43 protein-coding genes (2 of these 43 only partly in view) are annotated in these 57,671 nt (G+C 42.3%); 18 read left to right on the forward strand and 25 right to left on the reverse strand.

The window, feature by feature from the left end; all coding sequences use genetic code 11:
- Positions 1 to 1,413, reverse strand: the 5' portion of a protein-coding gene (locus ABJH64_RS16685; protein ID WP_348274445.1) for a M28 family peptidase. The gene continues 303 nt to the left of window position 1, outside the view; 1,413 of the gene's 1,716 nt are visible here — the first part of the coding sequence; its start codon is at positions 1,411 to 1,413; its stop codon lies off the left edge, out of view.
- A 321-nt stretch (positions 1,414 to 1,734) separates the two neighbouring features.
- Between ABJH64_RS16685 and guaA the strand changes: the two genes are divergently transcribed.
- The 4 genes from guaA (at position 1,735) to ABJH64_RS16705 (ending at position 6,978) form a co-directional block, all read left to right on the forward strand.
- A complete protein-coding gene (guaA, locus tag ABJH64_RS16690) occupies positions 1,735 to 3,264 on the forward strand; it encodes a glutamine-hydrolyzing GMP synthase (RefSeq protein WP_348274446.1) in 1,530 nt (509 codons plus the stop codon).
- Between the two features lie 232 nt (positions 3,265 to 3,496).
- Complete coding sequence (locus ABJH64_RS16695; RefSeq protein WP_348299084.1) at positions 3,497 to 5,146, forward strand: amino acid ABC transporter substrate-binding protein; 1,650 nt, start codon at positions 3,497 to 3,499, stop codon at positions 5,144 to 5,146.
- A 3-nt stretch (positions 5,147 to 5,149) separates the two neighbouring features.
- A complete protein-coding gene (hemL, locus tag ABJH64_RS16700) occupies positions 5,150 to 6,445 on the forward strand; it encodes a glutamate-1-semialdehyde 2,1-aminomutase (protein WP_348299083.1) in 1,296 nt (431 codons plus the stop codon).
- Positions 6,446 to 6,624: 179 nt separating this feature from the next.
- Positions 6,625 to 6,978 carry a Spx/MgsR family RNA polymerase-binding regulatory protein gene (locus tag ABJH64_RS16705; RefSeq protein ID WP_348275962.1) on the forward strand — a complete coding sequence of 118 codons (354 nt, stop codon included), beginning with the start codon at positions 6,625 to 6,627 and terminating at the stop codon, positions 6,976 to 6,978.
- 137 nt (positions 6,979 to 7,115) lie between these two features.
- On the opposite strand, the gene ABJH64_RS16710 is transcribed toward ABJH64_RS16705, so the two are convergent.
- The 4 genes from ABJH64_RS16710 to ABJH64_RS16725 form a co-directional block, all read right to left on the reverse strand.
- Positions 7,116 to 8,495, reverse strand: a complete 1,380-nt coding sequence (locus tag ABJH64_RS16710) for a c-type cytochrome domain-containing protein (protein WP_348275961.1) — start codon at positions 8,493 to 8,495, stop codon at positions 7,116 to 7,118.
- Between the two features lie 52 nt (positions 8,496 to 8,547).
- Positions 8,548 to 10,053: a DUF1501 domain-containing protein gene (locus ABJH64_RS16715; protein WP_348299082.1), complete on the reverse strand. Its 1,506-nt coding sequence runs from the start codon at positions 10,051 to 10,053 to the stop codon at positions 8,548 to 8,550.
- A 1-nt stretch (position 10,054) separates the two neighbouring features.
- Positions 10,055 to 12,796: a DUF1553 domain-containing protein gene (locus tag ABJH64_RS16720; RefSeq protein ID WP_348276126.1), complete on the reverse strand. Its 2,742-nt coding sequence runs from the start codon at positions 12,794 to 12,796 to the stop codon at positions 10,055 to 10,057.
- Positions 12,797 to 12,916: 120 nt separating this feature from the next.
- Positions 12,917 to 13,864 carry an NAD-dependent epimerase/dehydratase family protein gene (locus ABJH64_RS16725; RefSeq protein WP_348276127.1) on the reverse strand — a complete coding sequence of 316 codons (948 nt, stop codon included), beginning with the start codon at positions 13,862 to 13,864 and terminating at the stop codon, positions 12,917 to 12,919.
- 155 nt (positions 13,865 to 14,019) lie between these two features.
- Between ABJH64_RS16725 and kbl the strand changes: the two genes are divergently transcribed.
- Entirely contained in the window at positions 14,020 to 15,213 is a 1,194-nt protein-coding gene (kbl, locus tag ABJH64_RS16730) for a glycine C-acetyltransferase (RefSeq protein ID WP_348276128.1), read from the forward strand.
- 441 nt (positions 15,214 to 15,654) lie between these two features.
- Here kbl and ABJH64_RS16735 read toward each other — a convergent pair whose 3' ends face one another.
- The 3 genes from ABJH64_RS16735 to folP all read right to left on the reverse strand — a co-directional run bounded on the left by ABJH64_RS16735 (position 15,655) and on the right by folP (position 18,475).
- Positions 15,655 to 16,377 (reverse strand): DUF5715 family protein, encoded by a 723-nt coding sequence (locus ABJH64_RS16735; protein ID WP_348276129.1) that lies wholly within the window; start codon positions 16,375 to 16,377, stop codon positions 15,655 to 15,657.
- Between the two features lie 335 nt (positions 16,378 to 16,712).
- The gene (gene cdaA / locus ABJH64_RS16740; protein ID WP_348276130.1) at positions 16,713 to 17,594 is read right to left on the reverse strand and encodes a diadenylate cyclase CdaA; all 882 of its coding nucleotides are present in this window, start codon (positions 17,592 to 17,594) and stop codon (positions 16,713 to 16,715) included.
- Complete coding sequence (gene folP, locus ABJH64_RS16745) at positions 17,591 to 18,475, reverse strand: dihydropteroate synthase (protein WP_348276131.1); 885 nt, start codon at positions 18,473 to 18,475, stop codon at positions 17,591 to 17,593. The genes cdaA and folP overlap by 4 nt, the downstream gene beginning before the upstream one ends.
- Positions 18,476 to 18,489: 14 nt before the next feature.
- On the opposite strand from folP, the gene ABJH64_RS16750 reads away from it, so the two are divergent.
- The 3 genes from ABJH64_RS16750 to ABJH64_RS16760 are packed head-to-tail and all read left to right on the forward strand — an operon-like array spanning position 18,490 to position 20,662.
- The gene (locus ABJH64_RS16750) at positions 18,490 to 19,035 is read left to right on the forward strand and encodes a DUF1599 domain-containing protein (RefSeq protein ID WP_348276132.1); all 546 of its coding nucleotides are present in this window, start codon (positions 18,490 to 18,492) and stop codon (positions 19,033 to 19,035) included.
- Complete coding sequence (locus ABJH64_RS16755; RefSeq protein ID WP_348276133.1) at positions 19,028 to 20,128, forward strand: BT_3928 family protein; 1,101 nt, start codon at positions 19,028 to 19,030, stop codon at positions 20,126 to 20,128. The genes ABJH64_RS16750 and ABJH64_RS16755 overlap by 8 nt, the downstream gene beginning before the upstream one ends.
- A 3-nt stretch (positions 20,129 to 20,131) precedes the next feature.
- On the forward strand, positions 20,132 to 20,662 hold the full coding sequence (locus ABJH64_RS16760; RefSeq protein WP_348276134.1) for a shikimate kinase: 531 nt from the start codon (positions 20,132 to 20,134) through the stop codon (positions 20,660 to 20,662).
- Here the strand turns inward: ABJH64_RS16760 and ABJH64_RS16765 are convergent.
- Together ABJH64_RS16765 and ABJH64_RS16770 are read right to left on the reverse strand one after the other, a co-directional pair.
- Positions 20,652 to 22,157 carry an outer membrane protein transport protein gene (locus ABJH64_RS16765; protein ID WP_348276135.1) on the reverse strand — a complete coding sequence of 502 codons (1,506 nt, stop codon included), beginning with the start codon at positions 22,155 to 22,157 and terminating at the stop codon, positions 20,652 to 20,654. The two genes, ABJH64_RS16760 and ABJH64_RS16765, sit on opposite strands and share 11 nt — an antisense overlap.
- 169 nt (positions 22,158 to 22,326) lie before the next feature.
- The gene (locus tag ABJH64_RS16770) at positions 22,327 to 23,676 is read right to left on the reverse strand and encodes a hypothetical protein (protein ID WP_348276136.1); all 1,350 of its coding nucleotides are present in this window, start codon (positions 23,674 to 23,676) and stop codon (positions 22,327 to 22,329) included.
- A 122-nt stretch (positions 23,677 to 23,798) separates the two neighbouring features.
- Here ABJH64_RS16770 and proS point away from each other — a divergent pair, with 122 nt between their 5' ends.
- Positions 23,799 to 25,280 (forward strand): proline--tRNA ligase, encoded by a 1,482-nt coding sequence (gene proS, locus ABJH64_RS16775; RefSeq protein ID WP_348276137.1) that lies wholly within the window; start codon positions 23,799 to 23,801, stop codon positions 25,278 to 25,280.
- A 347-nt stretch (positions 25,281 to 25,627) separates the two neighbouring features.
- Here proS and ABJH64_RS16780 read toward each other — a convergent pair whose 3' ends face one another.
- The 3 genes from ABJH64_RS16780 to ABJH64_RS16790 are packed head-to-tail and all read right to left on the reverse strand — an operon-like array spanning position 25,628 to position 29,187.
- Entirely contained in the window at positions 25,628 to 25,924 is a 297-nt protein-coding gene (locus ABJH64_RS16780) for a hypothetical protein (protein ID WP_348275633.1), read from the reverse strand.
- 13 nt (positions 25,925 to 25,937) lie between these two features.
- The gene (locus ABJH64_RS16785) at positions 25,938 to 26,537 is read right to left on the reverse strand and encodes a ribonuclease HII (protein WP_348275634.1); all 600 of its coding nucleotides are present in this window, start codon (positions 26,535 to 26,537) and stop codon (positions 25,938 to 25,940) included.
- On the reverse strand, positions 26,512 to 29,187 hold the full coding sequence (locus ABJH64_RS16790) for a glucosidase (protein WP_348275632.1): 2,676 nt from the start codon (positions 29,185 to 29,187) through the stop codon (positions 26,512 to 26,514). Before ABJH64_RS16790 ends, ABJH64_RS16785 begins: the two co-directional genes overlap by 26 nt.
- A 313-nt stretch (positions 29,188 to 29,500) precedes the next feature.
- On the opposite strand from ABJH64_RS16790, the gene ABJH64_RS16795 reads away from it, so the two are divergent.
- Together ABJH64_RS16795 and ABJH64_RS16800 are read left to right on the forward strand one after the other, a co-directional pair.
- Positions 29,501 to 29,869 (forward strand): BlaI/MecI/CopY family transcriptional regulator, encoded by a 369-nt coding sequence (locus ABJH64_RS16795; RefSeq protein ID WP_348275631.1) that lies wholly within the window; start codon positions 29,501 to 29,503, stop codon positions 29,867 to 29,869.
- On the forward strand, positions 29,866 to 32,304 hold the full coding sequence (locus tag ABJH64_RS16800; protein ID WP_348275630.1) for a M56 family metallopeptidase: 2,439 nt from the start codon (positions 29,866 to 29,868) through the stop codon (positions 32,302 to 32,304). The genes ABJH64_RS16795 and ABJH64_RS16800 overlap by 4 nt, the downstream gene beginning before the upstream one ends.
- A gap of 8 nt (positions 32,305 to 32,312) precedes the next feature.
- Here the strand turns inward: ABJH64_RS16800 and ABJH64_RS16805 are convergent, their stop codons facing one another.
- From ABJH64_RS16805 to nrfH, 5 genes are all read right to left on the reverse strand, one after another.
- Positions 32,313 to 33,434, reverse strand: a complete 1,122-nt coding sequence (locus ABJH64_RS16805; RefSeq protein WP_348275629.1) for a glycosyltransferase family protein — start codon at positions 33,432 to 33,434, stop codon at positions 32,313 to 32,315.
- Between the two features lie 111 nt (positions 33,435 to 33,545).
- Entirely contained in the window at positions 33,546 to 34,421 is an 876-nt protein-coding gene (locus ABJH64_RS16810) for a UDP-2,3-diacylglucosamine diphosphatase (RefSeq protein ID WP_348275628.1), read from the reverse strand.
- 172 nt (positions 34,422 to 34,593) lie between these two features.
- Complete coding sequence (gene ccsA / locus ABJH64_RS16815) at positions 34,594 to 37,692, reverse strand: cytochrome c biogenesis protein CcsA (protein ID WP_348275627.1); 3,099 nt, start codon at positions 37,690 to 37,692, stop codon at positions 34,594 to 34,596.
- An 81-nt stretch (positions 37,693 to 37,773) separates the two neighbouring features.
- A complete protein-coding gene (gene nrfA, locus ABJH64_RS16820; RefSeq protein WP_348275626.1) occupies positions 37,774 to 39,270 on the reverse strand; it encodes an ammonia-forming cytochrome c nitrite reductase in 1,497 nt (498 codons plus the stop codon).
- 232 nt (positions 39,271 to 39,502) lie between these two features.
- Positions 39,503 to 40,141, reverse strand: a complete 639-nt coding sequence (gene nrfH / locus ABJH64_RS16825) for a cytochrome c nitrite reductase small subunit (RefSeq protein WP_348275625.1) — start codon at positions 40,139 to 40,141, stop codon at positions 39,503 to 39,505.
- Between the two features lie 249 nt (positions 40,142 to 40,390).
- On the opposite strand from nrfH, the gene ABJH64_RS16830 reads away from it, so the two are divergent.
- Positions 40,391 to 42,874 (forward strand): DPP IV N-terminal domain-containing protein, encoded by a 2,484-nt coding sequence (locus tag ABJH64_RS16830; RefSeq protein WP_348275624.1) that lies wholly within the window; start codon positions 40,391 to 40,393, stop codon positions 42,872 to 42,874.
- 173 nt (positions 42,875 to 43,047) lie between these two features.
- Here ABJH64_RS16830 and ABJH64_RS16835 read toward each other — a convergent pair whose 3' ends face one another.
- Complete coding sequence (locus ABJH64_RS16835; RefSeq protein WP_348275623.1) at positions 43,048 to 43,485, reverse strand: Rrf2 family transcriptional regulator; 438 nt, start codon at positions 43,483 to 43,485, stop codon at positions 43,048 to 43,050.
- Positions 43,486 to 43,695: 210 nt separating this feature from the next.
- Between ABJH64_RS16835 and ABJH64_RS16840 the strand changes: the two genes are divergently transcribed.
- On the forward strand, positions 43,696 to 44,346 hold the full coding sequence (locus ABJH64_RS16840; RefSeq protein WP_348275622.1) for a bifunctional 4-hydroxy-2-oxoglutarate aldolase/2-dehydro-3-deoxy-phosphogluconate aldolase: 651 nt from the start codon (positions 43,696 to 43,698) through the stop codon (positions 44,344 to 44,346).
- A 221-nt stretch (positions 44,347 to 44,567) separates the two neighbouring features.
- Here ABJH64_RS16840 and ABJH64_RS16845 read toward each other — a convergent pair whose 3' ends face one another.
- Together ABJH64_RS16845 and ABJH64_RS16850 are read right to left on the reverse strand one after the other, a co-directional pair.
- Positions 44,568 to 45,428, reverse strand: coding sequence for an ROK family protein (locus ABJH64_RS16845; protein WP_348275621.1), 861 nt, complete (start codon positions 45,426 to 45,428; stop codon positions 44,568 to 44,570).
- 84 nt (positions 45,429 to 45,512) lie between these two features.
- Complete coding sequence (locus tag ABJH64_RS16850; protein WP_348275620.1) at positions 45,513 to 47,840, reverse strand: glucosamine-6-phosphate isomerase; 2,328 nt, start codon at positions 47,838 to 47,840, stop codon at positions 45,513 to 45,515.
- Positions 47,841 to 48,233: 393 nt separating this feature from the next.
- Between ABJH64_RS16850 and ABJH64_RS16855 the strand changes: the two genes are divergently transcribed.
- From ABJH64_RS16855 to ABJH64_RS16875, 5 genes are all read left to right on the forward strand, one after another.
- Entirely contained in the window at positions 48,234 to 48,731 is a 498-nt protein-coding gene (locus ABJH64_RS16855; RefSeq protein ID WP_348275619.1) for a gluconokinase, GntK/IdnK-type, read from the forward strand.
- Positions 48,732 to 48,829: 98 nt separating this feature from the next.
- Complete coding sequence (locus ABJH64_RS16860) at positions 48,830 to 50,194, forward strand: amidohydrolase family protein (protein WP_348275618.1); 1,365 nt, start codon at positions 48,830 to 48,832, stop codon at positions 50,192 to 50,194.
- 191 nt (positions 50,195 to 50,385) lie between these two features.
- Positions 50,386 to 51,456 carry an aldose epimerase family protein gene (locus ABJH64_RS16865; protein WP_348275617.1) on the forward strand — a complete coding sequence of 357 codons (1,071 nt, stop codon included), beginning with the start codon at positions 50,386 to 50,388 and terminating at the stop codon, positions 51,454 to 51,456.
- Positions 51,457 to 51,506: 50 nt separating this feature from the next.
- Positions 51,507 to 52,652, forward strand: coding sequence for a hypothetical protein (locus ABJH64_RS16870; protein WP_348275616.1), 1,146 nt, complete (start codon positions 51,507 to 51,509; stop codon positions 52,650 to 52,652).
- Positions 52,653 to 52,803: 151 nt separating this feature from the next.
- On the forward strand, positions 52,804 to 53,391 hold the full coding sequence (locus tag ABJH64_RS16875) for a DUF4142 domain-containing protein (RefSeq protein ID WP_348275615.1): 588 nt from the start codon (positions 52,804 to 52,806) through the stop codon (positions 53,389 to 53,391).
- A 303-nt stretch (positions 53,392 to 53,694) separates the two neighbouring features.
- On the opposite strand, the gene ABJH64_RS16880 is transcribed toward ABJH64_RS16875, so the two are convergent.
- The 4 genes from ABJH64_RS16880 to ABJH64_RS16895 form a co-directional block, all read right to left on the reverse strand.
- Positions 53,695 to 55,203 (reverse strand): glycoside hydrolase family 3 N-terminal domain-containing protein, encoded by a 1,509-nt coding sequence (locus tag ABJH64_RS16880; protein ID WP_348275614.1) that lies wholly within the window; start codon positions 55,201 to 55,203, stop codon positions 53,695 to 53,697.
- A 122-nt stretch (positions 55,204 to 55,325) separates the two neighbouring features.
- Positions 55,326 to 56,591 (reverse strand): MFS transporter, encoded by a 1,266-nt coding sequence (locus tag ABJH64_RS16885; RefSeq protein WP_348275613.1) that lies wholly within the window; start codon positions 56,589 to 56,591, stop codon positions 55,326 to 55,328.
- On the reverse strand, positions 56,588 to 57,067 hold the full coding sequence (locus tag ABJH64_RS16890; protein WP_348275612.1) for a GNAT family N-acetyltransferase: 480 nt from the start codon (positions 57,065 to 57,067) through the stop codon (positions 56,588 to 56,590). The genes ABJH64_RS16885 and ABJH64_RS16890 overlap by 4 nt, the downstream gene beginning before the upstream one ends.
- Before the next feature lie 10 nt (positions 57,068 to 57,077).
- Positions 57,078 to 57,671, reverse strand: partial view of a family 10 glycosylhydrolase gene (locus ABJH64_RS16895; RefSeq protein WP_348275611.1) — the final stretch only. The gene runs 1,041 nt beyond the window's last position; 594 of the gene's 1,635 nt are visible here — the last part of the coding sequence; its start codon lies beyond the right edge, outside the window; the stop codon is at positions 57,078 to 57,080.

Consider the following 57,671-nt stretch of genomic DNA (forward strand, 5'->3'; position numbering starts at 1 on the left):
CGCTGTACCTACATTAACCATAGTTTTTTGAGAAACCTTATCCAGTCGATCATTATCCGTATGGTAAAATTGATCTGTAAAGTGCCAAAGTAGCAATCCCGGAATATCTGCCTGCAAAAATGGCGTGTGATCAGATCCGCCTTCGAATGGATTGGACTTGACTACCCAATCGGCAAATTCTCCTTGTGCTTTGAAATTGGTTAAGATAAAATCATTCAAATAGTGAGGCTTCATCTGATCCACAGTCATCGGAGAACCTCCCCATTCGCTGTGCTTATCTTCCCCACGAGTCCAAATAGCGCTAGGGTCAGGCATTTTCTCGATAAGAAATGTGCCGCCAGTCACATCCGTATTTTCTCCTACCATATCCAGAGAAATTCCCCAGTTGATTTCAGCTTCTCTCTTTTCTTTTTCCTTGATATATCTTCCGGTGGAAATGATCTCATCTCCCCAAAGGAAAGTCAACGTGCGCTTCAGGTCCAGTTTCCCTTGTTTGACCAAGTCAGCAGTGATTTTCGCCATTTCCAATTGGGTTCCTACCCCAGTAGCGTTATCATTTGCTCCTGGCTCTTGGATGTGAGCAGAGAAAACCAGACTTTCTAAAGGCAATTCCGATCCTTTTACATTCGCTACGACTGTAAGTTCTTCCGATTCGTAAATCTTCGTTTCGGCTTTCACTAGAACTTCTACTTTCCCTTTTGCCAACTCAGCTTTCAATTTTTCTTTGGCTTCGAAAGAAAGAGCAATCGCCCAATCTGGGTTTTTCTCATCATATCTCAAGCCCCGGAACTGGATAGAAGTGACGTTTTTCTCCGGTTGCAAATAAGATGGCAGATCATAAGTCATTACGCCTAGTGCACCTTTCTCTTTAACGGCAGCTTGCAAACTTCTATAGCTGAGCTTGTCGGAAAAAAGAATTTTGCCATTCAATTCTGTTGAAGCCAAGTCTTCTTTATTTTCGATATAAATGACTTGCCCTTGAACGCCTTCCTTCGGAGTGGAGCTAGAATACATGTAAATCATGTTTCGGTTGGTCTCTGAGGAAAGCAGATTTTCAGCAGATCCCACTATTTTCAAGGAAGAAGAAACGGGCTCCCAAGTCGGTTGACGCATTTCCCTAGTTTCGATTCTATAAGTCAAGCGATCTGAATCGGTAGCTTTTTCCTCCAAAACATATCCTGCTGCTTCCAGCTTTTCTGCGATCAATCTCACAGAATTGTTAAAGCCCGTGTTACCAGCAACTCTCCAGTATTGCTCTACGAAAGCAACCGTCTCATAAGCTAGATCACCCTTGAATTCTGGTCTTACCAAATCAAAATATGGATCAGTTACTTTTTGTAGCGGGGCATTCTGAGCGAAAGAAACAGAGCTTAGAAGTAGCAATAGGGATAGGAGGGATGCTTTTATTTTCATGGCAAAATGATGCTTTTTAGTTGGTTAGTAACTGCTAGATACTACTTTCTACGCTTATTTGCGATAGGGGAATTACGATTTAGGACATTAAAAGAACCTCTGTCCTATATCTCTATTTGTGATCTAGATTTATTAATGAGTGGCTGAAAATTATGGAGGGTCACTTTCAAACTTTACCACTTTCCAACTGCCAACCCAAATCTTCCAATGTATCAATCTTTAACCCCTTCTACTTCGCTCAAGGTGATACTACTTCGCTCAATTTTCCAATTTTCCAATGTTTCAATCTTTTAATTTTCCCTTAGCTGATTACCTTTGCGCATGGCAGAACAAATCTTGATCCTCGATTTCGGTTCTCAGTACACGCAACTCATCGCCCGAAGAGTTAGAGAGCTGAATGTTTATTGTGAAATCCACCCTTATAACAAAGTACCAGAAATCACTTCCGACATCAAAGGAGTGATTCTTTCAGGTTCTCCTTGCTCCGTTCGGGACGAAGGTTCTCCTGATTTGGATTTGGATGCACTGAGAGGAAAACTTCCACTTTTAGGTGTGTGTTATGGTTCACAACTTTTGGCACAAAAATATGGAGGAGAAGTAGCTCCTTCGGAAATTCGTGAATACGGACGCGCCAATTTGACTCATCTGGACAACCACTACGATTTGCTCAAAGAAATGAGCCATGGTTCGCAAGTATGGATGTCTCATGGAGATACGATCAAGAATTTGCCAGCTGATTTTGATGTGATTGCCAGTACTGACTCAGTTCGTGTAGCTGCTTTCAAAATCCAGCATGAAGAAACCTACGGCATTCAGTTTCACCCGGAAGTAACGCATTCTTCCGAAGGGAAAAATCTACTTAGAAACTTCGTGGTTGGAATTTGCGGATGCGCTCAGGATTGGACTTCGGATGTATTCATTGATGCAAGTATTGAAGCGTTGAAAGCTAAAATCGGTTCGGATAAAGTAGTAATGGGCTTATCTGGCGGCGTTGATTCTTCAGTAGCTGCTACCTTGATCCACCGCGCGATCGGTGACCAGCTGATCTGCGTATTTGTTGATAATGGTTTGCTTCGCAAAAATGAATTCGAAGATGTGTTGGACTCGTACAAGCACATGGGACTTAATGTGATAGGTGTAGATGCTAAGCAAAAGTTCTATGATGCACTAGCTGGAGTTACTGATCCTGAAGCGAAAAGAAAAGCAATTGGAAATGCCTTTATCGAGGTTTTCGACGAGGAATCAAATAAATTGGAAGGTGTAAAGTGGCTTGGACAAGGCACTATTTACCCAGATGTGATTGAGTCTATTTCTGTAAAAGGCCCTTCTGCTACCATCAAATCTCACCACAATGTGGGCGGTTTGCCAGACTTCATGAAGCTTTCCGTAGTGGAGCCCTTGAATACCTTGTTCAAAGACGAAGTTCGTGAAGTCGGACGCGCTTTAGAAATTGTGGAAACTATCATCGGGCGTCATCCTTTCCCAGGTCCGGGGCTAGGAATCCGTATTTTGGGAGATGTGACTGCTGAGAAAGTAAGAACACTTCAGGAAGTGGATCATATTTTTATCAAAGGTTTGAAAGATCATGGACTTTATGATGAGGTATGGCAAGCAGGAGCAATGCTACTTCCGATCCAATCAGTAGGCGTGATGGGAGATGAACGTACGTATGAAAAAGTAGTGGCACTGAGAGCCGTGGGGTCTGTAGATGGCATGACCGCAGACTGGATTCATCTACCGTATGAGTTTTTGGGTAAGATTTCCAATGAAATCATCAATAAGGTGAAGGGCGTAAACCGCGTTGTTTATGATATTTCGTCCAAGCCACCAGCTACGATCGAGTGGGAATAACTTATTTGAGGTTAGAAATTTTCCAATTTGAACTTGTGAAACCCGGAGGTATTTCTTCGGGTTTTTACGTTTAGCATTATCGCTCAATAATTTCATATTCTAATTCCCTCCAAACTTTCAACCTCCAAACTTCCTGCCTTCAACCTCCAACCCTTTTCGGCCTGAACTTTGGGTTTGAAAATAATGGGTTAAATTTGCAGACCCTGTTTGATGTTTGATTCACCCCGATAAAATGAAAAAATTTCTTTTAGCAATTCCGGTATTTTTCATCTTAAGCTTTGCCGAGGCTCAAGTACCTACACCGGACGCTTATCGTAAAGCTCAATCCGAACTGGCAGCCAAAAACTACTGGGAAGCTATTTCGCTTTTCAAGGAATTCACTGACGCAAAAGAATATGGCAATCTGGCGAATTATGCCTCCTTTCACCTAGGGGAAGCTAGCCTTGGGGCCAATCAGCCTGCCCAAGCCATTGCTGCTTTGGAACCCATAGTGGAGGCCAACTGGGCAAAATCAGATGAGGCGAAATACCTCCTAGCAGTGGCCTATTTCAAAAATCAACAAAACCTAGAGGCACTTCAGCTCATCAATAAAATCAAGGATGATCGTATCATCACTTTGGCTGAAAACGCCACTTATGAGAATCTGAAGCAGGTGAGCGTGAGTTTTATGATAGCCAATCTTTCCGAATTTAAGGAAAATAAAGGCTATGGAGAGGCGCTGAAGGATGTGCTGGAAAGTCAAACTATCCTGTCTGCCTCCGAGCGAAATGCCTATTACGAACTGCAGGGTAAAGCAAGCGAGAGTACTAATGTGGTAAAGGATCAGGTGTTAGATATTGCCGTGATCCTACCTTTTACCAATCCTTCCCGCAGCGATTTGTCCAGTATTCCGTCTTCTGATTTTGTATTAGAGCTATACCTTGGCTTGGAGTATGGCTTGGATGAGTTGAAAAAAAGCGGGGTGAAAGTCAATATGTTGACCTTCGATTCGAAGCGAGATGTAAACCATTTGCAAAAGCTATTGGCCGATCCAGCCATTTCTTCGGCTGATATTATCATAGGGCCGATTTACCCTGAAGAAACAGACTTAGTTAGTAAGTTTGCTGAGACGGCTCGAATTCCTTTTGTACACCCACTTTCTAACTTGGGCGATAGATTCGAGGAGTTAGGATACAGCTACTTATTCAGACCTGCTGTGAGTTCTATAGCTTCAGGAATTGTGAAAGGTTTGAAGAAGCAGAATTGGGGAAAAAGAGTGGCCATAGGCTATAGCGCTAGCTCAAGAGATGAGATGCTGGCAAAGATGCTTCAGGATCAGCTGGGTAGTGCTGGATTTCAGCTAGTGAAATTTGAGCAAATTAACCCAAGAAATACGAACGAGTTTTTACAGGGCTTGGGAATTAGAAGCGGTCAAGCAAGACCTTCAGTGGATCAGGTGATTTTGCTTTCCGATGATCCTTCGATTGCGCAGCCTGCTTTTGCGCTGATGGAGTCGATCACCACTACCATCCCTACCTTGGTCATGGATTCATGGTTGGGCTTCAACTTTGCCAATTATGAGATGCTGGAGTTTCCTAATTTCTATTTTATTGGAAACAATACACTCAACTTCTACAGCGAGGCTATGCAGCAATTCAGAAGTAGGTATTATGCTAAGTACCTGAATCTACCAACCATGAATACTGCCTTAGGAGCAGAATTGATGACTTGGATAGCTTCGAATATGTCTGATTCCAAAGGCTTTGATCTAAAAAGGAATTTAGATCAAAAAGCATTTCAAGCAGGAAAATTGACTTGGGGATTTAATTTCCAAGACGCACATAACAATCAATACGTACCCCTGTTTACTTTAGAAGCTGGGGAGTTGAAACCATTAGATTAATCCATGAAAATTTCTAACAGTAAGGAGCTTTTCGCAAAAGCCCAAAATTTCATTCCAGGTGGCGTGAATTCGCCAGTTCGTGCATTTCGTTCAGTTGGGGGTGAGCCGCTTTTCATTAAAAAAGCTGAGGGAGCTTACTTGTACGATGAGGATGGAAATCAATTTATAGAACTGATCAATAGCTGGGGGCCAATGCTTCTAGGTCATAATCATCCGAAAGTGAAAGCAGCAGTGATCGCTGCAATGGAGGATGGCACCTCTTTTGGCGCGCCCACTGCACGTGAAGTGGAGATTGCTGAATTGATTGTGAGCATGGTTCCATCCATAGAGAAAGTCCGTATGGTAAACTCTGGCACAGAAGCCACCATGTCTGCCATTCGCGTGGCTAGAGGATTTACAGGTCGTGACAAATTCATCAAAATGGAAGGACACTACCATGGACATGGTGATTCTTTCTTGATCGCAGCGGGTTCTGGTGCGATGACCATGGGAGATCCTGATTCTCCGGGAGTCACCAAAGGAACCGCAAAAGATACTTTGATCGCTCCATACAATAATTTGGAAGCTATAGAAGAGCTAATAAAAGCAAATCAGGGTGAGATCGCAGCATTGATTTTAGAACCTGTTCCGGGGAATATGGGGCTGTGTCTTCCGAAAGAAGGTTATCTCCAAGGCTTGCGAGATATCTGTACTAGAGAAGGAATTGTCCTGATCTTCGATGAGGTGATGACTGGTTTCCGATTAGCTAAAGGTGGCGCTCAGGAGGTTTACGGCGTGACGCCAGATATGACTACGCTGGGTAAAATCATCGGGGGAGGCATGCCGGTTGGGGCTTATGGTGGAAAGAGAGAAATTATGGAGTTTGTTTCTCCAGCTGGCCCGGTTTATCAGGCTGGAACGCTCTCTGGAAATCCGATTGCCATGGCGGCGGGATTGACAATGCTTACCTTTTTGAATAACAATCCTGAGGTCTATTCGGAATTAGATCATATTGGTTCGAAGCTGACCGAGGGGATTAAAAGTATCAACAATGAATTGGGCTTGAATTATACTGTGAATAACCTAGGTAGCATGTATTCCTTGTTTTTTACAGATCAGGCTGTTTTTGATTTTGATACCGCCAAGAAAGCGGATACAGCATTATTTGGGAAATATTTTCAAGCGATGCTGAAGCGAGGAGTTTACTTGGCGCCTAGCCAGTTCGAAAGTTTGTTCTTATCTACCGCGTTGAAAGACGAGTTGATTGATCAGATCCTAGTTGCTCATAAAGAAGCGATGGTGGAGATTATGGGGTTGTAGGTTTTGTATATTCTTATTTGCGCCAGTTCATTATCTCCTTGGTTGAAAGGTTGGAAGACCGAAGACCGGAGACCGAAGCGGTCTCAATTCATAAGTTTCATATTTCCTAGGTTACTTTTGCCTCTTTATGGGTGAAATACCGGCTATACCTAACATCGAATCATTAAAATTTAGTGAAAATGTCCATCAAAGTTTACGGAATTAAGAATTGCAACACCATGAAGAAGACCTTCGATTTCCTTGCAGAAAAAGGAGTGGAATATGACTTCATTGACTATAAGAAGCAGAGGCCCGATGCAACACTTTTGGAAAGTTTCTTAGAAAAAACTGACCTAGCTAGTCTCGTTAATAAGAAAGGAACTACTTATCGTAAAATGACAGATAAGCAGAAATCAGCCCTTGAAAATGAAGAAACTGCGATTCCCATTCTTGAAGAAAACTCAAGCATGATCAAGCGCCCGGTGATAGTTTATAAGGATGGAAGTATCAGCTTGGGTTTTGATGCGGAAGTGATTGAGGGGCATTTGAACTAAATTGCTCGAGGCGACGCATCGAGTTTGCCTCCCGCAAAGGCGCAGATTTTAAGAAAAATCAGTTTTCGAGCTTACCTATCTTAATCTTTCAAAGTAATAATTAAATAGAATTGCGACTTTGCGCCCTTGCGGGAGACTTAAAAAACTATCGTATCCGTAGGTAAAGGAGGAAGACTAACATTCCCTGTTTCCAGGTAAAAACTAAACCTAGAAGAACCAGAAGCATCTACCTTCGTGTCAAAAGCAAATACTTTTTCCAAACTCGGATGACCATCAAGAGCTGATAAATTACGTTGTGTCACTAGAGTCTCATTGAGATATAGCAGTTTCAGGTTTTTGTTAGCTTCTAATTTCCCCAGCGAGGATCCTTCGATTGATGTGTTATTAAGTTTCAAGACGGTCAAGTTTGGTAGTGAAGCAATTCGCTCCAAAAGAGCATCACTGATGGCCGTTCCAGTTAGATCTAAATACACGATTTGATTTTTTGATGACTGGAGTATTTGCCAATCAGTATCTGAAAAGGCAGGGAAATTAACACAGCTAATTTTCAAGAAGGGGGATCCCATTTTGATCGCTTCAGCGAAAAAGTTTAGCTCCTTTAGTTTAGAGATTGAATCCTGAGGAAGTGTTGGGACTTCTACTACAGGGTAGAATGGGATTTCATCCTTTTTAAAAAAGGGCTCAATTAAACTTACGTTTATCGCCGATTCACCCAACTTAGCGCTTTCGGAAGCACCAGACGCTATCCAAGCTTTGATCAATCCAATCTCCTCTTTTCTAGGCTGTCGTTTATCTTTTGGAGGCATGTGATCGTCGTGATCTTCTGGCAACACCAATCGAGTGTATAGCGAGCTTTGCTCAGGATTTCCATTTTCCAATATTTCCCCAGCTTCCCCTCCTTTGTGTATTCCTGCAAAAGAACTCAGGTCTAGTTCTCCCTTCAGTTTTTTAGGATTATGGCAGCTTTTACAGTTTTGATCTAAAATAGGCTGGATCGCTCCACTGTAAAACTCCACTTCTTCCCAATTTTCCATGGGAAGTTCAAGCGGTTGATTAGCCGTCGCTTCATTTCCTATCAATGCTTGTAAATCTGGCGGCAAAACTTCGGTGAAGTAATCGTCACCATGGGTGATAGTTCCGCCTAGATGGCCAGTTATCATTAAAACAACTAGCAGACCTGCACTTTTTATTTTCAGATGTGGTGGAGCAACAACCGAATTTTTCAGATGAAACCATAATCCTCCTGATAGAAGTGTCGTGAGAATACCAAGAATAAGGTGAAACATAACCGTGTCCCAACTGTAGCCCTCATTCTGATAGTGTAAAAAACCGCTAATACTAGCTACACCTGCCGAAACTCCACCCATCAAAAATGCTAACTGGATTACTTGGGAATGGATGTGGTGCTTTCTCCCAAACCCAAAAATCAGAATCACCCCAAAGACAATAAATCCAATCGGGAGATGGACCAAAATTGGATGAAACCTCCCGAATAAGGGTAGGATAAAAGTAATCATGTGCATAAGATAAGTTGGAGCATATTTAAAAATGGGGCTTTGTGCGGGTAAATTAGGCTAGTATTTTTCTGATCAATTCCCCTTCCACATCGGTCAGGCGGAAAGGACGGCCTTGGAAATCATAGGTAAATTGCTCGTGGTCAAAACCCATCAAATGTAGAATGGTGGCATGAATGTCATGAACAGAGACTTTCTCTTCAATTCCTGAAAACCCGAAATCATCTGTTTTGCCATAGGACACTCCAGGCTTAATGCCACCGCCAGCCATCCACATGGTGAAGGCGTCTCCGTGATGGTCCCTGCCTAAGAAACTCTGGGTTTTTCCTTCCCTGTTTTCCTGCATGGGGGTGCGGCCAAATTCCCCGCCCCAGACTACCAACGTGTCTTCTAGCAGGCCTCTTTGTTTTAAATCAAGCAATAAAGCCGTCACTGGACGATCCATTTCCCGGCATTTATTTCTCAATCCCATGTCGATCGAACCATCATGATCTGTGCCGTGCGTATCCCATCCCCAATCATATAATTGTACAAAACGCACCCCTTTTTCCACTAATTTTCTGGCAAGAAGACAGTTATTTGAAAAGGATTCTGTGCCCGGTTTGGTACCGTAAAGTTCATGGATCGACTCCGGTTCGTCATTGATATTCATGACTTCAGGCACTTCGATTTGCATGCGGTAAGCCATCTCGTACTGATTGATTCTAGCCAAAATTTCAGGATCACCGTAAGCGTCAAACTCTTCTTTATTTGCTGTATTGATTGCGTCAATGACTTTTTTCTTCAAATTTCTGGACATTCCCTCCGGATCATCCAAATACAGCACTGGATCGCCCTTGGATCTACATTGCACTCCTTGATAGACCGAGGGCAAAAAACCAGAGCCCCAAACGCTTTTGCCTGCATCCGGAGTTTTTCCTCCAGAAGTCAGGACGACGAAGCCCGGGAGATTTTGATTTTCTGTACCCAAACCATAAGTCACCCAGCTTCCAATGCTCGGTCTTCCTAGTCTTGGACTTCCCGTTTGCATAAAAAGCTGCGCAGGTCCATGATTGAATTGATCTGTGTGTACTGCTTTCAAAAAGGAGACTTCATCTGCCATTTTCTGAAAGTGAGGCATATAATCTGAGATCCAAGCTCCGGATTCTCCATGCTGGGAAAAATTGGCTTGTGGTCCTAAGAGATTAGGAGTTCCGCGGATAAAAGCGAATTTCTTTCCTTCCAAAAGTGATTGGGGAGCAGGTTGATTATGATATTTCGCAAGTTCAGGTTTGTAATCAAATAGCTCCAACTGCGAAGGAGCCCCTGCCATGTGGAGATAAATTATTGATTTAGCTCTTGCTGCAAAAGGGGGAGGTAGAGGGGCTAGCGGATTCAAATCCCGCTGGCTCAAGTTCAATCCCTTTGATGCTGCAGATGAACCTGTGTCACAACCAAACATCAGTGGAGCCATCGCCAGTCCCCCGACTTTTGCCACACAATCCATCAGGAAGTGTCTTCTCGTTTGTTTTTCCAGCTTTTGCTGCGCAAACTCAACCAGCATATTATCTAGACTTTGCATATCATGGTTTGGTTAAGAATTCATCCATATTCAATAGGGCATTGGCTACCACAGACATCGCCGCTTGCTCAGGATTGGTCGATTTGTCTTTTATGTGGAAAAATGCATCAAGGGAATCTGGCTTAGTTTTATACGCTGACAAAGCTTCTTGGTATAGGGCAGAAAATGTGTTCAGTTTGATTCCAGAGATCGGAGTCAATACCAATTTTTCATAGCCATATGAAATTCCTTTTTCGGGATTAGAGGCGCTTTTGGCGATCATATCCTCTGCCAAATAGTAAGCAGCTTCCAAATACACCGGATCATTAAGTGTCACCAAAGCTTGTAGGGGTGTGTTGGTCACAATTCTTCTACTCAGGCAAACTTCCCTGCTCGCTGCATCAAAAGATATGAAAGAAGGATAAGGACTTGTCCGCTTCAAAAACGTGTAAACTCCACGTCTATGTGCGTCTTCTCCTTCACTTTCTTTCCAGGATTCTCCATTATAGACAGTCTGCCAAATACCTTCCGGCTGATGAGGCTTGACTCCTGGGCCGTACATTTTATCACTCAATAATCCTGATACCGCCAAGGCCTGATCACGAACTTGCTCTGCACTTAATCTGAATCTCGGCCCTCGTGCGTACCATTTGTTTTGAGGGTCTTTTTTGAAAAGCTCAGCTGATACGGCGGAGGATTGCTTGTAGGTAGCCGAGGTCACGATCTCCCGAATCAGGCTTTTCATGCTCCAGTCGTACTCATTCATGGTTTTCCAAGCTAAGTAATCCAGCAACTCTGGATGGGAAGGAGGGTCAGATTGAGTTCCCATATCTTCAATCGAGCTCACGATTCCACGACCAAATAGCTGATCCCAAACTCGATTTACCAGTGTTCTTGAAGTGAGCGGATTCTCTTTGTCCATCAACCAATAGGCAAAGCCGAGACGGTTAGTTGGCCAGTTTGAGTCCCAGTTATTAAGGATTTTGGGGGTTTCTGGATTTACTTTTTCTCCTAGCGTGAGCCAGTTTCCCCGCTCAAAAACATGCGTTTCCCTAGCCATATAATCAGGGTTCTCAATCATGATTGGGAGCTTGGTCCCCTTGAAGTTCAAGGCTGATTTCCAAGAGTTTTTAACTTCTCTGTAGCCTGGTTTTTCAGCTCCCGGTAAAGTGGGTACAAAAGCAAACCATACGAATTTGGCAGCGTTTTGCTGAGTTTTTACACTTGGGTTTTTCACTTCCAAATACAGATCTACAAAGCCTTCAATGGGCTTAAAAGCGATCTCGCGAACAATATCACCACCGGTTTTATTGATTGGAAACTCTGCTAATATTTCACCTTCAGGGCTTCCATTTCGAATGGTCATCTTACTACCATCCAAGCCAGAACCATAGTACATCAAAAGCTGGTCCGATCCTCGGGTGTCAACTTTTCTGAGATAGGCAGATCCATTTGCCTGAATTCCCAGCCATTTGGTATCGATGAGTTCTGCATTGTTAAAATCAACAGCACGGTGCGAAGGATACTTTGGCTCAAGATAAGTCAGGAATTCCTTGCGAGCGGTAGCTGCTTTCTTGTCTTCATTTACTTTTACCCAAGCCAAAATGGATTCGATTTCTGATTTTTGCTCAGGAGAGTAAAATCGAAGCCTAGGCTCCTCATCATGTGTGTCTTCGTCTCGGGAGTTGTTGAAAAATGCGGCTGATTGATAATATTCCTCATGTCGAATCGGATCGTAAGGATGACTGTGACATTGCACGCATGCCATCGTTGTGCTTTGCCAAACTTCGTAGGTAGTACCTACACGATCAAGTACAGCTGCGACTCTGAATTCCTCGTCGTTCGTTCCACCCTCGTCATTATTCATGGTATTTCGGTGAAATGCCGTGGCCGCTAATTGATCTTCTGTGGGATTTGGAAGTAGATCGCCTGCCAATTGTTCTATGGTAAACTCATCAAAAGGCTTATCGTCATTCAATGCGCGGATTACCCAATCCCGGTAGGGCCACATCGTTCGGGACACATCCCGTTCGTAGCCTTTTGTATCTGCATACCTCGCCAAGTCCAGCCACCAGCTAGCCCACTTTTCCCCAAATGTGGAAGATGCTAACATCCTATCCACGGCCTCTTCATAGCTTATTTTGTTAGATGAAAATTGCTTGACGAGGTCTTCGGTAGGAGGTAGGCCTGTGATATCTAATGCGGCTCGGCGCAATAATTTGAGTGGATTTTCTTCTTTTGAAAATGCCAGACCTTGCACTTCAAGTTTTTGGCCTACATAAAAATCTATGGGATTGGTAGAGCTTAGCCTATTTTCACCAGAAAATCCAGCAGTTATTTTTTGTTTCACTGCTTTGGGAGTTTGCACCGGATTGTACGCCCAGTGTTCTCCCCATTTTGCTCCCTGCTTAATCCAGGTTTTTAAAAGATCAATTTCTTCCTCAGAAAGAGGCGAGCGCTCATAAGGCATCCGCACTTCAGGGTCTGTGGCAGTGAGGCGTTTGATTAACTCACTACCATTTGGATCGCCTGGAATTATAGCTGGATGTCCTGATTCAGTATTGGCAAAGGCTTCTTCCTCAAAAAGCACAGAAAATCCACCACTCTTTTTCACTCCTCCATGGCAGGAAATGCAGTTCTTGTTCAGAATGGGCTTTATCTGCGTGCTGAAATCCACTTCCTTTTCCTGACCCATAAACATAATTCCGAAGATGGCAATGATTATGGTAAGAGTAAAAATTCCAGCTAGTTTGAGTTTATTCATGGGCAAGAGAATGAACCTCAAAGTAAAAAATTCTGAACTACTTCAAAAACCGCTTATATCATTTGGCTTCTTTTTCCCCAAGTAAAAAAATGCCCTGCTGGATGAGGCAGGGCAGTGATTTTAAAATTTGAAGTTTGGAAGATTCTCTAGTATATCCTTGGTCATGGCATCTAGATCGTAATCATGCTGCCATCCCCAATCTTCTCGGGCTCGGGAATCGTCAATGCTATCCGGCCAGCTATCAGCGATTGCCTGACGGAAATCTGGATTATATTCAATTTTGAAGTCAGGTATGTGCTTCAGAATACTTTCGTAACTCTCCTTCGGCGTGAAATTCATTGCTGCCAAGTTATAGCTGGATCGGATTTTTACCGATTCCCTAGGCGCATTCATCAGATCCAAAGTCGCTTTGATCGCGTCTGGCATATACATCATAGGGAGAGAACTGTCTTCTCGAAGGAAGCAATCAAATTTTTCCCCTGCCAAAGCCTTGTGGTAAATATCCACTGCATAATCAGTGGTGCCACCACCTGGAAGTGATTTGTATCCGATCAAGCCAGGGTAACGAAGGCTTCGTACGTCCACGTTGTATTTTTGGAAATAATATTCACACCATCTTTCTCCAGCTTGTTTAGAAATACCATAGATGGTATTTGGCTCTTTGACGCAATATTGAGGTGTATTGATTTTTGGAGTATTCGGTCCAAAGACGGCTATGGAGGATGGCCAATAAACTTTGTTGAGGTTGAATTCTCTAGCGAGCTCCAAGATATGAAGTAAACTGTCCATGTTGAGTTCCCAGGCGAAAAGCGGCTTCTTCTCACCCACAGCAGAGAGCACTGCTGCTAAATGATAGAGCTGAGTGACTTTTTCGTTTTTGACTAAGTTTCTCAGGCCTTCCTTGTCCATCACATCCAGGACTTGAAAGCGACAAAAGTCAAATTTTGATCGAGCTGATTCGTTAAGATCGGTGGCGATTACGTGCTCTGAGCCAAATTGATCTGCCAGAGCCATAGTGAGTTCTGAACCCAATTGGCCCGCAGCGCCTATTACTAGGATTTTTTCCATTGATGTTTCTTTCAAAAACTACCTAAAGAAGAGCTCTAGGTTTTTGTTTATATTTGGGTTTGCAGTCTCAAAAGTACAAAAAATCTACGCCCTGAGTGGAATTTTTGATCAATGGAATCAGACGTTTTTGAACAATAATAAATCAACTAGCTAGTATGTACGATCAATTCAAACCCAAATTACAAGAGGAATTAAAAGGAATAAAAGAAGCAGGTCTCTTCAAAAAGGAGCGCGTAATTACTTCTCCGCAATCCGCCGAAATTACCATTGCCGGTGGGCAGAAGGTGTTGAATTTCTGTGCTAATAATTACTTGGGGCTTTCATCACATCCTAAAGTGATCGAAGCGGCCAAGGCTGCGATTGATTCTCATGGCTTTGGAATGTCTTCAGTGCGTTTTATTTGTGGTACACAGGATATTCATAAGGAGCTAGAAAGAAAGATTTCGGAGTTTTTAGGTACAGAAGACACCATACTTTATGCAGCAGCTTTTGATGCGAATGGAGGAGTTTTCGAGCCGATTTTAGGAGCTGAAGATGCAATCATTTCTGATGCATTAAACCATGCCTCGATTATCGATGGAGTTAGGCTTTGCAAAGCTATGCGCTTCCGATATGAGCATAATAATATGGAGGATCTGGAAACTCAGTTGAAAGACGCTGTCGCAAAAGGCGCGAAGCAAAAGATTATTGTGACCGATGGAGTGTTTTCCATGGATGGCACGATTGCGCAGCTGGATAAAATCGTGGAATTAGCAGAGAAATACGAAGCATTAGTGATGACGGATGAGTGTCATTCTACAGGTTTCATGGGGAAAACTGGCCGTGGTGTCCATGAGCATTGTGGTGTGATGGGCAAAATCGACATTATCACTGGAACACTGGGGAAAGCTCTAGGAGGTGCTTCAGGTGGATTCACTTCAGGAAGAAAAGAGATTGTGGAATTACTTCGCCAGCGATCTAGACCATATTTATTCTCCAATACCTTGGCTCCATCGATTACAGGAGCATCCATTGCGGTGTTTGATTTGCTTTCTGAGACGACAGAGTTGAGAGATAAATTGGAAGAAAATACTAAATATTTCCGTGAGAAAATGACTGCTGCAGGATTTGACATCAAGCCAGGCGAGCATGCTATTGTACCAATTATGTTATATGATGCGGTGCTATCTCAAAAAATGGCCGAGAAAGTCCTAGAAAAAGGGATTTATGTGATTGGGTTCTACTTCCCAGTTGTACCAAAAGGTCAAGCAAGAATCCGAGTTCAGATCTCAGCAGGTCATGAGCGTCATCATTTGGATCAGGCTATAGCAGCATTCACTGAGGTTGGAAAAGAACTGGGAGTGATTTAGTGAGGTAATTATCCGCAACGATGCAATCAATCTTTTTCCTTAAGTAACGCTATAACCCTTATGCTGAATGGCCAAAGCAGGCATAAAATAAGTATTTGCTTTATGATAGGAAGATTTTGGTCTTTTCTGGCGCTACAGTGATCTACGTTTTGAAGAGATTCTAACTATTAAAAATAGCTAAGCCAGGTTTCTATGCTAGATTCCTGGCTTTTCTATTAATTGATGCTAAAAGACACTTGCTAATTTCCGTTGGAATTAGAAATCTAGATTGACTTTTGATTAGTGGGTGTATGCGCTTTGGTATCAGTTAAGAGTCAAGAGCATGATAGGATTTGGTTGAATTAAGCGGTAAGGCTGCTTAGGTCAATATTCTTCAGTCCGGACGAGCATTTGACTATAGAGTTCTGACAAAATTGTGGATAATCATATCGATTAGTTAATCTACCTCACTGTGACGTGGTAGCAACTTTGTTTTCTTTCTTTGATAAAAAGAATTTTGCCAGCATCCTGAAACTCCGCTAAAACTTTTTCAAGCTTTTTTTGCTTCTCTCTATTCCAGTTTTTCTTGCCATTGAATCGGATATAGGAGATGTCAAACGATACTCCATAGGAGTGAGAGCTCTCTCCTGAAGTTGCGTTTTTGTTTCTTCTTCGCAGACTTTTCTGTTGCTCTGGAGTTCTGGTGACCGATGTCAGCATGAAATAGCTCTCGTTATCCGTGAGCGTTTGGAAAGCCAAACCCATCTCTTCCAAGACGACTTTTGAGTAGGGAGTGATATAGGGGTGGCTGTGCGTAAGCTTCATTACCTCATATCCGGTTCCTTGACTGATTTGGATCAGCTTTTCTTGTTCTATTAGGCTTTCAAAATGACCTTTGTCCTCTATTGCTCCAAAACCATTGCTTTCTCCAGCAAATAGGTGTTTGTCATATTCTTTGGTGATAATTCCTTCAGGAATGGGTGGTATGACCCTCGGAGCAGGTAGTGCTACCTCTATAGGCTCTGGTTCTTCAGAATTCTTACTAGGTTTTAGGGTCTTGGTTAAGCTGGAATAAGTATCTTTTAATTGCTTTTTCAATTCGGGAATGTAGGCTTGGGTGGCCCAAGCTCCTGCTGAAAAAAGTATGAAAAGAGAAGCAATTTGAAAGAAGGGTATTTTTTTCATGAGTATAAAGGCTCTTCACTTGGTTTTAGGGACCAGGATTGGAGGTGGCGTGGAAGCAAAGATTACTCCATACCTGATCCTAAATGAAAATAAATCCGATTTAGTTTGAAGCTAGGGTGAAACAACTTAGTTTACAACGATAACTTGCCGTTTTTATAGTATAAATCCCAGAAGAAATTTTTTGGAGGGCTATCAGACTTTTAAACGGTAGTTGACAGTGAAATGAAGCAGTATGACAGCAATGCCGTAAGAATCAATAAAGGTTTACCGACTAATTACTTTCCAAAAAATTAATTTCGTGAAGTAAAAAAAATGCAAGGGAAAAACTTGCTTTTTTATGATGCTGATTTGCTGGTCATAGCGAGTTTCCTTCTCTTTTTCAACTCATATTCTTCGATGTCTTCGAAGCGGGAATCTACATCCAGATTATTCAGGTAATCATTGATCGTCTCTCTGATCTCTTGAAACGACATGTTGTGAAGAATCTTTCCGTTTTTGGACATGGATAATTGCCCAGTTTCCTCAGAAACGATTAAAACAATCGCATCAGTCGTCTCAGACATCCCAATAGCAGCACGGTGGCGAAGTCCAAATTGCGCAGGCACTTCGCGCTCTGTTACGGGTAAAATACAACGAGCGGCTTTAATTTTACCGTTGTGAATGATCACAGCGCCATCATGAAGTGGGCTATATTTGTTGAAAATAGAGATGAGCAATCTTTTGGATAGTTCTGCGTCCAACATATCTCCACTTTCGGCGTAGAACTTCAGCTCAGTACTTTTTGAAATCACCATCAATGCTCCCGTATTACTTCCTGCGAGGGTTTTAGATGCATCTATGATGGGGCTGATGTTGAATAGAGAATTGTCTTTTTTCCTCCAAAAGAACAGCATGTCTTTCCACACATTGTCATCGGAGAGGAGGGAAGATCTACCGATTAGGAGCAGGAATTTCCTGATTTCCGGGGCAAAGATGATAATCGCAGCGATCACACCTACACCCATGAATTGTCCCAAAATGGCTGTAAGTAGCTCCATGCGAAGCGCTCTAACCAATAAGTAAATCAGATAGATGGAAAGGAAGCCAAGGAAAATCTTGATAGCAACACTTCCTTTCAGCAGTTTATAGACTTGATATAATAGGGCAGCTACCAACGCTATATCGATGATATTGACGATGGATATGTCTAAAAATCCTATTTTGAAAAGTAAGGTCAAGGGTATAAAGTGTTGAATAATTTTAAAGTTTCGTTAGCCTCTTTAACGTCATGAATTCGTAGGATGTTTGCACCATGACACAAGGCAAACATATTTAATGCGGTTGTACCATTCAAGGCCTGATCTGGCTCTACTTCCAAGGCTTTGTAAATCATCGATTTTCTCGAAACACCTACTAATATTGGTGAGGAAAGCTCTTTAAACTGATGAAGGTTTCTCAGCAAGAAGTAATTTTGATCAAGGGTTTTAGCAAATCCAAATCCAGGGTCGATAATTACATCTTTGATGCCAAACTTTCTGAATTGTTCCAGTTTTTCAGCAAAATAATACAATATTTCCTCTAAAATATCTGAATAATTCGTTTTTTCCTGCATGTTTTGAGGATTTCCCCGCATGTGCATTGCGATGTATGGAACTTGTAGCTTGGCTACAGTAGGAATCATGTCCTTATCCAGATCACCTGCCGAAATATCATTAATCAGCTGTGCACCAGCTCCCACTGCTAGCTCTGCAACTTTTGCGCGAAAAGTATCCACCGAGATTATCGTATCAGGATAATTAGTAGCCACCCACTCAACAGCAGGGATAACTCTGTCTATTTCCTCCTGCAAACTAATCTCTAAAGCGCCTGGTCTAGAGCTATACCCTCCCAAATCTAGTAGCGTGGCACCATTGGAAATATGCTGGTGTACCAATGTTGCCAATATTTCCAGTGACTTCTCTGTTCTGCTTCCTTCGAAAAATGAATCTGGAGTCAAATTCACTATCCCCATTAGCTGAGGTTTGTTCAGGTTGAATAGCCTTCCGTCGAATTGGAGGGTGTTTTTATTGGGAAATGATTTATCTTCGATTTTAGAAGAATTGCCCGGAAGAGGAAACATTAAATTAACAGACTTTGGAGACGCAAACGAGTAACGAATATAAGGAAGTTATTAGCCGTTGTAAAGAACTATTTCGTAAGAAGACTATAGATTATGGTACTGCATGGAGGATTTTTCGCTTACCGTCGATCACTGATCAGATTTTTATCAAAGCGCAACGCATTCGATCAATTCAGGAAAAGGGCAGTCAAAAAGTTAATGATCCTATTGAAGATGATTTTGTTGGAATCATTAACTATTGTTTAATAGCCTTACTTCAGATAAGTTATACTCAAGATGAACGGATGGAAATTCCATTTGATGAATTAGAGCAAGCCTACGACCATTGGGTGATTGAAACACGTGGTCTTTTAGAGAATAAAAACCACGATTATGGTGAAGCCTGGCGTGACATGCGAGTAAGTTCGATGACAGATATTATTTTGATGAAATTACTTCGCACTAAGCAGATAGAGGATAATCAAGGTCAAACGTTGGTGTCAGAAGGGATTGAGGCCAACTATCAAGATATGATCAACTATGCAGTATTTTGTTTAATTAAATTAAAATATCATGTTTAAGCAGGGGTTTTTATGGGTGATTCGATTTATTGTCGGAGGCCTTTTTATTTTTTCAGGGCTTATTAAAATCAACGATCCTGTAGGCACGGCTATCAAACTAGAGGAATATTTTGATGTGTTTGCCAATGATATCGCAGGATTCTTTATTTACTTAAAACCATATGCCTTGGAACTCGGAGTATTGCTGGTGGTGACGGAGGTCGTTCTTGGTGTGATGTTGATTTTGGGAGTGAAAAGTCGTATTACGGTTTGGGCGCTTAGCCTGATGATTTTATTTTTCACATTTCTGACTTTTTATTCAGCTTATTTTAATAAAGTGACCGACTGTGGATGCTTTGGTGATGCAATAAAACTAACCCCATGGCAGTCTTTTTATAAGGACTTAATTCTTTTGGTGCTGATCTCTATCCTCTTTTTATTTCAATTGGACTTGCCAAAGACAACCCCTAAGTGGGCGTTAGGGCTGACTATCGTTGTCCTGATAGCATCGTTTGTGGCATCTATTTTGGCTATTAGAAACCTTCCCTTTATTGACTTCCGGGCATATAAAGTAGGTGTGAATATCCCTCAAAATATGCAGCCTTCCGCTCAATTGCAGTATTCTTATGTGATGAAAAAAGACGGCGAGCTACTGACTTTTGACCAATACCCATCGGATGAAAGTTTGGAGTTTGTAGAAATGAAGCTGTTGAATCCTGAGGTTTTGCCGAAAATTTCTGACTTTGCAGTTTGGAATGACGATGGAGATTATTCTGCGGAGGTTTTCACCGGCAACAAAGTACTAATTCTAGTGAGCAGTATGGCCAAACTAGATGATTCAAATCTTGATCGAATTGATCAATTGGTAAAATCCCTTAGTGGATCTCCAGTGGAATTGATGTTTGTGGCTGCTGCCTCAGCGGAAGAATCGAAAAATTTTACTGATTCCAGAGGTTGGAATATACTTTCACTACAAGCTGATGCAACTGTCGTGAAAACCATGATACGAGCAAATCCTGGTATTCTGGTTTTGAAGAATGGAGAGGTTTTGGCAAAGTATCATCATAATAATACTCCAGACGCAGGAGAGGTACTAGACCTCTACATGAAATAAGGAATGGCTGAAAATTTAAAAATAGTATTGGTGGGTTTGCCGGGTTCAGGAAAGAGTACATTCGGGAGGCAGTTGGCCATCGAATTAGGATTTCCATTTTACGATTTGGATCAGCTGATCGAAGAACATGTGCAGATGAAAATCCCTGAAATTTTTGCCACTAAGGGAGAAGGTGCATTTAGAGATTGGGAATCAAAGGTGTTATTTGATTTTTTAGAAAGAAAAGAATCCTATGTGCTAGCCTCTGGCGGCGGTTGTCCGTGTTTCAACGAAAATATGGACCTAATAAATAAAAAGGCAGTATCCGTGTATTTGGATGTTCCACTAGAGGAAATATCCTTGAGGTTAGGTTTGTCCAAAGCACACAACCGGCCAATGTTTTCTGGACTAGATCAGGGTGAGATTACACTGAAATTAAAAAGTTTGCTCGTGGAGCGTGATTATTATTATCGCCAATCAAAAATAAAACTCAGCGGGGAAGATTTTTCCGCTGAGTTATTAGTGTCAGAATTGATACGATTGATTAAAAGCTGAGCGCAAAAGTCAGGACGCCATTCAGCTGATTGTTCTTAATTTCCGTCAGGGGTCCTATGTTATTTCCTTGATTATCCAATACTTGATAGCTACTGTAAAGTGTGTTGAACTTAGAGTTAACTAGAGCAAAGTCAATGGAAAACCTATTTAGTTTAACGCCTAAACCTCCGCTAATTTGCTGAGTGCTCCTATCATAGTCAGAGTCTGCGATGGGATCACCATAGTAGCCATACCCACCTCTTAGTCGGAATTTACTGATTTTATACTCTGCACCAAATCTAAAATTGACCGTGCTTCCGTAAAGGTTTCTGATCTCCAAATTATCTGGTCCCTCATCAAAGTCATTCGAGTTAATCCTAGCGGCACTGTAATCTACCCAATCCACATCAGCAGAAATGAAACCATTTTTATTTAAAAACACTGTAGCTCCCCCTCCAATTTTTAGCGGTGTATTCAAATTATAGGAGCTTATAAATATATCCGTTAAATCTTCTACTCGACCAAGTGTGATCTCTTCTGGCTCATAGAAGTAATTGTCATAATTGGCTACCATGCTTGCATTATACTCATCGTTTAAGGAGTACCAAGTCGGAGACTGGAAGGTGAATCCTAAATTAAGGTAATCGATAGGCTTATAGATAAGGCCTAAGTTGAGGTTAATTCCTCCACCGTTGATAAATAAGTTTTCCTGTAGATTGGAATTAATCAGCGGTCCTTCTGCAAACTCTTCATTATAGATTTTTCTTGAATTATAGCTTAGTGTTCTAATTCCTATTGATCCTCCGATGAAAAATTTGTAATTGAAATTTGCTCCGTAAGCGATTGAAATTTGACTTGAACTCCCTTCTTGGGTAATGTTTTCATCTTGGAAAGGAGCGACAAAACCATTAATAGGTTCATATTCTCCGGTTATTGCTTGCCCATTACTATCCAATCTAGGGTTTATTTGATAGGTATTATAAGCCATACCTGTTATCCCAAGGTTAACAACTTGATTTTCTGGAAGGCCGTTAGCGTCTTGCAAGTAAAAATCAATAATAGATGTTTCTCCTGGCAAATCTGAGAAATAACCGTACTCGGTATTGAAATTTGCAATCCTTTGAATACTTATACCAAATGAACCTCCTTTAAAAGAACCTCGGTCAAATTCACCTTTGGGATTTGCCAATACGAAGCTGACGTTTGGCAAAGAGAAATTTGTGGTATTGTAATTTTTTCTTTGTCCCAAATAGGTGGTTTCTACTCCCCAATCCGTGTACCCTAGAGTTGCACTAGCTTCTGAGGATCTGAAGAAGCCCAATCCTGCAGGATTCCCTGCAACGTTAGAGACATCTCCACCTAATGACCACTGAGTACCGCCTACGCCCATTATACGGGCGGTTCCTGCGGGTTTAACTTGACTGAATCGATAAGCATCCTCATAGTAGCCACTTTGTGCAAATAGGGAGGAGCCAGATAATAAGCATAGAGATAAAACCAGAATGAATATTCTCATTGAGATTTGATTTGGGTGATATAAATGAAACGTGTGAAGTAAGATAAAATGTTACTTGGTGTAAATAATCTTTTGTGAAAAGCAGATAACCAGCCTAAAGCACCGATCAGGTATCAACAAATAAGGCAGTGAATCCACTGCCTTATTTGTTGATGTTTGTGACTTCTAATTAGGTTCCTCTTCCAGATCTTGTAGGAGTGGAGCTGGTTGATCTTGTAGCTCCTCCTGTTGATCCACCGGTACTTCTTGATGGTGAGCTGTATGTAGGAGAAGAACTTCTAGATGGCTCTATTGATCTAGTAGGAGTAACCGTTCTAGTATTTGTATTTGTAGTACCTCTATTATATGACGGTGATGTGGTTCTATTAGGTACATTACTTCTATTGTAGGAAGGACTTGTTGTTCTGCTATTAGTTGAAGGATAAGTACTTCTCACTGAACCACCTCTTCCAGCATCAACGCTTCTTGAATTGGTAGAAGTACCATAATTAGGTCTTGCTGAAGGCATAGCGCTTCGAGTAGATGCGCCTCTATCCATCGCAGCTGAACCTATATTTCTAGACGTTCCTGATCTGGAAGTAGAGTTGTAATAGTCGTTTTGAGAGGAGCTAAAATCTCTCGCAGATACTCTTGAATTATCAGAATTGGACACTACTCTTCTGGAGGTTGCGCTACTACTGTTATTCAAAACATCTCTGCGTGCATTGGCGCGTGCTGTGCTTGGCTGAAGCGCGGCGTTCGATACATTGGAGCCTCTAGAGGATGCAGCAAGAGATGAACCTCTGGTAGGTCTAGGTCCTGTAACCACTCTGCGATCTCCATATTCTCCACCTGGCAAGATGTAAATGGGATTGGAAGGGTACACTGGGTAATACCCAAAACCTGGATAACCCCAACCGTACGCTGGCCCCCAAGGATCATAGAAGCCCATCATACCAAAAGATGGTCTGTAATAAAATGGTGAAAAGAACGGATTGTAGCCAAAGCCAAACCCGATGTTCATACTAAACCTTGGACCAAAACCCATGAATGGATCATAAAATCCACCCATTCCCCAAGGGTTCATACCGTACATCATACCCATACCTCCCATTCCATACATCATCCCCATGTTAAAGGATAAAGACGGATTGAAGTTGGAGTTAGAACCAGAATTAGATGTTCTGAAATTATTGTACGCATCAATGTCTGGGTTATATGCTTCGCCACTTGCTTCATCGAAATAAACGACATCATTCTGAGAAGAAGGTTCTTCCGCTTGATATCTAGCGATATAGTCTGGGTTTACATTTCTTGAGCTAAAACTCTCCTGAGGAATAGTTTCAGTAGCAGATGAAAGGGGCTGGAATTGTTCCGGATTGTTGTTTTGTACAGCATATTCAGTAGCTACCTTTGCATCGGAAGCCATGAAATACAAATTATCATTGGTGTCAGTAGTCGCTAATTTGTTCGTGCTGCACGAAGCTAAGACTAATGAACCGAGGATAACAGATGTTGTTAATATTGCAGAATTCTTCATAGGAGAAGTTTAATTGTTACTTTCTTATACGAGAGCAAGGGTGAAGGGTTATACTTTTTGGTTTATATTTGCCCCGCATAAGTTAGCAAAAATAACCATAATCTGTATTCCAACCAATCACAATGAGTAAAGGTCTACCTAAAAGAAGTGAGGATTATTCACTTTGGTACAACGAGTTAGTTAAAAAAGCCGATTTAGCGGAGAATTCAGCTGTCAGAGGATGCATGGTCATTAAACCTTACGGCTATTCTATTTGGGAGAAGATGCAAGCAGAACTCGACCGCATGTTCAAAGAAACAGGTCATTCGAATGCATATTTTCCGCTTTTTATACCCAAGTCTTTTTTAAGTAAGGAGGCTAAGCATGTGGAAGGTTTTGCGAAGGAGTGCGCAGTGGTTACTCATTATAGACTGAAAAATGCAGAAGATGGAAGCGGAGTAATTGTAGATCCCGAAGCAAAGCTGGAAGAAGAACTTATCGTTCGACCTACATCTGAGACAGTGATTTGGAGCACTTATAAAAATTGGGTTCAATCCTATAGAGATCTCCCTCTGTTAATTAATCAGTGGGCAAATGTGGTACGGTGGGAAATGAGAACGAGATTTTTCTTGCGTACTACTGAATTTCTATGGCAGGAAGGTCACACGGCTCATGCAACTAAGGCAGAGGCCGAGGCAGAGACTCTACAGATGATGAATGTCTATGCGGACTTCGCTGAGGAGTTTATGGCCTTGCCAGTGGTGAGAGGAAGGAAAACTGAAAGCGAGCGTTTTGCGGGAGCTGATGACACCTTGTGTATTGAGGCGTTGATGCAAGATGGAAAAGCACTTCAGGCAGGTACCTCTCATTTTCTTGGACAAAATTTTGCTCAAGCTTTCGATGTGAAATTTGCTACCAAAGAAGGAGGTCTCGAATTTGTATGGGGAACTTCCTGGGGCGTAAGCACGCGCTTGATGGGCGCTTTGATTATGGCGCATTCTGACGATAATGGATTGGTGCTACCTCCAAAATTGGCGCCAATACAAGTCGTAATTATTCCAATCTACAGAAAAGATGAAGAGCTGGAAGCGATCACCGAGAAAGTTAATGGAATCATGGCTGTGCTTCGCAAAGTTGGGGTTTCTGTGAAATATGATAACCGTGACACTCACAAGCCAGGCTTTAAATTTGCTGAGCACGAGTTGAAAGGAGTCCCGTTGAGAATTGCTATAGGCCCAAGAGATTTGGAAAATGGTACTATAGAAATAGCTAGAAGAGACACGTTGACTAAGGAACAATTTGAGCTCACTTCTCAACCGATTACTGAGAAAATAACCGAACTACTAGAAGAAATTCAAACAAGCATTTACGCAAAAGCTCTGAAATTCAAAGGTGAGATGACCACTGAGGTGAATTCTTGGGATGAGTTCAAAGAGGTATTGGATGGGAAAGCAGGTTTCCTTTCTGCTCACTGGGATGGTACTGCTGAGACTGAAGAGAAAATCAAAGAACTGACCAAAGCAACCATCAGATGCATTCCATTAGATAGAAAAGAAGAATCTGGAAACTGTGTGTATTCAGGCAAACCATCCAAAGGAAGAGTGCTTTTTGCCAAGGCTTACTAAAATACCTTATTTAGATAATTTACAAGCTCCCATGAAGTGTCTAACTTTTTGGGAGCTTTTTTAATAGTTTGCTTACAGTGTTTTCAAATTATTTGGAACCTTAGCGGTACACAGAATTCCTTTACTTAACCAACTAGAAGTCCTAAGACCGGTGACCGAAGTGACTTCAATGCTTAAGTTGACCAAATTCTATTCTGCTTTTGGCTCTTTTCTGTTAACAGCTTGTATCTACTAGTCGAAAAATAAGGTAATCCGAAATCATGTCACTTCCCAAATCATCTTTTTTCTCTAAGCGAAAAGACCTCGGCTCAAACTTCAGGTCGGAGGGAACGGGTGATTCATGCTTTTCATATAGGATCTAGTTCTTCATCCAAAATGCCATTTAGATTCCGCAGAGAGTCTATGGTTTGCCGGATTTCTTTGATGGTGCGGGTAAGTAACCGCACGTTCAGGTCTTCTGCAGTTTCTAGTTGAGTAAGGGTAAATGAGTATTCCTCACCAATATCAAAAACATCATCAATTTCCTTCCACTCATTAGACATCATCATCGAAATAGCAGCGCTGAAAACTTGCGTGTCGCAGGCCGACAAAGTTCTGATAGCTTGTAATATACTTTGTCTGTGGTTTGCATCGCTCTCCGTCATGGTTTTTCTGGGTTTATAACGCTATTTTCAGCTGGTCTTTGAGTAACCTAAAGCTCTTTCTATGCCAGATACAGTCACCGAATTCTTCGATTCCCGAACGATGAGCTTCCGTGGGGTAGCCAGCATTTCGCTCCCAGGCGTAGTGAGGAAATTGAATCGACAATTTTTCCATGAACTGATCTCTATGAACTTTGGCTAGAATAGATGCTGCAGCGATACTCGCATATTTCCCATCGCCTTTAATCACGCAAGTATGAGGGATAGTCAGCTTGGACTTCCAGCGATTTCCATCAATCAATAAATGCTCAGGCTTGACTTTGAGACCTTCTACAGCTCGGGTCATGGCTAAGAAGGAGGCATTGAGTATGTTGATTTTGTCGATTTCGGCCACACTTGCTTCAGCGATTTGCCAAGCCAGAGCTCTATCCTTAATTTCTTCAATCAGATCTTCTCGTTGTTTTTTTCCTAACTTCTTAGAATCATTTATCCATGGATTAGCATAGCTGCCAGGCAAAATAACCGCTGCCGCTACCACTGGCCCAGCCAAACAACCCCGGCCTACCTCATCACATCCTGCTTCTAGCCGATTAGCTTCTAAAAAGGGTTTTAGAATCATGATCTTGGTCTTCTCTGATTTTATAGAATTTGTGGATCATCTCCGTGATCAGTCCAGTCCATCCAGTCTGATGTGAGGCGCCCAGGCCAGCGCCGCTGTCTCCATGAAAATATTCGTAAAAGAGAATGTAATCCTTGAAGTGTGGATCTTCCTGGTGTTTTTTATGACTAGCCACATAGACAGGCCGGTTTCCATCCTTGTCCTTCATGAAAATTCGCATGCATCGTAGCGAGAGCTCCTTAGCGATGATATCCATGGTCATGTATTTTCCCGAGCCAGTTGGATATTCTATAGAGAAATCTCCACCGTAGTAGAAGTCAAATTTCTTCAAGGACTCGATCAGGAGAAAATTGATGGGAAACCAAATCGGCCCTCGCCAGTTGGAATTTCCACCGAACATCACCGTGTCTGATTCGCCTGGGGTATATTTTACGGATAGAATTTCTCCGCCCAGGTTCATTGAATAGGGATTTTTCTCGTGGTATTTAGATAGTGACCTGATGCCGTAATCACTTAGGAATTCGTCAGAATCCAGCATTTTTTGCAAGACAGATTTCATCCTATGTCCTCTCAAAAGTGAGAAGAGCCTTCGTCTGTCGTAGCCAGGCTGTATCCAGCTGGAGACTAGTGCCGCTAGTTTTGGTTTTTCTTTAAGGAAAAAATCCAAGCGTTTTTTAAACTCATGTAGCTTCGAGAATAGATCTTCGCGAATAGGTTCTACTGCGAAAAGGGGGATCAAACCCACGATGGATCGTACTTTCATCTTGCGTGGATCTTTGCCTGGGATGTGGAAGACGTCGTAGAAGAAGTTGTCCTCATCGTCCCAAAGCGAGATATGCTCTTCTGAGATGTTATTCATCGCACCGGCTATGTAGAGAAAGTGCTCGAGGAATTTGGTGGCAGTGAATTGATAAACCGTATTGAACTCACATAAGTCCAGAGAAATTCTGAGCAAGTTCAGAGAGAACATAGCCATCCAGGAAGTGGCATCCGCTTGCTCCAGTTTGCCATGATATCTCTGTGCATGACTTCGGTCAAATACGGAGATATTATCCAGCCCCAGGAAGCCTCCCTCAAAGATGTTTTTGCCATCACTATCTTTTTGATTGACCCACCAGGTGAAATTGAGCATCAATTTATGCAAGGCTCGCTCTAAAAATTCCTGATCGCCTTTGCCATTATTGGCTTTCATGTCAATCTGATAGACACGTTGAATAGCCCAGGCCAAAACTGGAGGATTGACATCGGAGAAGTTCCATTCGTATGCGGGAATCTGCCCGTTGGGATGCATGTACCATTCATTCAGGAGAAGCAGCAACTGACATTTGGCAAATTCAGGGTCAAGTCTTGCCAATGGAATAGCGTGAAAAGCTAAGTCCCATGCCGCGTACCAAGGATATTCCCATTTGTCCGGCATAGAGATAATATCATAATTCTGCAGGTGCTTCCATTCGCTGTTTCTACCTTTCTTTCGCTCTTTTGGCGGAACATATCGCCCTACATCACCTTCCAGCCAACGTTCCACATCGTAATAATAGAACTGCTTGGACCACATCATTCCCGCATAGGCTTGACGCTGAATATTCACCAGATCCGGATCAAGAACGCGCGCTTGAAGTTCTGCATAGAATTCATCCGCTTCTTTTTTGCGCGTATCAAGGCAGCTGTCGCAGATTTCCAGAGGGTTATCTTCTATCTGATGTTGAAGTCTAAGTTTTACCTGTCGGCTTTCGCCTGCTGGAATAGTTATCTGATAGATCGCTGCGGCTTTGGTGCCTCTGTTAGCAGGATTAATATGTTTTGAGTCACCCTGAACAACAAAATCGTTGATGGCATCTTTGAGAAATTTCTTCTCGTTACCTATGTTATAGATCCGCTCCCGGTTGGTCTCGTTATCACAAAACTTCAGATCAGGATTGCCATCAAAAGTAATGGAGTAATTGCCTGATTTTGGGTTGAAAGCTTTGATGGAAGCATCACCAGTTTTAGTAAGCTTGGGCATAAATGGTTCGTGACCTGTGAGCCAGGTTTTTCTAAACCAAAGCGTGGGCATTACCCAAATTTTCGCTTCCTCAGGCCCTCGATTATGGATTGTTGCCACCGCAATGATGTCTTCCACATCTTGCTTAGCATACTCAATGAAGATGTCAAAGTATTTGTCTTCGTCAAAAATACCGGTGTCAATCAGTTCGTATTCTGGATCTAACTTGGTTCTCTTGTTATTCTCTTCCAAAAGGTGCTGATATGGAAACTCAGCTTGAGGATACTTGTAAAGCATCTTCATGTAGCTGTGCGTCGGGGTAGAATCTAAGTAATAGTAGATTTCCTTCACATCCTCTCCGTGGTTTCCCTGATTTCCAGTAAGCCCAAAGAGTCGCTCTTTGATAAATGGATCTTTGCCATTCCAAAATGCCCAGCTTAGGCAAAATTTCTGTTTTGAATCCGAAATCCCCCCAATTCCTTCCTCGCCCCAACGGTAGGCTTTGCTTCGGGCATCATCGTGGGTGACGTTTTCCCAAGCTGATCCATCCGGGCTATAATCCTCCCTTACGGTTCCCCATTGTCTTTCCGTGAGGTAAGGTCCCCATTTCTTCCAGTGCTTGGTGAAATTTTTATCCTCTTGTAATCTTATATTTTCAGCTGACATTAAAATCTTTCTTAGGGCAATTTTCGAATTATCAAACTCCATCTAGTAACCTTTCAAAGTTAAACTTCCAATTAAGAAATGGAGGCCTTTTTTTGGATATGCTAATGAATGATGCCTTTGGTTCAAGTGAAGAACAGTGGTTAAGTCTGGTTTGTTTGGGGTAAAAGACTTTCAAAAGCTCTCGCAAAACTATTGAATTGCTGATAGGAATCGAATTAAATGTTCACTCAAAATTAATAGATTAAATTTACCTCTACACTTGTAGATATAAAATAATGTTCTACATTTGTAGATGTAACTTGATTGTCATACTATGAAACTATCCAGAGCAGAAGAGGAATTGATGAACCATTTGTGGAGGCTGAAAAGGGCTTTTATGAAGGATCTGTTGGATGCATACAAGGAGCCAAAACCTGCTACTACCACGATCTCTACGTTACTCAAGCGGATGCAAGAAAAGGAATTTGTAGGCTATGAGGCGGCTGGAAAACTACGAGAATACTATCCGCTAGTCACTAAGGAAAGTTACTTTGCTAAGCATCTGAAAGGTTTGATCAAAAACTTCTTCAATGACTCGCCGGCACAGTTTGCTTCCTTTTTTACCAAAAAAGCCGAACTCTCCGAAGAGGAGCTTCTACACTTGAAAAGTATCATTGATGACCAGCTAAACTTGAAGAAATGATGATTTACTTACTTAAATCTACGCTCTGCCTACTTATCCTGCTGGGAGTTCACCGACTTCTTTTACAGTCAGAAGCGATGCATAGGTTCAATCGATTTTTCCTGTTGTTCTCGGTTGTAGCTTCATTTCTGATTCCTCTTTATACCATAGAGGTTCCTGCGGAAATAGTAGCCACTCCAGTCGAAATCAATGCTACGCCTGTTTATTCTGAAGCTGTACCATCAGAGAGTATTTCTGAACCTTTTTACTCTAAAGAGTCAAGTCAGAAATTCAATGAGGAGCAGGTAGTTGAATCAATGGCCAAAACCCCTTTCAATTGGGAATACCCTCTAATTGGGCTATATGGGCTGATTTCACTTATTTTCTTGTATCGATTTGTGAGAAATATCAAAGTGCTTGTCAATCAGATTCAGCGAAATGTGAAGGTTAGCTACAGAGATCAGACCCTTGTTTTGCTTAAGGAGGAATCTCTTCCTTATTCATTTTTAAAATACATTTTCGTATCAGAATCAGATCTGGAAACCGGGAAATTCACCGATGCTGTTTTTGAGCATGAGCGCACACATGTGGAGCAAAAACATAGCTGGGATATTTTATTTATCGAAGCTCTGATGATTCCCTTATGGTTTCATCCAGGATTGTATTGGGCGAAAGCAGCTATCAAACTCAACCATGAATTTATAGCAGATGCAGAGGCTTTGCGCAGCACTCCTCTGGAAAAATACGAAAGCCAACTACTAGCGATAATGCAGTCAGAGCAGAAATATGGCTTGGCAAGTACCCTGAATTTTTCATTAACCAAAAAACGATTTGAAATGATGAAGAGAAAATCAATGAGTGCAAATGGCTGGATCAAGTTATTGATCTTGGTTCCAATGCTGGGAGGTATGGTTTACTTTTTCGGTGAAAGAGTAGCTGCAAAACAAGAGCGTGTATCTACAGAGAGTGAAGTGTATGTAAACACCGCAAATCAAAAATATCTCGAGCCTATGGATTTTGATTTGACTTTCATGCTGAAACCAGACGGTTTGATTCACTATAAAAATGAGCAGTATGACTTGGACGCTGTAAAGGAGTTGATAAGCGAGACTAAAAAATCACAGGGTGATGTAAAGATTAATTTGGTCACTGAATCAGGACTTTCTATGGGGAATTTGAGTGATTTTCAGGCAGTCTTAAGAGATCTGGAGATTCGTAGGATTTACTATGCATCTAGCGCTACGGAGGAGTTTGAAGAATTAAGTAGTGAGCAATTCATACAAAATGGTCAAGAGGTATCTGTCAATCTACTGCAAGTTCAAAAACCCGGACTTACAGCAGCACAGGAGGAGGAGAAAGAAAAGTATTACAGAAATGCATCGATTTTCGTTGAGAATGAATCAAAGGAGTTGATTCAGAAATCATACAATGAACTTTCAGAGTCTGAAAAGTCAATGTTGTTGGGACCATTAAAACCCCCTGCGAAAAAGAAACCTAGCACTGCTGAATTTGAAGCTTGGAAGAACAAGGAGAATTACGCGCTTTGGCTGGATGCTAAGGTGATTCCAAATACTCAACTAGCGGATATGAATACTTCTGATATTGCTATGTTCTTTGATAGTTTCGTGCATGAGAATGCGCGTTCTGAGCGCTTTCCTCAGGAACATCAAGTCCATATGTATAGTCTTGAGGGGTATGAAAATGCCTACGGAGCTAAATCTGGCAATGGAGATCCGCTGACAAAAGATGATAAATTTTATCTCTATCCATCTGATAAGCGAACAAATCATGGCAAACCTTGGGTGAAAAAAGTTAATGATCCTGTGGCCGAACAGAAAAGTGAAACTTCATCCAAATGGCCTCCTGCTGTAAAAGCTGCGCAGATCCAAGATCAACTTCAAGCTTACAAAGATGCTAATGCAGCCTATGAAAAGCTTCGAGACCAAGCTCCACATTTCGTAACAAGAAGCAAAACCGAACAGCAGGAGCTGACAGATATGTTCTCTGAATTGGGAAGTATGTATTTCCAGATCCCATTTCATGACAAAGCAAAAGTTGAACGACCTATTCATCCTTTTGCGCCGTACATGAAGTTGGAGTCGAATGGAGAGGTTTATTATAAAATGAGAGAAGATCTGACTGCTGATGAGCTTAGCAAATTGCCTCCTCCACCTCCGCCAGCAAAACAAGTGGAAGCTTACAAGAAAGTCTATTACCAATACGAATTGAAGCGTAATAGTGGTAGAAATGACGCCTATCTATCCATGTCGGAGCGAAAAGCAATGTTCCAGCTGTACAATGAGTTGCAAGAGAAGTTTCTCAGCATGGCGGCTCCAGAGAGACGCCAGGTGAAAATGGTAAACTTTCCTTACTACCGGGTAGAGGAAAATGGAGAGGTCATTTTCAAAGCCATATCAGAACTCAGCCCAGAGCAGAGAGCTTTGAATAACTGTTAGGATTGCAACTAGTCTAACAAAAGTGACTGAGTCAGGATAAGATCTGGTTCAGTCATTTTTGTTTCAGGAAGGAGCTGTTCGAAGACAGCAGACCAAGTTTCAGTCCATTCTGATAGAGAATCAGTTGGTTTAAATCCTGACTGAATAAGTTTTTCCAACTTACCAAAATCAAAATTATTTGAGGCAATTCCTGCACCGGCATGAACAGTTTCCAGCGCATTGCAGGCTTGCTCGTATTGCCCTTTCACTGGAATGACCATCACCGGCTTGCCCAAATACATCGCTTCGCAAATAGACTCAAAGCCAGCCGTACTTACCAGCCCTTTGCATGCAGCCATATCTTGAAGGAAATGTTGGTCATGAACACGATGAAAACTCAGGTTTGGTAGCAAGAACTCCGTTTTTTTAGCGTCTTTTCCATCCCAATAGGCGCGGATTTGCAGGGTAGGATTTGCTTTTGCAAAAGAGATGACCTCGGATGAATAGCCTGGATTCACCAGGTAGGTTAGGTAAAAATAGCCTGGAGTGGTCTTGAGTTTTTTCACTTCCTCTCGGAGCAAAGGTGGAACAACTGTAATGTCCCGTGTCGAAGGTAAGTAGCTAAACGAGAGCGCCAGTTTTTGAGTGGCTCCAATGGCAGTCAGCCTCGTGTTGAGTTTAAATAGGAATTTATTCAACCCTTTTGACGGGGCAAATCTGAACGTGGGATGATCAATCAAGTATTGATGCCCAATTACCCAGAAATCAGCCTTTGGTCTAAAAAGCGCATTATAAAATCCGCCCAATAAATCGTAAAAATTCAGGATGATGTCTGGCTTTTCCGCTTGAACCAGCGTGTTGATTTGCTGTAGGCTTCGCCAAAATATGCCTGATTTGGCTAGGTTGGTTCTGATGGTTTTTCCAATCAAAATCTTTTTTTGAGTAGAATCACAAGCGAAATTTGGACTTTCTACCAGATAAATAGGTGCGGGGATTTCTCGGCAAAAAAACTCAGGAATCTCTCTGCGCTTTGATTTGCCTACGATTACTCCGACCAGCTCATGCCCTTGTTTTTTTAGCATTTTAGCAAAAGCAATGGCTTGTGTCATGTGTCCTCTCCCTTCACCCTGAACAATAAATAGAAATCTCATAAGCTTATACTGTTTTGCTGTAGGTACATATCCAATTCAGACTTTCCTTTTGGAGAATGACCCCCGGCAGATTTTTACTTGTGCTAGGGATGTTTTTCTTCCGGTAGGATCTCATTGGATGGAGGAAATGGCAGGAGTATCATGGTCATCATTGGGTTTGACGAATGAAACCTCTCTCAGAGGTACTACATTCGATTCCGACTTGCCGATAAAAAATCGATGTAGGCTATCGTCCATGGTTTCTTTGAAGTTGATTTCATTGAAGAAGATCAACTGCCAGTTGCCGTCCTGATCCTCCGCTAGAGCACTCATGGTCTCTACCCAATCTCCAGAATTCATGTAGTGGATTCCGTCGATGCTTCTATTTTCTGGTTTGTGGATGTGTCCGCAGATGATCCCATCGCAGCCCTTTGCTTTGGCCATCTTAGCCAACTCTTCCTCGTATTGATCGATGTATGAGACAGCTGATTTGACCTTACCTTTTACGTACTGAGAAAGTGAGAAATAGGGTAGGCCCCGCTTTATGCGGTAGTGATTAACTACACTATTCAGCCAGAGAAGAAAAGTGTAACCAACATCTCCCAGATAGGCGATCCAACGAAGATTAGTGGTGATACTGTCAAACACATCTCCATGCGTAATGAAGTATTTTTTGCCATGACTTTCATAGATCATATCTTTTTGAATCGAGAGATTCCCTAGCTGGAAGGGAAGGATTTGATCTAGAAAATCGTCATGATTGCCTCGGAGATAGTACACCTTCGTGTGGTGGGTTTCTATCATTTTCAGGATTCGGTTGAAAAATCGTGTGTGTTTTCGCTTCCATGCTCCTGATTTCTTAAGTTGCCAGCCGTCGATGATGTCACCGTTTAGGATGAGATTTTCACAACTGTACTGCTTGAGAAACCGTGCAATTTCTTTGGCTTTGGAGCCCTTGGTGCCCAAGTGTACATCGGATATGACGATAGTTTTGAAGTGGGTTTTCACGGTTCTGCTTTTGGTAGAAAGGTAAAAAGCCCACTTAAACTCAGTGTCAGCTAATCATTAAAAAACTAGTAAGAATTCCAGTGGTTAGTTGCCTGATGTAACCTGAGGGTTAAGAAGATGTGAAAATCCTGGTGGGTAGGTAGAATCGACTGAATTTAAGAGAAATAATTTATCAGATGTACAAATTTAACTTTTCTTCAGCACTTAGTTTTTTATACCTGAATATGGCTACTACTGAGATGAGAAGCAGCGAAGCAACAGCAAAATAAACCCAAGTTGGTACAGGTACGGGATCGCCTTTGGCATAGGAATGCAATCCACTGAGGTAGTAATTCACTCCGAAAGAGGTCATGATAATTGAGCTGAAAGCCCAGAGGGAGGCGAGGTTATAGACGATGGAATTTTTGGTGGCAGGCACCAATCGTAAATGCAACACAATCACATACACCAAAACGGAAATTAAGGCCCAGGTTTCCTTTGGATCCCAAGCCCAGTATCGGCCCCAGCTTTCATTTGCCCAAACTCCACCGAGGAAGGTTCCTATGGTAAGTAGGAAAAGTCCGATGGTAACTGCCAACTCGTTCACCACAATCAATTCTTTCATAGAAAGCCACCAACGCGGATTCGGAGTGGTGGGCTTGAAGATGATCAAGAAAAGGCTAAGCAAAGCGATGATCGCTGCCAAAGCCAATGGTGCATAACTGCTCACAATGATGGCCACGTGGATTTTCAACCAATAGGAGTGAAGCACCGGCATAAGGTTCGTAATCTCAGGATTCAGCCAATCCAAGAACCCTACAAATAATAAAGTTCCGGCGAAGAGTAGGGAAAGCGGAATGGTAAATCTGGATTTTTGTGAAAATATCAATCCAACTAATAAAATGCACCAAGCCACAAACACCAGCATCTCAAAACCATCCGACCAAGGTGGGTGCTTTGCGATATACCAGCGTAAACTCAAATGAAAGGTGAACAGTATCAAACCAACCCAGGTGAGCATAGTGCCGAATTTCCAGTAAACTTCCAGTGCATTTCCAGATTTGAACAATCTTATAATACCGATCACAAGCATGAGAAATCCCAAAACCCAGAAGTATCCGAATAGACGATTTCCTAAATTAAGTTGCGTATAGAGCAGTTCTGCCTCAATTTCATTCTCAGAAGGATAAACTTCCGCTCCTGCAGTTTGCTGAAATAGCGCAATATACTCTAATGCTTCATCTGCTTCTTCCCAATTGCCGGTCTTGATTCCTTCAGCGAGATTGGACAAGTAGAGATTTCCGATGTTCTGTACGAAAACTGCGTCCTCTTCGTCAAAGCCCATGGCGAACTGTTGGCTTGTGTACCAGGTATTATTATCGTCTATTTTGTTTGGGTAGAGTTTGAGGAAATCTCCTATCAAAATACCGTAGAAAATATTGAAACGCTCATCTGTTTTGAGCAGCTCCTTATGTCCTTCATTTCGCTCGGAGGGCTTGAGTAGGGTTGCTTTTTCCACCAAATCACCTAACAGATAAGTGCCTTCCTCATTTACAAAGTCCACAAAACGCAGCCTATCTGTAGGTTCTTTTCCCAGAGCCTGAAAAACTTCCTGGGATTTTTTCTGATCAATCTTGATCAGGGGAAGTTCACTAAAGCCGGCCGGGTCAAGCTGCACCGCCAGCAGAAATTGCTCAGGAGTCATTGTAACACTAGCTTCCCCCATCGGAATTTTAATTGTACTTCCGCCACTCAGCTTGCGCATTATCTCATTGGCCAAGGTATTAAGTGGCTTCATCCTGCCGTCTAAATCTTGGACGATCAGTCGCCCATATTCCATGGCTTTTTCTTCGGGAACTAGATACCTGGCAATAGAATCAGATGCCAGACTTTCGTTTGCCAGCAACAGTAAAAGAAAAATTCCAGCAGTTTTGGAGAGTTTAGCAAGTTTCTTTTGAAGTATGCTGAACCTGCTACCTGGTGCAAAAAGTGTCAAAAACATTCCTATCGTAAGTAGTGTGTAGCCAAAATAGGTGAGGTAGGTTCCTGGTCTATCTTGGTTGATTGACAAGACAGTTCCCGCTTCGTCAGAGTCATAAGAAGATTGGTAAAAGCGATAGCCTTTATGATCTAGGACGTTATTCATGTAGATTCTAACGGGCCATTCCTTACCTTCATCCTGCACCATGACTTCACTGGCATAGCTAGATGGGCTCTGAGATCCTGGGTATCGGTCGAGCTCAAATGCATTGAGATAGAGGGAAAAAGGAAGCTGTTCTTTTTTTGGGCCATAGGTGAGCTGGTAGGTTTTACCTTGGTAGCTGAAGGTTTTCCATTCAGGTTTGAAGCTGACTTTGGGGAAATACCCTTCAGAGAGCAAATTGCCTTCTGGGTCAGCAATGGAAACTTTAAGCGCATCTACGTAATTTTCAGCTACATTCTCATCCAGTTCAGGAGTATAGATAAGCTTTACATTATCTTGTATTGACTTGATGACCATGGCACCGTTTTCCCATTGGTAGAGAGTTCTGAGCTTCAGTTTCTCTGTACTTCCTTCGTGGACTATGCCCATCTGCTGCGTACTCATCTCCATGAGTTGCAGGTGAACTTTCGTAGAAATCATCCAAGCCGTATCCGTATGCCAGATTTTGATATCCTGCTCCTCTGGGTGGTCAATCCCTACGAGCAACTCACCTACGTCTATCAGCTGACCCGGACGAACAATCATGTCGTTACGCTCACCATTGGTCAGTAGGGATACTTCAAGAATTGTTTCCTCTCCCGGAGCATACCCAATTCTAGCAGAAGGGATGTATTGTTCGTAGTTGACTTGAAAATCATGTCCATCCAGAGATACAGTGGACGATTGTGGAGTAAATGTTTTGGAGACAAACTCAGCTTTTTCAAGCTTAATCTCACCTTCTTGGGAGGCTAGCTGAAGGTAGTTTCCCACCGAATAATAGGTATTTTCTGCTGATCCCACGCGGATATGAATGATGCCTTCTTTGCTGAAAAGACGGGTGACTCCAGCACCTAGGATGATCACTATGAAAGCTGCATGAAAGAGACCAAGCGGTAATTTCCCCTTGCTGAACAGCCTGTACTGTTTGATGTGGGCAATGAAGTTGACACAAAGCCAAATCATCACCACCTCAAACCACCAAGCTTCATATACTAAAGTTCTGGCCGTGGCTGTGCCGTGATCATTTTCTATAAAGGTAGCTGCCCCCATTGATCCTGCCAGAATAAGAAGCAAGACCAGTGTGACACGGGTAGAAAGTAGGTGTTTCATTGGGAAATACTATGTGCTCAGATAGGATAGCTGAGCACTTGCTGAGGTTGGATTGAAAGGGTAGAATAAGTTCAACTCGTTTTATTTGGAGCTGCTTACCGCTTTTGAACCCATTTTTGATTCTCTTGCTTTGCCGTCTTTTAGCCATTGAGGTACTACTTGCTGTAGGAAATCTGCTTTGGCAGCTCTTTCCGCAGGGATATCTAGCCCAATGTAGGTTTGCACGGCATCTTTGCTCGTAAAGTCAGGCATGGGCACTGGCTCATTGAAGCCAAGACTTGCTAGCAATCTAGTCAGTTCTATTCGAGCTTCTTGGATGATCGCCATGCCTGAAGAAATGATACGGCTGGTTTCTAAAGGAGCATGAAATGCCGCCCCATGTGAAGCTACAGAGTAATCCCATCTCCATTGCGCATGACGGATTCCTGTTTGGATAGTCTTCATCTGAGCTTCTGTAGCACCAAGTTCCCAAGCTTTTTTCGCTTCTATGTGTGCCATGGCAATTTGTGTCTGTAGTTTGCTAGACCCTTCTTTGATCTTAGCCTGTCGCTCATATACATCAGAGACTAGCGCATCTACTTTCTCCCGATGACATACAAAGCAGGAATTTTCTACATTAGAAAGAGGAGAGCCTATTTGGTGATTAGTGAATTTCTGACCGCCTTCTGACTGATAAGGCATGTGACAATCTGCACAACTCACCCCACGCTTGGCGTGTACTCCCTGAGAGTAAATTTCATAATCTGGATGCTGAGCCTTCAGCATGGGTGTTTTACTTAGCGGATTTACCCAGTCTGCAAATTGTATGTTGTCGTAGTACTTTTCTACATTATCCACGTCCATGCCGTCTTTCCATGGGAAGGTCAAGTAATTTGCTCCTTCAGCATCTGGCTTTTTCTTATCAAAATAATACTCGACGTGACACTGAGCGCAAACTAGCGAGCGCATCTCTTGATGCGAGGCTTCGTCGATGTTTTTGCCCATGGCTTCAAATGCCTCTATCAACGCAGGCCTTGTGATAGTGAGTTTCATGGTTTCAGGATTGTGGCAATCTGCACATCCGATAGGGTTAATGATCTCCGAGCCAAAGTCTGAAAATTTACTGCTGTAGAATTCAGTCACTCCGATTTCACTCATCAATCTTGGCACATCGGGGCTTTTACAAGTCCAGCAGGTACTTGGCATCACTCCGTCTCCCGGCTGCATAGGAGCTCCAGTACGAAGTGTCTGATGGATATCATCGATTGCATACGCGTGACCTCGAGGAGAATTATAATCCTTACTGAACGCATACCCAGCCCAGAGAATGACGAACTCAGGATTTGACTCCAGCATATCGTTCGTACCCCCCGTATTGATCATGCTCACGAAGGTGGTGTCTTTGGTTTTCATATAGGATTGATACTGCCGAGGATAATTTTCTCCCCATACCGAGTCTCGAGGCTCTATTCCTTCCAGCTGTACTTTTGGCTGATAAGCGAATTTCGCCTCGTTTCTACGATCAAAAATATTTAGTGCCAATAGCGCAAGCAGGAATACTACCACTGCTGTTCCCAAGAAAAGTATCCAGTTTTTCATATGTTTATAATTTGATCTTTAATGGCCATATGGAATCTCGCATGGTTATAATCATCCCGGTGTGTGACGTTATTCGCCATGACTGTCTGCCCCAGGCAGGCTCGATTTCATGTGTTTATAATTTAATTTTATAGTTCAGATGATCTGTCCCGATTTTTCTTCGGGAGAATCTTGCCTGGTCAGTAGTCATTTCTCTCTGTGAAGTTTGAATCAAACTCGGTTTCATAGTTACTTAGTTTGAGGTTTTGGAATTATCCATTGATTCTTTGAGCCAAGAAGGGACTATGGATAGATCTTTTGGGCTATACTCTTTGATAGGCTCGATCTGAGCTCCTATTGCAGACAGACTCCGAACTCTTCCATGAGGTACTTCTCTGTGACAATCCCAGCAAGTTCTCCCCGTTCGATTTTCGAGGTGATCTGCTACAAAGGCTTCTGTTTTTGCATCTGTCACTTGATCCTGATGACAGCGAATGCAGTTGTTTTGAATCACATTTGCGGAGGCCTGCTTGGCGACTATCACCTCAGGCTCCATTCTGGCGGTAAATACCGAGGCGTGGTAGAGCCCATCTTTTGCTTTGAAGAAATACTTATTCACCACATTGTCATGGGGGACATGGCATGAGTTGCAATCCGTGACTTCTCGGTGAGAACTATGCGTCCAAGTGATGTATTGAGGCGTCATGATGTGGCAATTCACGCAGGCTTGTGGATCATCAGAGAGGTAGGACGTGGCGTTACTGATTTTTAATATGAAAAAGCCTAGCCCTACAATCATGGCTACTAAAACAATCGCAGCCTTCCTCCAATTGTGCGGAGGCACCAGGCTGGATCTGAACAGGAATCGCTTGAAAGAATTTGGAAGTGCCATTTCAGGAGATTTTTCTGTTTAAAAATATGAAATTATAAGGTAAGCTCTGATACCATTCCAGCCTAAAATAGCGTGTTAATGACTAATGTCATGTTTTTGACGGTAGATGTGGAAGCAAAAATGAAAATCCCATTCTTCACGCAATTGTACTGAATATCGACTAGCAAGTCCATACGGTAAATTACATTAATGGTGAGTGGAGTTTTTCTACTTTGATTTAGTTTCGTTTTCCCAAATAGACGAACTACTATGAAGCAAACATTACTCGCATTTGCCTTCCTTCTGACTTGGACTACCGGCTTTTCCCAAGAGCAGGTGTACGAAGGAAATTATGAAATGGCAGCCCGGTTTTCTCCGGAGAAAATGAAAAGAATGGTTTTTTCCACATCGGTTTCACCGCATTGGTTGAAAAAATCAGATCGTTTTTGGTACGAATACGAAACCAGCGAAGGCCGCAATTGGTACCTAGTCGATCCAGTTAAAAAGACCAAAAGCCAGCTTTTCGACAAGGACAAACTAGCCATGGAAATCACCAGAATAACCAAAGATCCTGTAGATGGGCAACACCTGAAATTAGAGTCGTTGAAATTTCTTGAGGACGAAAACACCATCCGATTCAAAGTCAAAGGTACTGAGGAAGTATTGAAAAAGGACTGGGCAGAGATTAAAGCCAAAGACAAAAGCAAGAAGGATTCTATGGAGAAAAAAACCTTTGTCTTCCATTATACTATCAGCAATCAGCAGCTAACAGAGATCACCGATGCGCCTAAAGATCCCGAGAGAGCTTCCTGGGCGAATATTGCCCCAGATTCATCCAAAATCGTTTTTGCGAAGCATAACAACCTGTATTGGATGGACAAAGAGAACTTCTTGAAAGCGGTAAAAGACGAGAAAGATAGTACTGTGGTAGAACACCAGCTTACCGAGGATGGAGTGGAGGATTTTGCCTATGGATCTAGTGGAAGAGGAGAGGATAATGAAGAAATGGAGAAAAATAAGGACAAGAGGAAGCGTGCTGGAGTGCTTTGGAATGAAGCTTCTTCAGAATTTGTGATTTCCAGAACAGACCAAAGAAAAGTAAAGGACCTGTGGGTGCTTCATAACACCCGCGATCCACGTCCGACTTTGGAGACGTACAAATATGCGATGCCGGGAGATAAGGAGCAGCCGATTGAGTACGTGTATCACTATTCCTTTGACAGCAAAGAAATGAAAAACCTGCCGATTGCTACCTTCAAAGATCAGTCGGTGAATCTCTATTCGGCTCCAGCTCCGGCCAATGCGCGCGATGATGATTTTAGGGCTTCTACTTGGCTAGGTGATGCAGATGAATTCTATTTTGGGATTACCTCCAGAGACCTCAAGCGAGTGGATATCGCAAGATGGAACTTGACTACTGGTACCAAAGAAGTGGTGATCGAAGAGCGAAGCAATACTTACATAGATTTTCCTCGCCCAGAGTTAGTCAATGGTGGAGATGAGCTGATTTTCTGGTCTGAGCGTGACGGCTGGGGACATTTCTACTTATATGGCAAAGACGGAACGCTGAAAAGACAGTTGACTTCTGGTGCTTTTCACACAGATCGAGTAGAGCGCGTGGATGAAAAGGGGAGACGTTTATTCTTTGTGGCGAATGGACGCGAAAAAGGGGAAGATCCTTATTATGAGCATTTGTATTCCGTGAGTTTAGACGGAGGAGCGATTACCCTGTTGAACAAAGGTGATTTCAATCATTCTTCTGTTATGAATGATGCAGGAAGCTTTTTTGTGAATACTTATTCCAGAGTAAATACGGTACCTGTATCCACCTTGCACGATAGAACTGGTGCGAAAATCATGGATTTGGAAACGGCAGATTTGAGCAATCTTTTTGCCGCAGGCTATCAATTCCCAGAGCCTTTCACTTTTAAAGCAGACGACGGAATCACAGATTTGTATGGGGTGATGTACAAGCCGTTTGACTTTGACTCTACGAGAAAATATCCACTGATCCAATATGTCTATCCTGGCCCTCAAACAGAGGCGGTGGACAAGGCTTTTTCTGCCAGAATGGATCGTACAGATCGTCTGGCTCAGTTTGGCTTTGTAGTAGTGACGCTTGGAAATAGAGGTGGTCATCCTGGCCGCTCCAAGTGGTATCACAACTACGGTTACGGAGATTTGAGAGATTATGGACTGGCGGATAAAAAGGCTGCAATCGAGCAATTAGCGGATCGTCATGAGTTCATCGATGCCTCTAAAGTTGGGATTCATGGGCATTCTGGTGGAGGATTTATGTCCACGGCAGCAATGCTGGTTTATCCTGATATCTTCAAAGTGGCTGTTTCATCTGCCGGAAATCACGAAAACAACATTTACAATCGCTGGTGGTCTGAGAAGCATCACGGCGTGAAGGAGCAGATAAATGCCAAAGGTGACACGACGTTTATCTATCAGATCGAGAAGAATCCTGATTTGGCGAAAAACTTAAAGGGGCACCTGATGCTTTCTCATGGAGATGTGGATAATAATGTGCATCCGGCCAACTCAATTCGTATGGCGAATATGCTGATGAAAGCTGGTAAGCGATTCGATTTTGTCTTACTTCCTGGGCAGCGTCACGGCTATGGGGATATGACGGAGTATTTCTTCTGGAGAATGGGAGATTATTTCGTTCAACATTTGCTGGGTGACAATACCCCTCCGCCGGTGGATATGGTCGAGATGCTGCGAGATAAGCCGCTGACGAAATAAGTTAGAGATTTGAGAAAAGAGATTTGAGAAAAGAGATTAGAGATTTGAGAAATAGAGATTAGAGATTAGAGAAATAGAGATTAGAGATTTCATCTAAAAGTCAAAGCCCGATTCTGTGAGGAATTGGGCTTTTTTAGATTATTGGCATCGAAGTCGATAATCAAGAGGTAATCTTACCGCCTAAGCCAAAACAAATTCTTGCGATTATTACTGTAGATGATATCTCGAAGGGTATTTCTTTCAAACATTTTTCGCAATTCTACCTTCACTTTCACAAATTGATTGTGCAGTGGACACGGGAATTTATCATCACATTGGGCTAGACCTAGGCCACAGCCAAAAAATATTTTATCCCCATCTAGAATAGTAATTATCTCAATGAGTTTTATTTCACTCATTCGTTCCTCCTCTATCATAAAGCCTCCGTTAGGGCCTTTGATGCCGGTTACGATGTTGTTTTTTGTGAGGACTTGAAGAATCTTTGCCGTAAAAGCTTCTGGAGAATCAATCGCCTGGGCAATAGCTTTTAAGCCTACCCGTTCACTGGCAGAGGATCTCTCTGCTATGAAAATTGTTGCCCTGAGCCCGTACTCACATGATTTAGAAAACATTTGACCTATTCTAGTATAATTCCAAATGTAAGATATTTTGAAATACGGACAATTCTGTCCGCTATTAAATTTAATATTTTGAAAATTAATCTAGTCATAGTGGACTAGTTAAACCTTTAAGTTGGGTTGGTCTTTCCAAAAGTGCTTAGCTTTAGCCCTAGTACCCTGAGTACAAAAGATCATTGATCATTTCAGCCAAACTAGCAAAAGATGGAAAATACGAATTCACTTTTTTGGGAACGATTTCATAAGGCTCCAATCGTAGGGATTATTAGAGGGCAAGGTATGGAGACTGTTCTCAACATCGCGCAAGCTTATGAAGCCGCAGGTTTTACCTCCCTAGAAGTCACGATGAATACAGCAGGGGCAGGATTAATTATTTCAAAATTGAGAGATAAGTTTCCTTCTCTAACTATTGGAGCTGGTACAGTTTGTAGTTTGACTGAGTTGAGGGATGCTATAGATGCTGGTTCCCAATTTATCGTCACACCCATCATCACAGAAGCGGTGATTGAGCATGCGGTGGATGCTCATATCCCGATTTTTCCAGGAGCTTTTACGCCAACTGAGATCTATAAAGCCTGGTCATTGGGAGCTTCTGCTGTAAAGGTTTTCCCCGCTACCAAGCTTGGGGTTGAGTTTATCAAAGATGTGTTGGGACCCCTGGATCAGGTCAAACTACTTCCTACTGGTGGAGTGTCAAAGGCTAATATATATTCATTCTTTGAAGCGGGAGCTTTCGGAGTAGGAATGGGTAGTTCGCTGATTGATAAAAACCTGGTTAAGGCAGGTGACTTCGAAGGATTGAAAAAACATTTTGAAAATGTGAAGGCAGAGATAGCGGAGTTTTGTAAGGAATGAGTGTTGGAAATACAATTAAATATGTGGAGTTCTGATTGTCCCTTCTCAAGTTGGAAGAAGTCAAACGCAATGTAGCGGTCTCAAGAAAGGAACTCAAGATGGCAGATTATCCCTAAAATGCTCTTTGCGCCAACTTCGCGTCCTTAGCGGTTAAAAAAAACACACAAAAAAAGTGGCCTTCGAGAAAAGCCACTTCAAACTATCTGCAAACCTATTTTTAACTAACTATTAACAACTTCATTTTCTAATTCTACCAAAGCAACTGCACCATGTATGGCAGTTTCGTCCATTTCTGAGAGCAAAATCTCAAACCGCTCGATCACCGTTGGGTATTTAAAGGTTGACACTGATTTTAGTAGAGATTTTTTGAATAGGGGATAGGTCTTCCTGATAGATCCTCCCAAGATTACAGCCTCTGGAGCTAAGGCGTACAAGATATGCTTGATAAGTTCTCCGAGGTGATGCCCAAACTCGTCGAAGGCTTTGACGGCTGTGGGATCTCCCTTTAGCGCAAGTTTGGCCAAGGACTTCGGTTTACTATGGTAATATTTTTCAAAAAACTTACCGCTACAATAATGCTCGAAGTCATGATCCAAATACGTAGCTCCGCACCATTCACCCGCAGCGGAGTTTACTCCGCTATATAAGTGACCGTTAATAACTATGCCTCCTCCGATTCCAGTGCCTAAGGTAAGTCCTACCATATGGTTGAATTTCTTACCCACGCCAAACTTATGTACCCCTGAAGCAAAACAATTCGCATCATTATTGATAAACACAGGTTTTCCAAATCGCTCGGTGAGAAACTTCTTTAGCTCTACATGCTGAAAAGCAGGGATATTCGAAAGTCCTAGGACTATACCTTCACGCATATCTACCAAACCTGGAATTCCTACACCGATTCCCATGAGGTCATAAGCTAGGTAGGATTCGATGAATTCGGCGATGGTTTCGAGGATAAAGGCCTTACTTTCTTGCGCAGGGGTAGCTATGGATCGTATATCTTCCAGATGTCCATTGATTAGCACACCACCTTTGATTCCGGTGCCTCCTATGTCTAGTCCCAAAATGGCTTTTTCCATTGGCTACAAATAATAAGGTTAATAGGTTATTTCAAAAGCCGAGACTGCTCGTGTTTTAATCAGTCTCGGCTTATTTAATCATTGTTAGAGCATTCCCTCGATTGACTTTTCAAGCTCCCTCGCCGTAGCAAGGAATTCTTTTACACTCATGTCGCGGAAGAAAATCAGGCCATGACTGGATCGTACTTTGGCACGGTCATGTTGGTAAAAGTAATTCTTACCCAGCAGAAGTTGAATAGCACTTAGCTGATCCACCCAGATTCTTTTGGCTACGGTACTGAATTTACCATTGTGAGAATAGCTTGGGAAGGATGCATTCACTTGACTCATGTAGCAGTTGGCAAAAGAATCTTCCATTACTGACATGTCCCCAAGTGAAACAGGAACGATTACGTTCACTTCATGCGGCTCAAATTTGAACCATACGTTTCTATACCCAATGATTCTCAGTTCACTGATATCAGCTTCTTCTCCCCACTTTTTCACCGCCGCTGCGGTAGCCTGAAGGACTTTATAGTGCGTGTCAGGGCCGGATCCTTCCGGATCTAAGGTCAAGCTAATCTTTGTTGGCTTTACATTTCTGAACATTTCCACGATTGGCTCTACATCACGGTCTTTGTCAGGCTGCTCGGTGAAAATATCGCCAGTATAGAAGCCAAGTCTTAGGTGGTGAACATTTTTCACCTGTACTCCGAAGTGCGCCCAAACCAATTCTTCCTCAAACTCACGAATCATGCCCTTAAGCTTCTGCACTTTCGATGAGTTTTTCTCTCCATCATAGCTATTTTTTAAGATGCTGATGACATCGTTGATCGTTTCTCTGAGTTGGGTTTTGTTTTTGATTTCATAGACGATCACCAACGCCCGAACTACCCGGTGACACAATCCTCTTAAACGTTCGTCTGCATTTTCTGAAGCTACATTTGTCAAGTAGTGATAGACGTCTTTGTCAGTTTTCAGGCTGTAGCCTACTTCGAAGAAATCTTCGAAGTGAACCATCTGAATCTTACCATTGTCCAGCAACTTCTTCGTCTGCTGTAAGGTCTCGATGACAAATGTGTTGGTCACAGCCGTAAAACCAGAAGTTAAGACTGAGAAGTGCGCTTCATTGGTAGGCTCGTGAAGCTGATTCGTGATATGAGGCAAAATACCCAATGAAATATCATCGTGATGCGGACCAGTGTGGAGAAGCACTTCGTTTCGCTCTTGTTCCAGTCCTTTGCTCAGCTTATTTTCTATGCTATTCATGACCTGCTTCACCGTATCTTCGGATAGATCAGGAATTAATTTCGTGTATTTGTCAGCTTTGAGATCTGACAATTTTATTCGGTGCCCGTACTTGCCGAGTTTCTTGCAGAGATCTATGACCGCTCTCTCTGTCTTCTCCCAAGTCCATTCGCCTTTTTCGTAGTAAGCATCCACCGAATCTGTCAATCTCACACCAGCGCCTTTGGTAAGGTAGAATCGGCCATTCTTCAGTTTTTGAAGTATAGTTCCTGGGAAAACATTGTTGAGTGGCGTCTCTAGTGAATCCTTTACGATGCCTGCTTTTGCTTCACCTGCCGCGATGATAATAGCTACCGCTTCAGGATTGTAAACAATCGTATCCAGGCCGATCGTGATTACCAAGCGATTAGAAGACACTTCAATGCCGCCCAGATCTCCGGCCGCTACCGCCTGAGTTTCAAAGTTGGTTTCTGTCAATCGAGTGACAGAAAACAAATGCGAACCTCTGGTATTAAATGCGATGTGTCCATCCGGGCCGATTCCGCCCAGGAAAAAGCCAATTCCTCCTGCGTCTCTTATTTTTTGCTCGTATTCTCCACACCACTGGTCTATCATGTAGATAGATTCCTGCTGAAGTTTCTCCAGATCATTTTGAGGATCACGGAATCTCAGTGATAGATCTACTTTCAGGTCTGGGAATACTTTACTGAAATGTAGTCCGTTTGCAAGTGGGATCTCGTCAGAATTGATCAGGATAGCTTTTTCCTTAGAAAGGCCAAAACCTTGGATATAAAATTTATTTACGTAGTCGAAAAAGCTATTATTCTGCTTGGCAGAAATCGGGTAAAATTCGTCAATTTGGACAAATGTCAAGTCCTTCAAAACTGGCTTCTTGGTGTTTCCTAAGCCATATTTTTCTCGAACATCCTTGCCTTTTTTGTTGTCCCAGTTTTCAAGTAGGAACTGAGTCCATTTAATGAAAAATTCTGGGGTCTTGCCAGTTGGCAAACTAATAACACCTTCAGGATTGGCGGATGCCCATTCCAAAAATCGGCAAGCGGTGAGCAAGCCTAGTTTTGGAAAATTGTCAACTTGAAGGTAAGGAATGAGAGTGCTGATCTTTTCTACGCCGGATTCCTTGAGAAAACTTTTTTCGACTTCTGAAAGCGGATACTTACTTAGCATACTGATTAGACAGGTTTGTTTTGATAGACTAGGTTAGATAAGCTATTTCAACTAGTAAGTAATCAATGCGTTAGGTCTGATTTTTTGCAGTTGGACAAGGTTGGTTTCTACGCCGATTCCTTACACCTACACATTTTTTTACTAGTATAATTTATGTAAACAAATCTAAAAAATGTTTTTTAATAAAACGAACTTTTATAAAATTTTTGTGAAAGTTTCTATAGTATCAACTTTTACCTGATGAAATGTAGTTTTCATATTAGGGACGGCTAAGTTTATTCATCAGATTATTTTTCTTGACTGCAACCTATTCGAACCTATGCTTCGACCTTAACGACCCCCACGAAGATTAATGAATCTGGAGTACTACAAATTTTTTCCTAACTTTCACCCATGCTAATTATAGTCACAGGAGTCTCAGGAACAGGTAAAACAACTATTGGAACTGGAATAGCTGAGGCCTTGGGTCTTCCATTTTTTGATGCTGATAATTTTCACCCCAAAGAAAATATCGCAAAAATGAGCCAAGGGTTCCCTTTGGATGACAACGATAGAATGCCTTGGTTATTGACTTTGGCCAATTTGCTGCAGGAGTCCGAAAAAACAGGAGGAGCGGTTTTGGCTTGTTCGGCTTTGAAAGAAAGTTACAGAGAGTTGCTGAAAGTGCAGGATGACGTGAGGTGGATTCATCTCAAGGGAGAGCGGGATCTGATCTGGCGTAGAATGCTAGCGCGCAAAAATCACTACATGAAGGCCGGTATGCTGGATTCACAATTTGCCACCTGGGAGGAACCTAGCTACGGTTTGAAGCTCAATATTTGTCAAACTCCACATGAAATGCTTGCAGAAGCACTGAGATATTTGAGAGTTTCAGTCAGGCAAAGTCACTAGGAGATTGGGGGAATTTTGCTTTGCTAGCGTGGGATGGCTTTTGATTAACTCATTTTTAAAAGCGAAATTGAAATCCGCACCTCCTACTTAACCTGATCATGAAACTATTGACGACTATTTTTCTGCTTTTCCTATTCTCTATAAATAGTGGTTTTGCTCAAAGTTATTTGCTTTCCAATGTGAACATCGTTTCTCTGGAAGATGACCAAATCCTAAGAAACCAATCAATTGTAATAGATAAGGGTAAAATCCTGAAGATTATCCCAGCTTCCGAACTTATAGAGTTTGCAGGATATCAGGTGATTGACGGCAAGGGAAACTACGTGTACCCTGGGTTGGCAGAGTTCCATTCTCATCTGCCTGTGGCTCAGAATGGAACTATGCAACTGCAGGAGGAAGCGATGTGGCTTTATTTAGCGAATGGCGTCCTGCGTGTGCGAGGGATGATCGGGCATCCATCTCATTTGATTTTGAAGGAAAAGGTAGAATCCGGTGAAATGGCTGGTCCACGTTTATTTTTGTCTGGCCCGTCATTTAGTGGAGGCTCAGTCTCATCGGCGGATCAAGCGGCACAGCTAGTCAGAGAGGAAAAAGCAGCAGGTTATGATCATTTGAAATTGCACCCTGGACTGTCCATGGAGGAATTTATGGCGATCTCAAAAACTGCCAAAGAACTTGATATTCCTTTTGGCGGCCATGTTTCCTTAGATGTTGGCCTGGAGGTAAGTTTGGAAAATGGATACAAATCTATAGAGCATATCGATGGCTACCTGGAAGCCATGGTGCCGGATTATTCCAAGGTATTGGAACCTAGTATCGCGGGGCCGTTTTCTATGCTTCTGGTAGAGGAGGCTGATCAAGCCAAACTGCCACGATTAATAGAGATGACTTTAGAGAACGAGGTTTGGATTGCACCTACGTTGACCTTATACGATCGATTCTTTGGTTCAAAGCCCGCAGAGGAATACCGGAATATTCCCGAAATGAAATACATGTCAGCAGCTCAGGTGGAAAGCTGGATCAATGCCAAAACTCCCTATGAAGAAAGAGGGATACTGACCATAGAAAATGTTCAGCCTCACATGGAATTCAGAAATCAACTATTTCTATCACTTCATCGAGCAGGAGTGCCTATGCTTATGGCTTCAGACTCTCCGCAGGTATTTAATGTCCCTGGTTTTTCCATACATAATGAAATAAAATTGATGTCTGAAGCCGGGATGTCGAATTATGAGATTTTGAAATCCGGATCAGTCAATCCTGCGGCTTATTTTGAACAAGAAGACGATTGGGGGATGATCAAAGCAGGATTGTCCGCTGATTTTGTGATGGTCGAAAAAAATCCCTTGGAAGATCTGAATACGCTGAAATATCCAATTTTGGTCGTCATGAAGGGAAAGATGTATGATAGAGCCGAGCTCCAAAGACAGCTAGATAAAATCGAAGCAAATCATAAAAGATGATTTGGAGATTTGAGAACTAGAGATTTTTGAATTTTCAATCTATCTAATGCTAAGTAAAGCGCTTTGACTTTAGTCTTTATTTTCCAATCTTGACTATTCCAATTTTTCAATCATAGCTCATGAACTTAAAATTAAACCTAGCGACACTGATACTCCTTTTTTCAGGGGCAGTCTGTTTATCTCAAACCAAAATGACAGTGATACAAGAATCTACCTTAGGAATCAGAGTGGAAAATGTGGGTACCTGGAATGGTAAAAACGTGTATAAATACAGCCTTGACAACGGGAATATGCAGGTGGAATTGACTAATTATGGAGGCATTATTTCTAGAATAATTGCTCCAGACAGAGAAGGAAAGCTTGAAAATGTGGTGTTGGCTTTAGAGACTATTCCCGATTATTTCACCAAAAATGGTCCATATCTCGGCGCAGCAGTAGGAAGATATGCAAATAGGATAGGCAAAGCTTCTTTTACAATAGATGATAAGACTTACAACATCACCAAAAACAATGGTGAGAATACCCTGCATGGAGGAGCCAAAGGCTTCGGTGTCAAAGTTTGGGATGCTGAAACTTACTATGAAGAGGGTGGATTAGGAGTGAAAATGACTTATAAAAGCGTGGATGGGGAGGAGGGATTTCCTGGTAATTTAATGACTACGCATTGGATCGTTTTGACAAATGACAATGAGCTCAAGCTTAGGTTCGAATCTACCACGGATAAGAAGACTGTCGTCAATCTGACCAATCATTCCTATTTTAATCTTAATGGAATCACGGGCGATGTACGCGATCACGAGTTACAGATTTTTGCAAATGCGATTACTCCTACAGGTCCTGAACAAATTCCTACAGGGGAATTAAAAGAGGTGGCTGGAACTCCTTTCGATTTTCAAACGCCAAAAAATCTAGGAGCTCAGTTGGATGCCTTGGGAGAAGGATTCGATCATAACTATGTCACAAAAAGAACCAATTCTGATGAACTCAAGAAAATAGCTGTTGTCAAGCATCCTGATAGTGGACGTGTGATGGAGGTTTTTTCGACTGCTCCTGGCGTTCAGCTTTATACTGCTAATCATGTAAGGAACTTCGCCGGAGCAGATGGCAAGATCTACCAACCGCATTGGGCGCTTTGCCTAGAGCCAGAAGCCTGGCCAGATAGTCCAAATAAGCCAAACTTTCCATCTACCACGCTAGCTCCCGGCGAGAAGTACCTGCACGAGATCGTGTATAAGTTTACGGTGGAAAACTTCAAAAACTAAATTTAGTTTCACTAACTATTGTATTTGATTGGTTTTCAATCCTCTACTGCATGAATAATTTTCTAATTAAAACTGCACTCTTCTTAAGCGCAACCTTTTTATCAGTTACTCTTTTTGCACAAGGTTATACCTTCAAAAAAGTAGGTGAAATACGCGTTGAGAGCCTAGCTGACGTTAGGATCAGGGATTATGATGCTAAGAGGAAAATTTTCGCAGGCTTTTTAAATAAACGATCTGAGGGGATTGAGCTGGCTATTTTTGATGAAAATGGAAGGGTACTAACTAGTAAAAAAAGAGAAGGAGAAGGGCCGGAGGATTATCGCATGTCAGCGTTGACTATGGGGTTTTCAGCGGATGGAAATATCTGGGTTCAGACTTCGATGGAGCTTTTGAAATATGACTTGGAGTTCAATTTGATTAAGAAAACTAGTTTTGAACCGAAGACTACTACGGTCATTTACTCGGGCCCGAGGTCAACGTTTGTAGCTCTTACCAACGCAGATACACCGTCTTTTGCTCTCACTATTTCCGACGTCTCTAATAGGGTCGGCAATGACATAATTCCAAGTAAAACTTTTATGCTTGATTATTTTGATGCCAACGATGGTAAAATCAAATCAGTTATTCCTCTCTCAGCCAGAAATGGCTTTAAAGGAATAGAAAATGAGAAATTTTCTTCAAATGTGAATGCGATTTTCACTTCTGATTCTAAGAAAAATGAATTGTATTTTACTACTTCTTTGGATAATGAGATCACAGTTTACAATCCAATTAATTGGCATGTGATCAAGAGAATTCCTGTGAAACACGAATCATTTCAAGCCCTAGATGATATTCCAATCCGAGAGTCGAACTTACCAAGTATGCCTTCAGGAGGACGCCCAGTACTTTATGAGATGAATAGACAGCTGCTCGTGTTTGATGACAGGATACTAGGGCTGATGTATGTAAAAGGAGAATCTGAGTCAATGTATGAACGAAGGAAAAGTGAAGGTCAGCCTATTAGATTTTATGATCCGGATTTTTATAGCCTAATACTTTTCAAAGATGGGGTACAACTTCCAGGTGAACATACGATCTCAACTGGTTTAGTGGAAATGGCACTACCCGACAACAAATTACTAGTGAAGGCAAGTCTGGGGGATGAAGAACCGGATTACATTCCTTTTGAGATCTGGCAATTGGTAGAAAATTAAGCTCCGTAAACTACTAAAAGTGTAAAACATTCAACAGAATGAGTAAGCATTACACAGGCATTTTTAAACAAATCTGCATTTAAATCAAATCAGGGCGGTAGGTATGGTCATTGTAAGAATAGTTGGGAACACTAAACCAACTAATTTTATTATGAGAACAAGTAATGTAAATCAATCCGCAGCAAACACTTTCCGCAGAAAAACCAGAATTGCCGGAGCTACGCTGCTTTCTGCATTCTGTCTTTTAGGTATGACATCCTGTGAAGATGATGACGAGCCAATCTTAACTACCTACAATCAACAAGACCGAAATTTTGCGATGACTTCCTCGCAGTACCTCAATGCACAGATTAGCTTTGGTCAGCTTGCATTGAGCAATGGGGAAGATGATTCTGTGTTGGAATACGGCACCATGCTTTCGGAAGAAAATACACAAAGTAGAGCTGAGCTTGAAAGTATCTTAGCTGATACTGACGTGGAAATTTCTGGTGAAATTTCTGCAGCTATGCAGGCAAAATATGATGAACTAGAGATGCTGACAGGCGAAGACTTTGATATGGCGTTTGTTAATTTCCAGATTGAGCTATTGGATGACAACATCTCGATGTTTGAAAATCAAAACGACAACGGTGAAAACAATAACCTGAAGACGTTCTCTGATAAAGCCTTAGGTAAAGTAAAAGATCAGCGGGAAGATGCAGTTCTTGTCAAAGCTGAAATTGAGCTTGAAGATATTTAAGCTTAGGAAGTCAACATGTAATTGAAGAATTTATTCTTTTAATTAGTACATGATGATTTCTTTTGAGGCCGGTTTTTCTGAAAAGAAAACCGGCTTTTTTTGTTGATACTAGTTTAGCGTCAAATACCACATAGTTTTTCGCGAGGCCGCATTCTTAAGTTGTCCTGCTTCTTACAGTTACGCTTCTCCGGAAGCAGTATTGATGGTTATTCTAATTAAAATTCTTTTGCCAGAATCAGGCTGAAACACGTAAGGAGGCTACCTTTTCTTTAAGCCTCTGATTATTTGCTGCATAGTCAGCTGTCAAAAAAAGACGCTAGCCGCTTCCTGAGCTTCTTCAAAACCTTGATACCCACAAATCACTGCTTCAAAATCTCCTAGATTTCCTAAATGCTTTAAAGCCAAAGGATTTCCGAAATGCACTAAAATACAGGACTTGGTTTGGGCTAAACTTTTGATTTCAGCCAATTGCTCTTCAGCCATTCCAAATTGATTAAGTGGTTTGTGGGAAGGAACAAAAAGGGAAATAATTACTTTTTCAGCATGAGAAACGGAAGTTTTGGAAATTCCTGCTTCATACTTTTGATGGAGGTTTTTAGAAAAAGTGGATTCTGCTTGGCCAAAGTAATTTTGATAAACCAGCTTTCCTTCTTTTGCCAAATCTTGCAATTTCTCGGTAGCAATTTCACCAGAAACCAACCTTACATAAGCTTGGGCTAGTTGTCTTTGCAAGGCAGCATGATTTTCCCAGTCAAAGGCTGGAACATCCAATTTCTTAAAATCAAAGACTCCCAACTTCTTTTTTGTAGCCCATATTTTTTGAAAAACTCTCTCAATATCATCGTCGGAGGCGTTTTTAGCGATTTGCTCAATGCCTTCTTTCACATGATCAGAAAAGCAAAGAATATCATTTCCCGCTTGAAAAGCTTCCCATTCGAGTTGTCCCGGCTCAGGAAACAAGTTGGCAACAGCCTTCATATTTAGAGCATCTGAGATGACTAAGCCTTGGAAACCCATTTCAGTTTTAAGCAAATCAGTTATGACCTCCCTGGAAATGCTGGCAGCAACTTCCTTTCCGCCTGACAATGCCGGCGCTGCCAAGTGCCCGACCATGATCATTTCAACGTCCTGATCTATTCCATATTGAAATGGAAGCAGTTCTTCAGCCAGCAGTTCTTCCTTGGTCTTTTGAATCACCGGAAGACCTAAATGTGAATCCACCTGTGTATCTCCATGCCCGGGAAAATGCTTCAAACAAGCTCCAATCCCAGCTTTTTTCATGCCTCGGTACATGGCTAGAGAGTTTTTAGCAACTTCTTGAGGATTGGTCCCAAAAGATCTGTACCCAATCACAGGATTGTTTGGATTGGTATTTACATCAGCACATGGAGCTAGATTGAGGTGAATTCCTGCAGCTTTCATGTCCAGCCCCATTCTATATCCAACTTCTTCTATCAGTTCCAGCGAATTTTCTTTGATAGCTCCGAGAGTAATCGCAAAGGGATAGTGAGGGGTTTTCTCAATCCGCATCGCCAGGCCATATTCTCCGTCTATACTGATCAGCAGAGGCGTTTTTGAAATGGCCTGATACCGATTGATCAAACCAATCATTTTCTCTAAGGTTCCTGTTACATCGAGCACTTCAGCGCGCTTTTCGAAGTTGGCAGCAGCTGAATGACGGCTGTGAAAAAAGGTCAACCCACCGATTTCCTGTTCCTGAATAAGCTTTTCTATGGCTTGGTAGTTTTCCTCCGTATCATGGATAAAAGCTGCGGGAGAAAAGCATTGGGCGATTTTTTGGTTGAAATTCATTTAAGGTTTGAAAGATTGGATAATTGAAGTAGTGTAAAATTTCTTGCTTGCTAATATCAACAGAGGTGAGTAGGAAGGGTGGAAAGGAATAGCTGTGAGCCTTGTAAATCGTAAACCCGAAATCACTCCATTTTCTTTCCAAACTCCCTAGGATACTTCACACTTGCAGCGATTGCCAACGCGGGAATCATGGCAATTCCCACCCAGATAAAGAAACCGGTGTAGCCCAAATACTCTTGGATATAACCAGAAATCATTCCCGGTAGCATCATGCCCATCGCCATAAACCCGGTTGCAAGCGCATAGTGGGAGGTTTTGAAGAGGCCTTCAGCCAAATAAATCAGAAATATCATGTAAGCTGCAAAGCCAAAACCATAACCAAATTGCTCGATCACGACTACAGTTCCGGCAAAGATTATATTCTCAGGTTGGAAATAGGCCAAAGCAATGTAAAGCAAATTTGGAAGGTTGAGCGAAAGAGCCATTGGGATCATCCATTTGCCTAGTCCATGGCGCGAGATCGCGATTCCACCTAGTATTCCACCCAGAAGCAAAGCGATCACGCCTATAGTTCCATAGAGAAAACCGACCTCGGATGTGCTCAATCCCAAGCCTCCAGTCTGTCTTTCCTCCAAAAGAAAGGGAGAGGCCATTTTTACCAGCTGAGATTCACCCAGACGATAGAGTAATACGAATGCCAGTGAGATCCCAATATTTTTCTTGGTGAAAAAGGTGGTAAATACCTTACCAAAGCTAGCTTCACGCGTAGTTCTCTCGATAGATTCTTCTTCTACTTTTGGTGTGGCAAAGAAGTTTATGGCAGTAAGCAAAAGCATCAATCCGCCTACCATAATCATCGTCCAAGACCAGGCTTTGGTATTATCACCCAGACTAGTTTCCAAATACCCAGCCACCATGACGATCAAACCCTGACCTGTGATCATCCCTATTCTAAAAAAGGTGCCGCGCAATCCTACGAAAAATGACTGCTGCTCTGGCTTCAAGGCGATCAAATACATGCCGTCTGACGCAATATCATTGGTAGCTGACGCAAAAGCGCCCATCCAGAAAAAGGCTAAGGTCATGAAGAAAAAGTTATTTCCAGAAGTGGTCAGACCAACCCCCAGGAATACAAGCGAAAGTACTAGCTGCATGGATAGAAACCACTTCCTCTTCGTGCCAAAAAGATCCACGATCGGGCTCCAGATAGGTTTGATCACCCAGGGAAGGTAAAGTAGGCTGGTATATAGTCCGATGTCCGAATTGGATACACCAAGCTTTTTGTACATAATCACGGAGACTACGATGATGACGATGTAAGGAACTCCCTCGGTCATGTAGAGTGAAGGAATCCAGATCCAGGGACTTTTTTTAGGTGATTCACTCATGATTTGCGAAGCAAGTTTTCATAAATACTGATTTCTGACCCTTCGATTACTTTGGCATTTACTGCTTTACTATAGAATTCTTTAGGACCCACTCCGCCAATAATAGCATATCCGTACCCCATTTCCCTCATGGATTCCAGTGATTTGATGAGTAAGATTTTGCCGATCCTTTTTCCTCTTTCCTTTTCTAAAGTGCCAGTGGGGCCGAAGAAATTTCGCGCGGTACTTTCATAGCAGGCGAATCCCAGGATTTCATTTCCTCTTTGCGCGAGCCAGCAAGAAACCGGCTGTCTGCTGAAAGCAACCTCTACTTCGGACTGCCAGTATTCGCCGAATTGCTCCAAAATCCACGCACTCACCAAGTGCTTCTCAGGCGCAATAGCTCTTCGAAAGATTATGTGCTCGTTTTTCACTAGCTGAGCTTCTTCTTGAGAAACGTCAGGCAAACCGATCAATCGGACTAGCATGTCCTGCATACGCGGTGGTTTAAGGGATTTGATAAACTTGAGTTTGGACGATTCGGCCGTAATGGTCAATCCATCGAATGGCAAGATAGGCGGTATTTAAGCTTTTCACTTCCAGGGTTCTGGCTCTCATGCCGCCTACCCATACGGGATGTATTTCAGCATCTGCAAGCTGGGTCAGTTCATTTGCGCCTTGAATCAAAGCATAGCGAATCGCCGGGTCGAGCGGGTTTGCCATGCGAATAGTTGTCAATTCTGAATTTGCCTCCACTCCAAAAACCACAGGAATGTCTATAATCGCCTCGTTCTTTGGTTGGAAAGCCGGGGGCAAAGTAGGTTCGTTATACAGCTCGTTTTTCAGCAACTGAGCCACATCCTGATTCTTAATTTTCATGGATTTTGCCGAGAAAAAAGCATTTCCTTGAATGGTGGGTAGGGTACGGGTATAGGAGATTTGAGTATTGATCTCACGGGGATTGTTCCAGGCTACATCAGAATCTTCACGGATTTTGTATGGCCCATTTCCGATATAAATATTTGTGTTGTAGTGGTTTTTTGCCCACCAGTCATTCAGTGTTTTGTGAGACGCCAGCTTATGATCCATGCTCCAGTAGAG

The sequence above is a fragment of the Algoriphagus sp. genome (genome assembly GCF_039969895.1).
Lineage (GTDB): Bacteria > Bacteroidota > Bacteroidia > Cytophagales > Cyclobacteriaceae > Algoriphagus.

What these genes read in the sequence shown, in the direction of transcription:
- nrfA (WP_348275626.1), bottom strand. Translation starts at nt 39,270, where the DNA reads ATGAAAAACTGGATACTTTTCTTGGGAACAGCAGTGGTAGTATTCCTG.
- ABJH64_RS16880 (WP_348275614.1), bottom strand. Translation starts at nt 55,203, where the DNA reads ATGAATTTCAACCAAAAAATCGCCCAATGCTTTTCTCCCGCAGCTTTT.
- ABJH64_RS16780 (WP_348275633.1), bottom strand. Translation starts at nt 25,924, where the DNA reads ATGACGGAGAGCGATGCAAACCACAGACAAAGTATATTACAAGCTATC.
- ABJH64_RS16830 (WP_348275624.1), top strand. Translation starts at nt 40,391, where the DNA reads ATGAAGCAAACATTACTCGCATTTGCCTTCCTTCTGACTTGGACTACC.
- ABJH64_RS16735 (WP_348276129.1), bottom strand. Translation starts at nt 16,377, where the DNA reads ATGAAAAAAATACCCTTCTTTCAAATTGCTTCTCTTTTCATACTTTTT.
- ABJH64_RS16765 (WP_348276135.1), bottom strand. Translation starts at nt 22,157, where the DNA reads ATGAGAATATTCATTCTGGTTTTATCTCTATGCTTATTATCTGGCTCC.
- proS (WP_348276137.1), top strand. Translation starts at nt 23,799, where the DNA reads ATGAGTAAAGGTCTACCTAAAAGAAGTGAGGATTATTCACTTTGGTAC.
- ABJH64_RS16795 (WP_348275631.1), top strand. Translation starts at nt 29,501, where the DNA reads ATGAAACTATCCAGAGCAGAAGAGGAATTGATGAACCATTTGTGGAGG.
- hemL (WP_348299083.1), top strand. Translation starts at nt 5,150, where the DNA reads ATGAAAATTTCTAACAGTAAGGAGCTTTTCGCAAAAGCCCAAAATTTC.
- ABJH64_RS16715 (WP_348299082.1), bottom strand. Translation starts at nt 10,053, where the DNA reads ATGCAAAGTCTAGATAATATGCTGGTTGAGTTTGCGCAGCAAAAGCTG.
- ABJH64_RS16790 (WP_348275632.1), bottom strand. Translation starts at nt 29,187, where the DNA reads ATGTCAGCTGAAAATATAAGATTACAAGAGGATAAAAATTTCACCAAG.
- ABJH64_RS16885 (WP_348275613.1), bottom strand. Translation starts at nt 56,591, where the DNA reads ATGAGTGAATCACCTAAAAAAAGTCCCTGGATCTGGATTCCTTCACTC.
- ABJH64_RS16835 (WP_348275623.1), bottom strand. Translation starts at nt 43,485, where the DNA reads ATGTTTTCTAAATCATGTGAGTACGGGCTCAGGGCAACAATTTTCATA.
- ABJH64_RS16890 (WP_348275612.1), bottom strand. Translation starts at nt 57,067, where the DNA reads ATGCAGGACATGCTAGTCCGATTGATCGGTTTGCCTGACGTTTCTCAA.
- ABJH64_RS16845 (WP_348275621.1), bottom strand. Translation starts at nt 45,428, where the DNA reads ATGGAAAAAGCCATTTTGGGACTAGACATAGGAGGCACCGGAATCAAA.
- ABJH64_RS16705 (WP_348275962.1), top strand. Translation starts at nt 6,625, where the DNA reads ATGTCCATCAAAGTTTACGGAATTAAGAATTGCAACACCATGAAGAAG.
- ABJH64_RS16695 (WP_348299084.1), top strand. Translation starts at nt 3,497, where the DNA reads ATGAAAAAATTTCTTTTAGCAATTCCGGTATTTTTCATCTTAAGCTTT.
- ABJH64_RS16800 (WP_348275630.1), top strand. Translation starts at nt 29,866, where the DNA reads ATGATGATTTACTTACTTAAATCTACGCTCTGCCTACTTATCCTGCTG.
- nrfH (WP_348275625.1), bottom strand. Translation starts at nt 40,141, where the DNA reads ATGGCACTTCCAAATTCTTTCAAGCGATTCCTGTTCAGATCCAGCCTG.
- kbl (WP_348276128.1), top strand. Translation starts at nt 14,020, where the DNA reads ATGTACGATCAATTCAAACCCAAATTACAAGAGGAATTAAAAGGAATA.
- ABJH64_RS16840 (WP_348275622.1), top strand. Translation starts at nt 43,696, where the DNA reads ATGGAAAATACGAATTCACTTTTTTGGGAACGATTTCATAAGGCTCCA.
- ABJH64_RS16720 (WP_348276126.1), bottom strand. Translation starts at nt 12,796, where the DNA reads ATGAATAAACTCAAACTAGCTGGAATTTTTACTCTTACCATAATCATT.
- ABJH64_RS16870 (WP_348275616.1), top strand. Translation starts at nt 51,507, where the DNA reads ATGAATAATTTTCTAATTAAAACTGCACTCTTCTTAAGCGCAACCTTT.
- ABJH64_RS16725 (WP_348276127.1), bottom strand. Translation starts at nt 13,864, where the DNA reads ATGGAAAAAATCCTAGTAATAGGCGCTGCGGGCCAATTGGGTTCAGAA.
- ABJH64_RS16770 (WP_348276136.1), bottom strand. Translation starts at nt 23,676, where the DNA reads ATGAAGAATTCTGCAATATTAACAACATCTGTTATCCTCGGTTCATTA.
- ABJH64_RS16760 (WP_348276134.1), top strand. Translation starts at nt 20,132, where the DNA reads ATGGCTGAAAATTTAAAAATAGTATTGGTGGGTTTGCCGGGTTCAGGA.
- folP (WP_348276131.1), bottom strand. Translation starts at nt 18,475, where the DNA reads ATGTTTCCTCTTCCGGGCAATTCTTCTAAAATCGAAGATAAATCATTT.
- ABJH64_RS16850 (WP_348275620.1), bottom strand. Translation starts at nt 47,840, where the DNA reads ATGCTAAGTAAGTATCCGCTTTCAGAAGTCGAAAAAAGTTTTCTCAAG.
- ABJH64_RS16865 (WP_348275617.1), top strand. Translation starts at nt 50,386, where the DNA reads ATGACAGTGATACAAGAATCTACCTTAGGAATCAGAGTGGAAAATGTG.
- ABJH64_RS16755 (WP_348276133.1), top strand. Translation starts at nt 19,028, where the DNA reads ATGTTTAAGCAGGGGTTTTTATGGGTGATTCGATTTATTGTCGGAGGC.
- ABJH64_RS16805 (WP_348275629.1), bottom strand. Translation starts at nt 33,434, where the DNA reads ATGAGATTTCTATTTATTGTTCAGGGTGAAGGGAGAGGACACATGACA.
- ccsA (WP_348275627.1), bottom strand. Translation starts at nt 37,692, where the DNA reads ATGAAACACCTACTTTCTACCCGTGTCACACTGGTCTTGCTTCTTATT.
- guaA (WP_348274446.1), top strand. Translation starts at nt 1,735, where the DNA reads ATGGCAGAACAAATCTTGATCCTCGATTTCGGTTCTCAGTACACGCAA.
- ABJH64_RS16860 (WP_348275618.1), top strand. Translation starts at nt 48,830, where the DNA reads ATGAAACTATTGACGACTATTTTTCTGCTTTTCCTATTCTCTATAAAT.
- ABJH64_RS16875 (WP_348275615.1), top strand. Translation starts at nt 52,804, where the DNA reads ATGAGAACAAGTAATGTAAATCAATCCGCAGCAAACACTTTCCGCAGA.
- ABJH64_RS16855 (WP_348275619.1), top strand. Translation starts at nt 48,234, where the DNA reads ATGCTAATTATAGTCACAGGAGTCTCAGGAACAGGTAAAACAACTATT.
- ABJH64_RS16710 (WP_348275961.1), bottom strand. Translation starts at nt 8,495, where the DNA reads ATGATTACTTTTATCCTACCCTTATTCGGGAGGTTTCATCCAATTTTG.